The organism is Vibrio sp. Evd11 (assembly GCF_900382755.1).
GTDB lineage: Bacteria > Pseudomonadota > Gammaproteobacteria > Enterobacterales > Vibrionaceae > Vibrio > Vibrio lentus.
Genome location: NZ_OSDX01000015.1, coordinates 1 through 57,671 on the forward strand (window position 1 = coordinate 1; position 57,671 = coordinate 57,671).

The window sequence follows — 57,671 nt, forward strand, 5'->3', positions numbered from 1 at the left end:
GCTAGAAGGTAGCGCCTTCAACAAGAAGCCGTATATACGACCGCATCTTAACTTTAATTGCTAAATCACTTTGTAAATACGTGGATTCCATATAAGAAATGGGGCACTTTCTAGTTAGAAAGTGCCACGGGTAAAAATTCAACCTGAGAGGCTTTTGGACAAAGCTGAGTCAGCTGATGGCTTGCTAACTTAAAATGGGAAGTGATCTTCTTCATACCTTTCAACCCAAGTTACTAGCTTTTCAAGTTCATCACCTTCGGGCGTGCCTGGTTCAGTCACATCAAACAAGGATTCAATTCTTTTCAAAGCGGCTTTATAGTCGCTTTCTGAGGGTTCGAGTCCCACTTCATCTAATGAAACTGTAGCAAGCCCATCAGTATGGGCAGTATTAGATGTAATACCCTTAAGCAGTTCTTTTTCTGATAGCTTTTTCTTGCTCATAAGTCGTTTCTCGATTCAAAAATGACATTATATAATTTATAGCATTATGGGTTACTAGCCGTAATATAGAACCTTATTCGAAACACACAATGAGGCGTGCGACGAGAAGTCGTATGAAGCACTGTTCACCGCTTAATGTGTGAATCGTTACGGACAAACTTTATTGTCTCATTTGAGTCTTACGGACAAACTTTATTGTCACTGCACAAGGTGTGTTTGCTTACCGATTAGGTTTCAGTTTACATAAAAATGGCGAGTCAGGACTCGCCATTTTTGTATTTAAAGCTTGTTATCGTTGATAACCCTGGAAGTCGCGTATTGCGATCATCCTAATCTTTCTGGGCATCAACTTTCAGAGCTGTGGTTGTTTTTCTTCTTTCCCCATTTGATCTGCTGGATAACAAGGCCAGCAATAATCAGCATCAAGCCGAACAGTGTCGCAGGGTGAATCTCTTCGCCAATAATGGTCGAAAGTAGCATTAGCGAGATAAATGGTGAGGCGAAAATTAGGTTGCTGATACGTGCCGTATTGTTGGTTAGCTTGAGTGCTGATAGCCACAACACAAAGGTAATGCCCATCTCGAACAGGCCAACGTAAGTCACGGCCATCCAACCTTTCGCTGTGATTTGGCTAAAGCTTTCACCTTCGTAAATGGTTAAACCAATTGCGAATGGCAATGCTACCAAGAACCCAAGTAATACACCCACCACAGGGTCAGCTTTATTTTTGGTATTGAGAATCCAGTAGCCCGCCCAAAGCAACGTGGAAAGCAGAGCAAGTGCAACACCGAGTGGGCTATCGAACTGCATGCCTAATACATCACCTTTGGTGGCAATAACTACCACACCCGCATAGCTGAAGGTACACGCCACCCAATCTTGTTTACGAATCTTTTGCCCTAGAAAAACCGCTGCCATTAGAGTCAGCGTGATCGCCCAACTGTAGTTGATGGCTTGCGCTTGAGAAGCGGGCAGTAGGTCGTAGGCTTTGAATAGAATCAGGTAGTAGGCTAGAGGATTGACCAAACCGAGCAGTAAGTAATACCAAGGGTTTGAAAGAAACGTGGTACTCAGTTGAGAAAGCTTACCTTGAAACGCGCAAACGGCGATCAGCGCAATCGACGACACAATGCTGGCGATGGTCAGCATTTGAATCGGTGAAAACTCAGCAAGGGTCAGCTTAAAAGCAGTAGCGACTGTTGACCACAGCAATACCGCAGCAAGGCCAAAGCCCAAGGCACGACGTTCGTTCATAGCAACTCATTCTAATTTGATGGGACAGAATACGGAGCGCCTAGTCTATCTGTCGAATTTTAATACGGCAAACTGGACATTTATCCAGTATCAAAATACCATTTAATGAGTTATCTCCAATTAGGCTAAATCATTATCATGCAATGGATTATCGAACATCAGGCAACGCTTATTGCTGCTATTTCCGGCGCGCTCGTCAGCGGCGGAGTGGTGGGCTGGTGGATCAAACAGAAGTTCTCTTTTCAGCAGCGACTTCTTGAACAGCAACTAGAGTCCGACCGTTTGCTGCATGAGTCACAACAATCCCAGCTCAAATCTTCACTCGCAGAGGCACAACAAGAGCTCAATGAGCTGGATGATGATCGAGATAAAGCGGCATTTGAACTTAAGCAGGCACATGGCAAGGTGATGGCTGCGATGGAGAAGCTGCGCTATTTTGAAGCCGTGAAGCAAGAGCGTCAGCAGTATGCCGACGATATTAATGTTCTTAAGGAGCATAAGTCTGAGTTGGAGGCTGAGCTTCGCGAGCAAGAAGCTAGGCACGACCAAGAAAATCTCGCTAACAGTGAAAAACTGCAATTGTTAGAGCAAGCAGAATCTCGACTTAAGCAGCAGTTTGAACTGTTAGCGAATCAACTGTTTGAGAGCAAAACCGCTAAGGTCGATCAACAAAACAAGCAAAGCTTAGAGGGTTTGTTGTCTCCATTGAGAGAGCAGTTAGAAGGCTTTAAGAAGCAGGTTAATGATAGCTTCAGTCAAGAAGCCAAAGAGCGTCACACCTTAGTTCATGAGCTTAAAAACCTGCAACGCCTCAATGAGAGTATGACGCGTGAAGCGGTTAACCTGACTCAGGCGCTAAAGGGTGATAATAAGCAACAAGGTAACTGGGGCGAAGTGGTACTGGCTCGTGTGTTGGTGGATTCGGGCTTACGAGAAGGTCATGAATACCAAACGCAAGTGAACCTACAAAACGATGCCGGCAAGCGTTACCAACCAGATGTGATCGTGCATTTGCCACAAGATAAGCAGGTGGTGGTCGATTCGAAAATGGCGTTGGTGGCATTTGAGCGCTACTTCAACGCTGAGACCGATCAACAACGCGACGCAGCACTGCGTGATCATTTGGCTTCACTGCGAGCGCATATTAAAGGCTTGAGCCAAAAGGATTACCATCAGCTCAAAGGCATCCAAAGCCTTGATTATGTATTGATGTTTATTCCGGTAGAACCTGCGTTTCAAGTCGCGATTCAAGCTGACCCTAGCTTGGTCAAAGACGCGATGGAACAAAACATTATATTGGTCAGCCCTACGACCTTGCTGGTGGCACTGCGTACCATTGATAACTTGTGGCGCAACGAAAGACAGAACCAGAATGCACAAATCATTGCAGAGCGCGCGAGCAAACTTTACGACAAGCTGCGCTTGTTTGTGGATGATATGGAAGGTCTGGGTAGCTCATTAGACAGAGCCAACCAAAGCTACCAAGGTGCAATGAATAAGCTGGTGACTGGGCGTGGTAACGTGATTCGTCAAGCAGAAAGCTTTAAGCAATTGGGTGTTGAGGTGAAGAAACCTATCTCGGTTGGCTTGGCGGAAATCGCTCAAAATGAGGCTTTTTCAGAAAATGCCTCCTTAGTAGAAAGACAACCCGCTGAGGATAAAGTAAACTAATCGGCCGCAGCGCCTCTAAAGAGAGAGTGTACTGTCGATGAGAACTTACCATGGTAGATAACAGCATTATGGACACAAGCGTGCAGACAAATTCAGCAGTAGAGTCAGAAACCACACACTTTGGTTTCGAAACAGTCGCGAAAGACCAAAAAGTCGCGAAAGTAGCAGAGGTATTTCACTCTGTAGCCGCTAAATACGACATCATGAATGACTTAATGTCGGGTGGTGTTCACCGCTTGTGGAAGCGATTCACGATTGATTGCAGTGGCGTTCGCCCGGGTCAACGTATCCTAGACCTTGGTGGTGGTACTGGCGACCTTACTGCGAAATTCTCGCGCATCGTAGGCGAAAAAGGCCACGTGGTTCTTGCTGATATCAACAACTCAATGCTGAATGTTGGCCGCGATAAGCTGCGTGATAGCGGTATTGTTGGCAATGTACATTACGTTCAAGCTAATGCTGAAGAACTGCCATTCCCAGACAACTACTTCGATTGCATTACCATCAGCTTCTGTCTGCGTAACGTAACCGATAAAGACCAAGCGCTGCGTTCAATGTACCGCGTACTTAAGCCGGGCGGTCGTCTGTTGGTTCTTGAGTTTTCTAAGCCAGTACTTGAACCACTATCAAAGGTTTACGATGCATATTCTTTCCACCTATTACCAAAAATGGGTGAGCTGATTGCTAACGATGCAGATAGCTATCGTTACCTTGCAGAATCAATCCGCATGCACCCTAACCAAGAGACCTTGGAAGGTATGATGCAAGAAGCGGGTTTTGAGAATACGAAATACTTCAACCTAACGGGCGGCATTGTTGCGCTGCACCGCGGTTACAAGTTCTAGTCGAGCTTGGTAGCAGGCTCATTGAGTGTGCTAAACAATAAGAATAAAGATAGAACGGATAGGTTAACGCTTATCCGTTTTCAAAGGTAAGGACAGTCATGCCATTTGATCCATTGGTCACCGCGGTTATTGAAACCTCTTTAAATACTTTCGTGAACGATGATCCAGCTTTGGTTCGTCGTTTGTCTCGTTTAAAGGGGCAGATCATTCAAGTTAATTTGAAAGAGCTGAATAAAACTCTCACTTTCGTTTTTAGCCAACAAATCGATGTGTTGTCTGACTACGAAGGACAACCTGATTGCTACCTATCTTTGAACCTATCGGTACTGCCAGAACTGCGTGAGCAATCGAACATCACCAAACTGATCAAGCAAGATAAGCTGATCTTAGAGGGTGATATTCAACTGGCTCAGAAATTTGCTCAGCTAATGACAGACTGCAAGCCTGACTTGGAAGAGTGGCTATCGCGCGTGACGGGTGACGTGGTTGCTCATACCTTGGTACAAGGCGTTAAGAATGTCGGTGGCCTTGTGGCTAAGCAAGCCACTAAGCATCAAAATCATCTCGCTCAGGTATTAACTGAAGAGTGGAAGATTGCACCAGCGCCATTAGAAGTGGCACATTTTTGCGATCAGGTTGATGACGTAAAAAGCTCAGCTGCACGTCTTGAAGCTAAATTGAACGCTCTGTTGGAGAAAGCATGACCCCAACAGAACTGAAACGTCTTTATCATATTATCAAGGTACAGTTGGAATACGGCCTTGATGAATTGATGCCTGAGCACCAGTTGACTAAAGCCCCTTTGCTGGCGAGAAAGTCACTGTTTTGGCTCAAGAATAAGCATCAAGATAAAGAATTAGGCCACCGCTTGCGTTTAGCGTTGCAAGAATTAGGGCCTGTTTGGATTAAGTTTGGTCAGATGATGTCAACGCGTCGCGACCTATTTCCTCCTCATATCGCTGATCAGCTAGCACTATTGCAAGACCAAGTGGCGCCATTTGATGGTCAATTGGCTAAGCGAGATATGGAAAAAGCCCTTGGTGGCAGCCTAGATAACTGGTTTACCGACTTTGATATCGAGCCACTGGCTTCAGCTTCTATCGCTCAGGTGCATACTGCGAAGCTTAAAGAGAGCGGTCGTGAGATTGTTCTGAAGGTAATTCGCCCTGATATTCGCCCGGTGATTGATGCAGATCTAAAACTGATGCACCGAATGGCGCGTATAGTCGCTAAGTCGCTTCCTGAAGCACGTCGTTTGAAACCTGTTGAAGTGGTTCACGAGTACGAAAAAACGCTACTTGATGAACTAGACCTGCGCCGCGAGGCAGCGAATGCGATTCAACTGCGACGTAATTTTGAAGGCAGCGAAGAGCTGTATGTTCCAGAGGTTATCCCTGATTTAAGCAGTGAAACCTTGATGGTGTCAGAGCGAATCTATGGTATTCAAGTTTCAGATATTGAAACCCTGAACGCCAACGGCACGAACATGAAATTGCTGGCTGAACGTGGTGTGACGGTATTCTTCACCCAAGTGTTCCGCGACAGTTTTTTCCATGCAGACATGCACCCAGGTAACGTATTCGTTAATCCTGAAAATCCAGACAACCCTCAGTGGATTGGTTTGGATTGTGGCATTGTCGGCACGCTCAACAGTGAAGATAAGCGCTATTTAGCAGAGAACCTGCTGGCTTTCTTCAATCGCGATTACCGTAAAGTCGCCGAGCTGCACGTGGATTCGGGGTGGGTACCACACGACACCAACGTCAACGATTTCGAATTCGCGATTCGTATGGTGTGTGAGCCGATTTTTGCAAAACCACTTGGCGAGATCTCATTTGGCCATGTGTTGCTAAACTTATTTAATACAGCAAGACGTTTCAACATGGAGGTTCAACCTCAGTTGGTGCTTCTTCAGAAGACCTTGTTGTATGTGGAAGGCCTAGGCCGCCAGTTGTATCCGCAACTTGATTTGTGGGCAACGGCTAAGCCTTTCCTTGAAACCTGGATGATGAATCAGGTGGGGCCACAAGCTGTGATTAACGCAGTAAAAGAGCGTGCGCCATTCTGGGCAGAAAAATTGCCAGAGCTGCCAGAGCTACTTTATGACAGCTTGCGCCAAGGTAAAGCCATGAACCACAGAATGGATCAGCTTTATCAAGGCTATAGAGATAGTAAGCGTCAGCAAGCAACTGGAAAGTTTTTGTTTGGCGTTGGAGCAACTTTAGTCGTATGCTCCGCAATATTAGTTTCAAGCCCTTATGAGCAGCTATCTATGGGCTGTGGCATCGCAGGTGTCACATTTTGGCTGCTAAGTTGGCGAGCTTACCGTCGTTAGACAGTAGACTTCCTTAATATTTTTTATGTGTAGACAGACCCGAGGACAATGACAATGGGTGGTATCAGTATTTGGCAACTTCTAATCATTGCTGTAATTGTAATTTTGCTATTCGGAACAAAGAAACTGCGCGGCATGGGCGGTGACTTAGGTTCAGCGGTTAAAGGCTTCAAAAAAGCAATGAGCGATGAAGATAAGCCTGCAGATAAGAAAGATGCAGACTTTGAACCAAAGAATATTGAACAGCAGAAGAAAGAAGCTAGCGCTGAAACAACTGCTGAAACAAAGAAAGACAAAGAGCAGGCGTAAATCGTGTTTGATATCGGTTTTTGGGAACTGGTATTAATATCTGTCGTTGGGTTAGTGGTTTTAGGGCCTGAGCGTTTGCCCGTTGCAATTCGCAGTATCTCCAAGTTTGTTGGGCAAGCGAAAAGCATGGCAAATAGTGTGAAAGATGAACTTTCTCATGAGCTTAAGGTTCAAGAACTGCAAGAAAACCTACGCAAGGCGGAAAAAATGGGTATGGAAGATTTATCTCCAGACCTAAAAGCGTCAGTCGATGAACTCAAGCAGGCCGCTGCTGAAGTTCAACGTCCGTATGCTAAGCCTGAGTCTGATAAGCCAAGTGAGACTAAACCTAGTGTCACGGAAACTGTTGAATCTGAAACCATTCAGGTCAACAGCGAAGCTTCAGCACCGTCAGATAAGAAAGCCGAATAGTCTCGCAAGGAGGAGTCGCCGGATACTTGAGTCGCTAGATGTTTAAGTCGATAGCTATTCAAGTAGATATCTATTCAAGTGGATACCAATTCAACTGGATAGATAGGTGTGCGGCTCCTTTTCGATCTTCCTGTTTAAGAGGTTTGACATGTCTTCGACTGAGCAGACACAGCCTTTAATTAGTCATCTTCTAGAACTACGTAATCGCTTACTACGTGCGATTGTTGCGGTTCTGGTGGTGTTTGTTGGGCTAATTTATTTCGCTAATGATATTTATGAGTTCGTCTCTGCACCTTTGGTAGATCGCTTACCTGAAGGCGCGACGATGATCGCAACCGATGTTGCTTCGCCATTTTTCACACCTTTAAAACTGACCTTGATCGCGTCTATATTCCTCGCGGTTCCGTTCATTTTGTATCAGGTGTGGGCTTTTGTCGCTCCGGGCTTATACAAGCATGAGAAGCGCTTGATCATGCCGTTATTGGCTTCAAGTTCATTGTTGTTTTACTGTGGTGTGGCGTTCGCTTACTTCATTGTATTCCCGTTGGTATTTGGCTTTTTTACCGCCATCTCATTGGGGGGAGTAGAGTTCGCAACCGACATATCGAGTTACCTTGATTTTGTACTCGCGCTGTTCTTTGCCTTTGGTATTGCTTTTGAAGTGCCAGTCGCGATTATCTTGCTATGTTGGACGGGTGCAACGACACCTAAAGAACTGGCAGAGAAGCGTCCTTACATTGTTGTGGGTGCGTTTATTGTCGGCATGATGCTAACGCCGCCTGATATGATCTCGCAGACACTGTTGGCGATTCCGATGTGTATTCTGTTTGAGATTGGCCTGTTCTTCGCGCGTTTTTATGTGCGTAAACCAAATGCCGATGAAGAGGAAGAAACTGAATCTTAACTCGCAAAGTGCTGTAAGAGTATAAGCAGTAGAGTCCTTCAGCAAAAATCACATAATAAAAAAGCGGCCTTGGGCCGCTTTTTTATTATGTCTGTTTATCGAATCTTTAACTGATAGCCACAGTTCTGACATATATAGAGCTCTTTAATCCCTAATATTTTATGCCATAGAGTTCGATGTTGACGCTGTAAGTGTTGTGAATGGTCACACATAATCAACTACCTCCATATTCAGGTGGTTGATAGTATACACATCACTTTGTTTTACCAAATAAATAGGCTATAAATTCATAAAATCAAGTTATTAATAGTTTTATCATAAATTAAACAAAGACTTAGCATTGATGGTGGTTATATTTTCGACCTCTTCAAGGGTAATTCCACGAAGCTCAGCGATGCGTTTTGCCACCAGTTCGGTATACGCGGGCTCATTGCGTTTACCGCGATTTGGCGCTGGCGCTAAATAAGGGCAGTCTGTTTCAAGAATGACGTAATTCATATCCAGATGTGGAATCACCTTATCCATCCCTGAGTTCTTAAAGGTCGATACGCCACCTAAACCTAGGTGAAAGCCGAGCGCGTTGATCGCTTGAGCTTCCTCTAAGCTGCTACCAAAACAATGGAAAACACCACGTAAGCTGCCATCTTGTTCTTGGCGAAGCAGGGCAAGTGTCTCTTCAATAGAATCACGCGTGTGGATCACGACAGGTAGGTCTAGATCTTTTGCCCACTGCAGTTGAGTCACGAATGCCATCTCTTGTTCGGCCTTAAAATTTTTGTCCCAGTACAGGTCGATACCGATTTCACCGACGGCAATAAAATCATGCTTATCAAACCAAGCTCGAATGGTTTTCAGGGTCTGCTCGATATTTGCATCCACATAACATGGGTGTAAGCCCATCATTGAACGACACACGTCAGGAAACTGAGCTTCCGTCGCTAACATGGGTTCGATAGATTCTAAATCGATGTTCGGTAATAGAATGGTATCAATACCTTGAGCCAGTGCACGCTGCACCACTTGTTCACGGTCTTCGTCGAATTCACTCGCGTAAATATGGGCATGGGTGTCGATCATTATTTTGTCCTGAAAGCGGTTTGTACTGAGTTGTCATGAGTATACGGCAGTGTGAGGAGAAGGTCATTTTTTGCCATTTATCCCTTTTTTTGAATGGGTTTTTCGCTTTACTGCTAGCGTCCTGAGCCATCAGTGATATGCTTTTGCCAGTATTTAGCACTTTTCATATCTAAGCATTTTGGTGTTTAGACTAGGCAAGGAGAATCTAGTGTCTGTTTCAATTCAAGGTCAATTCCCAGGTCGTCGTATGCGTCGTATGCGTAAACATGACTTTAGCCGTCGCTTAATGGCGGAAAATCAATTGTCTGTAGATGACCTAATCTACCCAATGTTTATCTTGATGGGTAAAGAGCGCCGTGAGCCTGTAGAGTCAATGCCAGGTGTTGAGCGTCTGTCTATCGACCTTATGCTTGAGGAAGCGGATTACCTGTCAAAATTGGGTGTTCCTGCGATTGCTCTGTTTCCGGTAGTGAACCAAGATGCGAAAAGTTTATGTGCCGCTGAAGCTCATAACTCTGAAGGTTTGGTGCAGCGTGCAGTGCGCTTACTTAAAGAACACGTGCCAAATATGGGCGTTATTACTGATGTAGCACTGGATCCGTTTACCACTCATGGTCAAGATGGCATCATCGATGAAGATGGCTATGTGATGAATGACGAGACGACTGAAGTCTTGATCAAGCAGGCTCTGTCTCATGCTGAAGCGGGCGCAGATGTCGTTGCACCATCAGATATGATGGACGGTCGTATTGGTAAGATCCGTGAAGCTCTAGAAGAAGCGGGTCATATTCATACCCAAATCATGGCTTACTCTGCGAAATATGCATCGTGCTACTACGGTCCGTTCCGTGATGCGGTCGGCAGTGCTTCGAACCTGAAAGGTGGTAACAAGAAGAACTACCAAATGGATCCTGCGAACAGCGATGAAGCAATTCACGAAGTGGCAATGGATCTTAATGAAGGTGCGGACATGGTGATGGTTAAGCCAGGCATGCCTTACCTAGACATCGTGCGCCGTGTTAAGCATGAGCTACAAGCGCCGACTTTTGCTTACCAAGTATCTGGCGAGTATGCGATGCATAAAGCTGCGATCCAAAATGGTTGGCTGAAAGAGCGTGAAACCGTAATGGAATCACTGTTGTGTTTTAAGCGTGCTGGTGCTGATGGCATCCTGACGTACTTCGCTAAAGATGTCGCAGAGTGGCTTGCTGAAGATAACGCACAAGCTGCTGAGCACCTGCAAGGCAAGTAAGTACGGTTAAGCAAACCATATGATCACCAAAGGGTTGGCCGTTGTGCCAGCCCTTTTGTTTTATGAGGATGAAACAAGATGTCTGTCATTGTGCGTGAAGGCTCATTAGAAGAGGTGGTTCCTGTTGTTGAACAGATTACCGAGTTTGCCAAAAAAGAGAGTGTAGCGTCTTTATCGGAGCGATTAGCGGGTAAAACAAGCCTGATCCTCGTTGCTGAAGATGCGGGTGTGTTACTGGGCTTTAAGATCGGTTATGAATTGGATGAAAACACTTTTTATAGCTGGTTTGGTGGTGTTTCATCATTGGCAAGAAACAAGGGTGTGGCGCAAGCGCAACTTGATGTTCAAGAACAGTGGGTGAAGCAACAGGGCTATCAACAACTGAAAGTTAAATCTCGTAACCAGTTTCCAGCCATGCTGCGTTTGTTATTGAGAAACGGTTACCTAATCGAAAAATTAGAAGAAAAAGAAGACATTAATACCAATAGAATTCATTTTTTGAAGCAAATTTGAGCACTGTAATTAAAGGATTAGAAATTAAATGAGATTTATTATCATTTAATTGTTGACTATTAAATGAGAATCATTATTATTAACTTCGTCTTAGGGAATGAGGAAATGTTCACAAGGATGTTAAGTACTCAAGTATCTACTTGGTTACCCAACAGAATTCTCGCGAACTTGTACTAAGTTCTTTTTGACACGACATTGCTCACATTGCTTCCAGTGTAATTTATAGCTTTTAGGTAAAGCTGTGATATTCAATTTGAATAGCTTTACCGGTTTTTGCTAGGCGACATCTTCGGGTGTCGCTTTTTTTATATCTCAATTTCAACAAGATGCATATTTAGTGGCACGTATTTTTATGAATAAAACGCCATCAGCATTCTTTTCCACAATCCAAGATCTAAAAAAGATCGTTGATCATATGTTCGATCTGTAAAATAACTCTTTATTTTCATATGTTTATATCTGTTTTTTGCTTGTCTTAGTCGAGTTCTCAACAGGGTGGATAAATAATATAAACAGAGTTATCCACAGATGGGCCTTGTCGCAGAACAAAAAATAACAATAAATTGATTACAACGAACACAATCGAGTCAACGGATAAGGATCGACAACGTAGAATCCAATTAGCAGACGTGGCATCCTTAACAGATTATTTCTGTACTTACTGGATACACAAACATTATGGCTCGTATTCCTGATAATCCATTGATTTTGATCGATGGCTCTTCTTACCTATATCGCGCGTTCCATGCTTACCCTGGCACCATGAGTAATGGTGATATCCCAACCAATGCTGTTTATGGCGTGGTTAACATGCTGCGCAGCATGATGCGTCAATTTGCTTCTGATCGTATTGCGGTTATTTTTGATGCGAAAGGGAAAACGTTCCGTGATGATATGTACCCAGAGTACAAAGCAAACCGTCCACCGATGCCTGATGATCTTCGTTGTCAGATCGAGCCGCTGCACAACGTAATTCGTGCAATGGGTCTACCGCTTATCTCTATCCCTGGCGTAGAAGCCGATGACGTGATTGGTACGTTGGCTTCTCAAGCTTCCGCGATGGGTATGCCAGTTCTTATCAGTACTGGCGATAAAGACATGGCCCAACTGGTTGATGAGAACGTTACTTTGATCAATACCATGACTAATGTGGTGATGGATCGTGAAGGCGTTATCGAGAAGTTTGGTATCCCACCAGAGTTGATCATCGATTACCTTGCTCTAATGGGCGATAAAGTCGATAACATCCCAGGTGTTCCGGGTGTGGGTGATAAGACAGCAACGGCATTACTGCAAGGTATTGGTAGTATCGAAAAGCTGTATCAAAACCTTGATGATATTGCGGCGCTTGGTTTCCGTGGTTCGAAGACGATGGCTAAGAAGCTGGCTGATAATAAAGCCAATGCTGACATGTCTTATGAGCTTGCGACGATTAAACTCGATGTTGAATTAGAAGACACGCCAGAGTCTCTCGTTAAAGCACAACCAAATACCGATGAACTCATTAAGCTATACGGTCAATTGGTCTTCAAATCTTGGCTGAACGAGCTACTTGAAGGTGGTAGCGGTGTGGTTGAGGCGGATGATAAATCTGGTTCGGTACGCAGCAGCGCGGCATCAACCACTTCTACCGTAGAAATGAACACCTCTGCAGTGACGATTGATCGCAGCAACTACGAAACCATCCTCGATGAAGCGTCATTCAATGCTTGGCTAGAGAAACTGAAAGCATCTGAAGTGTTTGCTTTCGATACTGAGACAGACAGCCTAGATTACATGGTCGCGAACCTCGTTGGCCTGTCATTTGCGACTGAAGAAGGCGTAGCCGCTTACGTGCCTGTTGCCCATGATTACTTAGACGCACCTCAGCAGCTGGATCGAGATTGGGTGCTTGAGCAGCTGAAACCGATTCTAGAAGATGACGCACAAGCAAAAGTGGGTCAAAACCTAAAATACGATATGAGTGTGCTAGCGCGCTACGGTATCGAGATGAAGGGCATTAAGTTCGATACCATGTTGGCGTCATACGTTTTCAATAGCGTAGGTGGTAAGCATGACATGGACAGCCTAGCGCTGCGTTTCCTACAACATAGCTGTATCTCATTTGAGCAAATTGCAGGTAAAGGTAAGAAGCAACTGACTTTCAACCAGATTGAGCTGGGTGAAGCCTCTCCATATGCTGCGGAAGATGCTGACGTGACTTTACGTCTTCATAACCGCCTGATGGAAAACATCGAGAAAGATGAAAAGCTAAAATCGATCTATGAAGAGATCGAAGTACCGCTAATTCCTGTGATGTCTCGCATTGAGCGCACCGGTGTATTCATCGACGACATGTTGTTGGGCGCTCAATCGCAAGAAATTGCGGTTCGTCTTGATGAGCTAGAACAGAAAGCTTACGAGATTGCAGAGCAAGAGTTCAACATGAACTCGCCAAAACAGCTGCAAGCGATCTTGTTCGAAAAGATGGGTCTGCCTGTTATTAAGAAAACGCCTTCTGGTGCCGCTTCGACTAACGAAGAAGTGCTGCAAGAGTTAGCGTTAGACTATCCATTGCCTAAACTGATCATTGAATATCGTGGTCTGGCGAAACTGAAGTCAACGTACACAGATAAACTGCCGAAGATGATCAACGCTGAAACGGGTCGTGTTCATACGTCTTATCATCAAGCCGTGACCGCGACGGGCCGTTTGTCTTCGACCGATCCAAACCTACAGAACATCCCAATTCGTAATGAAGAAGGTCGTCGTATCCGCCAAGCATTCGTTGCACAACATGGTTGGAAGATCCTAGCGGTCGATTACTCTCAAATTGAATTGCGTATCATGGCGCACCTATCGGGTGATAAAGCGTTACTGGAAGCATTTCAACAAGGCAAAGATATCCACGCGGCAACCGCTGCTGAGATTATTGGCGTTGATATTGATAGTGTGACCACTGAACAACGTCGTCGTGCTAAGGCTGTTAACTTTGGTCTTATCTACGGCATGAGTGCCTTTGGTTTGGCTAAGCAACTGGGCATTCCTCGTGGTGAAGCACAGCACTACATGGACACTTACTTCGAACGCTACCCAGGCGTAATGCAGTACATGGAAGACACTCGCAGCGCTGCTTCAGAGCAAGGCTTCGTTGAAACCATTTACGGTCGTCGTTTGCATCTTCCTGAAATCCAATCTCGTAATGGCATGCGTCGTAAAGCGGCTGAGCGTGCGGCGATCAATGCGCCAATGCAAGGTACTGCGGCAGACATCATCAAGAAAGCGATGTTGTTAGTGGATGAGTGGATTCAAGCCGAAGGCGATGGTCGTGTGAAGCTATTGATGCAAGTACACGATGAATTGGTATTTGAAGTTCAAGAGTCAGCTTTAGCCGAAATTGAAAGTAAAGTACAAGAATTGATGGAGTCAGCAGCAGATCTCGAAGTACCGTTAGTCGCGGAAGCAGGCCACGGTGACAACTGGGATCAAGCCCACTAATCAGTTTTCGACCTTATTGAGTAAATTAGTATGAGCCAGTGCACAAACACTGGCTTTTTTTTGTCTCAAATAAAGTTGAGTTGTAGAAAGAGTTTAGGTGTTTTAATAAAACATTCATGAAAAAAAACTACAAAAATTGTTTTCATTTCTGAGCAATTGTTGTACATTAAATCTCGTAGGGTACAGAGGTAAGATGTTCTATCTTTCAGACCTTTTGTTTCACGTTATTGGATTAGGCTGATTCAGCCGCCCCAGCCAGCATTTGGCTGGGGCGTTTTTTCTTGTGCGAAAGAAAAACATTTCCAACCTATAATTTCCTCGTTAATCGGCTTCTTTTTAGTATCTTTCCTATTCTTCTCGAAACTTTTTCTCTATCACTTGATTTGTCTTCAATCTGGAATTTGATCAGCAATTGGTAATTTAAATCCGTCTCTAAGTGGATTGTTTTATTCTTGAAAATAACTTTTATTTTACAAGTAACTCATAATGTATTGATCACTTACGTCTTATTTATCAGTGTATTGAGTCGGTGAATGCTCAATGTAATCCATGATTTCTTGTTGTTTTTCGGTACTGAATTTAAGTGCTTCGGCTGTGATCTGTATTGAGTGCGCCATGGAAGAGATGTTATGGGTCGCTTTCACCAAGGTTTGCTGCATGGGTTTGAGGATAAGTAGGTAGATAGCCGTTAACGCGATAACAATGACCGCGATCACCGCCGCCAACGCAATAATGATTTTAGTTTGGATATCATCTAGCAGTAGTTGACTGGTTTTTTTAAAGGCGAGTCGAGAATTGTCTAAGGCTTGCGGCAGTTGGTTGAGGGATGTTTTGGTTGAACTGGCGAGCTTATTAATGCTCTCAACGGTTTGATTCAAGGCTTGCTGCTGGTCATCGCTGAGGTTGGGGTTGTTGACGATGGCTTGCAACGATTGTGATATCACCTCGAGAGATTCACTTGCCTCCTGAGCATACTTCTCCATGCCGTCGAGATCTAAGGTCATATCAACATTGACTAGAGCAGCCTCGGTCTTGGGCTTTTCCGCTTCAGATGCTACACCGGAAAATGAGATCAATATAAGTGCGATGGTCGCCAAGGTTTTTTTCCACATGAGTATTCCTTTCTCACTGTTCTGTTTGTCAAAGGTTGTCTTTTAGTATGGTTCACTTCTCTCTCTTCTAACTGATTAATATTGTCTTTAACTCTCAAGATCTAGGTTTAACTCACTCATTTGTGGGTAAAAAAATACCCCACCTATAAAAGGCAGGGTATTGATAAGGCTAAATCACTGGTTGTCAGTGCTTTAACCTCTAATTATAGATAAAGCTCTATATAGAGGAACTACTCTGAGTCGTTGTGCTCTTCGTCAGCTAATTCATCAAGGATTTGATCGGCAAATACCGGAGCAAACCACTCATCCATCTTGGCACGTAGCTGGTCAACGCCGATGCCCTTCATTGAAGAGAAGACATCAACCGCAACATCACCACCGAAAGATTTCGCATCGTTACGGATTTTCAGTAGTTGTGCTTTACGCGCGCCACTTTTCAGTTTGTCTGCTTTTGTTAACAAAACCTGTACTGGGATGCGGCTATCGATAGCCCAGTAGATCATTTGTTGGTCAAGGTCCTTCATTGGGTGACGGATATCCATCAATACCACTAAACCTTTTAGGCTTTCGCGTCGTTGTAGGTATTCACCTAGCGACTTCTGCCATTTTTTCTTCATCTCAAGCGGTACTTGAGCGAAGCCATATCCAGGCAAATCGACAATATGACAGCCGTCGGTAACCTTAAATAGGTTAATTAGCTGAGTTCGACCTGGGGTTTTACTGGTTTTCGCCAAGCTTTTTTGGTTTGTAACGCGGTTTAGTGCGCTAGATTTACCAGCATTGGAGCGTCCTGCAAACGCAATTTCGATCCCTTCGTCTTCTGGTAAGTGACGAATATCAGGTGCACTGGTAATGAAATGCGTGTTTTGATAATGAATTTTTACGCTCACTGTTAACTCCATCTCGACTTTGTGTAGTCGATTGATTACTTTTTTGTGAATTTGTGTAAAATAACCGTGCTCGGCATAAGGTCGCCTATTGTACCATGAGTGGCAACATAGAGTGGTACTGGAAGCTTGATAATTATAATGGAATGTCATGAAGAAATTAGCGCTAATTTTGAGTCTTTTAGCCAGCTGCTCAGTATGGGCTCAAGGTAGTATTGAAGCTGGTAAAGCCAAATCACAAACATGTGTTGCCTGCCACGGTGCTGACGGCAACAGTCTGATCACGCAGTACCCTAAACTGGCTGGTCAACATGAGAAGTATCTAGAGAAGCAGTTAAAAGAGCTTAAGCTAGGTATGACGAGTGGTGGTAAGCAAGGTCGTAATGAACCTGTAATGGGTGCAATGGCGATGTCTTTATCTGAAGAAGATATGGCTGACCTAGCGGCATACTACGCATCTCTACCTATCTCGAACAACTCTACACCTGAAAATGTTGTAGATGAAGGTAAGGTTCTTTACACCGCTGGTAACGCAGAACGTGGCGTAACGGCGTGTATTGCTTGTCACGGTCCACGTGGTAACGGTACCGAGCTTTCTGGTTTCCCTAAGATTTCAGGCCAACACGCAGATTACATCAAGGCTCAACTTGAGAAATTCCGCGATGGTAGCCGTAATAACGACATGAATGCGATGATGCGTGATGTAGCTAAAAAGTTAACAGACGCAGATATTGATACCTTATCGAAGTACGTTGGTGGTTTACACTAATATGTCGGTTTCTTGTTCTTAGCCAGAACAAAGAAATGTACGTTCGAGCAAAATTGAAGAGACGCCTCAATCAGCAATGGTTGGGGCGTTTTCTTTTGTATTGATTTTATTTATGCTTTTTTATCTCATGTCTAATTTATCAATGTGTGATCGATTTGTGTACGAAAGTGTGAAGTCGCACTCTTGTAGTCTTTTTGTAACACGGTAAAGTAACCGCCATCAGCTAGGAGCTGACTTAGATATGGATGGTCATCTAGTCTAACGGTATAGACAGAAACGGATCAGGCTAGGACAGCCCAGCAACAAGGTGTTAGAAAAGGATAGCCAAAACTCATCAGGACGATGAACAACAAATAAATTTGGCATGGAAAGCACCAATAACAAATGGAGATTTGTGTACCAAGTTGAGTATACAAATTTTGGCCGATATATGCAGATTTAGAGAGCAATAGGTTTTCCTATCGCTTTTTTTATTGATTTGATGAAAAAACACCCAATACCCCTCCACTATAAACTCAGTTTCTGGTATGTTTCGCATCCCTGTTTAAGGATGTGCCATGTATACTTGTCCCTTATGCCATCACCAAGGCGTGAATCACTATTTTGAAGACAAACGTAGAGCGTATCTACAATGTCAGCAATGTGAACTGGTATTTGTTAAACCTGAACAAAGGTTAGAAGCAAAAGAAGAAAAAGCACACTATGATCTCCATGAGAACGATCCTAGTGATGCGGGCTACCGCCGCTTTTTATCTCGCATCGCGGATCCCTTAACAGACAAAATTTCATCTAACTCACAAGGGTTGGATTTTGGTTGTGGCCCAGGCCCTACGCTATCTATTATGTTAGAAGAAGCCGGACACACCATGGAGTTGTACGATATTTATTACCATCCAGAGACTTCTGTGTTGGAGAAAACGTATGACTTTATGACTGCTACCGAAGTGATAGAGCACCTTTATCACCCAGACAAAGTGTGGCAGCAATGGTTGAATTTAGTTAAACCCAAGGGCTGGATTGGTCTCATGACTAAGCTAGTAATAGACGTAGATGCGTTTGCTGGTTGGCACTATAAGAATGACCCGACACATGTCGTCTTCTTTAGTCGTCAAACATTCCAGTTTTTGGCCGAGCGGGATAAGCTCGAACTAGAATTTTTTGGAAGTGATGTAATTTTACTGAGGAAAGTGCAGTAATGGGTCGTAGTAAGAAATCAAGAAAGCCGGGAGCACTTGGCGCTCCTGAACCTATGGTAACAAGAAACCGTAGTGAATCTGATGTTGAAGGTCGTGAACGCAAGCGTGTTAAAAAGCGCAAAGGTCTTAAATCTGGCAGCCGTCACTCAGATGGTAGCGAAGCGAGACAGCGTAAAGCTGCACAAGATCGTGACCCTCGTTTAGGCAGCAAGAAAAAAATTCCGCTGATTGTTGAACCTGCTAAGAAGCCGACGAAACAAGAGCGTAAGCTATCTAACGAACAAGAGTTAGAGATGCTTGAGAATGATGCTCAACTGAACACATTGTTAGATCGTATCGAAAATGGTGAAAACCTAGGTGCTGGTCTACAGAAGTTCGTTGATGAGAAACTTGATCGTATCGAACACCTAATGGGCCGTCTAGGTCTGCTAGAGCCAGAAGACGATGAAGAAGAGATCTTCGAAGAAGCGCCTGTTGTCGCTAAGAAGAAAGCAAGCTCTGACGAAGACTTGTTGTCTCAATTCGAAGATATCGATTTAGACAGCTTTAAAGGTTAAGACGAAATGAATGTAACCTTATTAGCAATTGCTGGTGGAATTATCATTCTCGGCTTGGGCTCTTATGCAGGTTACCTTCTACTTCAAGTGAAGAAGCAGACGGAGTTGCAAAAGCAGCATCAAGCACTTGCCATTGAAAAACGTAACGCAACGATTTACGACAACGTAAATACTTTGTGTTTAGCGGGTATTCAAGGCCAGTGTGATTTGCCTGAGATCAGTATCCGAGTGTGTATCATTATGGATAATGTTCAGGGTGATGAGCGTGTCGATTTTGATTCTGAATATCCTGCTCTTTCTGAGCTGTACCATATCGTTAAAGATATGGCGCGCGGAGACGGAAGACAGGAACTGACCAAGAAAGAACGCATGCAGCAGAATCTCACACGCCATAAGGCGGAGACTCGCTTGAATGATGCGGTTATCGAAGATTTGAAAAGGTTGCAGGAGAAGGTTAAGCCTCTCAACAATCAAATCAATATTCAGATGATCTAGTCGCTGAGACTTTTAATATAGAGGCTTGTTTAATACATGGTGTTCTTAAGACGCGCTGTTCTTAATGCACCTTATCTTTATAGATAGTGTTAAATGAGCCTTCTTACCTTTTGCACCTTTTTATTTCGGTGCATTGTTAGTGATCAAGCTAGCAGTTCTGAGTTTTTATCTGAAAAAAAGATTTTGTCTTGAAACGTCCTTACAAGTCGTGTGGCAAAATAACCCGTCTATATTTTAATGTATGTAAAATGATTTGAGAGACCTTAGGTTCTCGCGGATCTAAATTGGAATTACCGCTATGTCGAGCAAGCCAGTAACAACGAATCAGCAAATCGTTTGGGATCAAGAAATCTTAAACAAGTATAACTATTCGGGACCTCGTTACACTTCATACCCAACCGCGTTGGAGTTTCATGAAGCGTTTACCGTCGCTGATTACGACATGGCGTGTACTCAGTACCCAGAGCGTCCTCTCTCTCTTTACGTACATATCCCATTCTGTCACAAGCTTTGTTACTACTGTGGTTGTAACAAGGTCATTACTCGTCATTCGCATAAAGCCGATGAGTACTTGGATGTGATCGAACATGAGATTCGTCAGCGTGCTTCTTTATTGAATGGCCGCGAAGTGACTCAACTTCACTTCGGTGGTGGTACACCAACATTCTTAACTAAAGCTCAAATTACCCGTTTGATGCTGATCCTACGTGACGAGTTTAACTTTACGGCTGATGCTGAAATCAGTATCGAAGTTGACCCACGTGAAATCGAATTAGATGTGCTTGATCACCTGCGTAGTGAAGGCTTCAACCGCCTGAGCATTGGTGTTCAAGACTTCAACAAAGAAGTACAAAAGCTGGTTAACCGTGAGCAAGATGAAGAGTTCATCATCGCGATGGTTCAGCGTGCCAAAGAACTAGGCTTCCGTTCAACCAACCTAGACTTGATCTACGGCCTACCAAAGCAGACTCAAGCGTTATTTGCTGAAACATTGAAGCAAGTGCTAGAGATGAAACCGGGTCGTTTATCGGTATTTAATTACGCACACATGCCGCAACTGTTTGCTGCGCAGCGTAAGATTAAAGATGAAGACCTACCTGAGCCGAAAGAGAAGATGGCTATCCTACAAGATACCATTGAGACTTTAACGGGCGCGGGCTACCAGTTCATTGGTATGGATCACTTTGCTTTACCTGAAGACGAGCTAGCCGTCGCACAGCGTGAAGGTATTCTGCATCGTAACTTCCAAGGCTACACGACCCAAGGTGAAGCTGACTTAATTGGCTTTGGTGTTTCGGCAATCTCAATGGTCGGTGATGCTTACGCGCAAAACCAGAAAGAGCTGAAGAAGTACTACGCACAAGTTAACGACCTGCGCCATGCTCTTTGGAAAGGTGTTGCTCTAGACAGTGACGACCTTCTACGTCGTGAAGTGATCAAGCAGCTTATCTGTAACTTCAAGCTTGATAAAACGATGATTGAATCTGAGTTCTCGGTTAACTTTAATCGTTACTTCAAAGAAGACCTAGGGCTGCTGCAAACCTTCATCAACGATGAGTTGGTTGAAGTTGACGACAAAGAAATCCGCGTGACTCTACGTGGTCGTCTATTGATTCGTAATATCTGTATGTGTTTCGATAAATACCTACGTGCCAAGGCTCGCCAACAGCAGTTCTCTCGCGTGATCTAATCGCTCGATTGATAATAGAAGCATAAAAAATGCCAGCATCATGCTGGCATTTTTGTATCTGTGTATTGCTACCCTAAGACTGTCTTCAACCTGGCTAGGTAGCGCTCTCTTTGATGCTTTGTTTAATTTTGGTATTTTGTTGAGCGTTGGCATTCTTTTGAACATTGATGAGATCGGTTGGCCACTGCTCAAATGGAACAGGACGGCTGTATAAGAAGCCTTGTGCCAGTGGGCATTGCAGTTGTTTGAGCAAATCAGCCTGCTGCTGAGTTTCCACGCCTTCCGCAACCAAGTTCACCTTAAAGCCTTTAGTTATGTTGACGATAGCCGCAACGATTGAGCTGTCTAAGCTTTCTTGTTCGAGCTTACAGACGAAGCTTCGATCAATTTTAAGACAATCAAATGGCAGCTTCTGTAGGTAGGCAAGCGATGAATAACCGGTCCCAAAGTCATCAATCGCAATCGAAATTCCCAGCGATTTGAGTGTCAGCATGTTATCGATGATGGTTGGGTCATTGTCGACGATGCGTGACTCCGTGATCTCCAATGTCAGGTTTTGGGCGGGTAACTTGGTATCACGCAGCGTGTTTTTAACCAAGTCAATGAATCCGCTTTCACTCAGTTGGTCGACAGACAAGTTAACGTGAATAGAGAAGTCTTCGCTCCATTTCCCTGATTCGATCGCGATGGCGGTATCTCGACAAGACTTATGCAGAATTTGCTGACCAATATCGTAGATGAGCCCTGTTTCTTCCGCGAGTGGAATGAATTCCAACGGTGAGATAATGCCTTCATCAGTGATCCAGCGGGCTAGGGCTTCAGCGCCGATTGTTGAGCCTGACTCTAGGTCGATAATAGGTTGGTAAAAGGGTTCGAATTGTTGCAGTTCGATCGCTTTGTTGAGGCGGGCTAGCATCTTGGTTCGGTGTCTAGAGGCCTTACCCATTTCTGGACTGTAGATGCTGACACGCGCTTTATCTTGCTTGGCATTGCTCAGTGCAATGCTGCTGTTGCGAAGCCATAAGGTAACGTCTTGGTCATTTGATACGTGAACGACACCAATCGATACCTTAACCACCACGTTTTCTGATTCCATGGAAAATGGCGAAGCAAAGGTTTGGAGTAGTCGGTTAGCAAGCAGCTGAACGTCGTCGTCTTGAGTTACATTGGGTGCGTAGATCGCGAACTCATCGCCACCAGTACGAGCCAACAAGTACTCCGTTGGCAGAATGCCGCGCAGTCGAGCGGCTGCGATGATCAGCAGTTGGTCACCATTGTAATGGCCTAGACTGTCATTGATATCGCGGAAGCGATCGATACCAACTAAGTAAAGCGTTCCTTCCACTGTTTCGGTGTTTTTCTTTGCAGCATCAATAAAGCCTTCTCGGCTATACAATTTGGTTAGTGAGTCATAGGTAAGCTGAGATTGTAATTGCTGGAAAGAGGCCTTTAAGTTGTTGGCCATCTCATTGAAGGCTGCTACTAGCATGCTGGTTTCGTAGATATTACCCGGTTTCGGCATGCTGTTATTCCAATTGCCATTGGCTAGGCGTTTTGCAGCGTCGGCGGTTGAGGTTATCGGTCGAATTACGCGATTAAAGGCAATCAGCCCTGCGATGATGCCAATACAGCTGAGCGCGAGCCCAAGTAGCCAGCTGTTTCTTTGATTTTCTGGTAGTTCACCGAGCAGGTTAGACTCAGGGATCGACATGCCAATAAACCAAGTGATGCCATGCCCATCTTCAAAAGGTGTGAGCTGGTTGAAGTATCGTTGGTCATCGAGATTAAAACTGAAACGTTGAACGGCCATGTTTTTAACCAAGTGAAACTGGTCAACGTAACTGGCACTCTTTTGTATGACTGGATTAGAACTTTCTGTTGCGAGGAGACGTTGGCCCTTGTGGGTTTTACCTGTTCCCCAAGACACGACGCTGCCGCCTTCTGAGTGAGCAACTAAACGTTGTTGCTGATCGATGATGTAGACAGAGGCATCGGTATTATTTTTCAAATCTCTCAAGAATGCGTTGAAGGTATTGATCTTAATATCGCTGACAATGACCGCTTTAAATTCGTCGTTATCATAAATAGGCGCAAGTGCTGACAGGGTGATCTCTTGGCGTTCATCGGCATTGGCGTAAATGGGCGACCACACGGCTTTTTTCTGATTAACAACTGGCGTATACCAAGGGCGCACTCGCGGGTCATACTCTGAGATGACGGAGCGAATGTCTTCACTTATCTTGCTGCCACGGTAGATAACCAGCTGATCTTGGGTGCGGTCATCCTGCACCATCAAGGTATAACCATCGTTTGCTTCTTTACGAAACCCCACATAATTCCCGTCTTCAGAACCAAAACCAATCACATCAAGTTGCGGTACTACGGTGAAGTGATCGGAAAACTTATAAAGAATGTAATCTTGAACTTTGCTGAGGTTTCCAGCTTGGTAGAGGTGGTGGTAGCCAATGTTATGGCTGAGAGAGAGGTTGGCGTGAAACGGCTTTTCTAAAAAATCGGCTAGGCTTTTATGAACATTGTCAGTGAGTGATGCTAGTTGACGTGCACTAATATCACTCACCATCTCTTTGTAGCTTTGTTTTTGAGTGAAAATCATTACGCCCATAGTGAACAGAAAAATCATCACGAATGGCAGAACCACTGCGGTTCTTAATGTAATTTGTGCTTTCAAAGACATCTCTAGCTACAACTTTAGTGAATGGCATACCTTAATTGTACCGACACTATTCAAACCAAGCGACCCTTTTTTTGGTTAAAAAGTAGCTGCATCGAAAGTCATATCAGGTCAGTACAGTTCTTTGAGTTTACGGGTTAGGGTGTTTCTTCCCCAGCCTAAAACCTTGGCTGCATCCTGTTTATGACCATTGGTATGGTTGAGTGCAGCCTCTAGCAGTATACGTTCAAACTCTGGCAGAGCATAAGTTAGCAGCTCCTTTTCTCCTGAATCAAGCGCACACTTTGCCCAATTAGCCAGCAGCTGCTGCCAGTTATCTCCGGTGCCTGAAGTGGTCACCACTTTCTCTTCCAATAATTCAGGAGGAAGATCCGAAGGTAATATTTCACTACCGCTGGCCATTACAGTGAGCCAACGACAAATATTTTCCAGCTGACGTACGTTACCTGGCCAATTCAGTTGATTGAGTTTTAGGATCGTCTCTGGGTGGAGTGTTTTTACTTCGACACCGAGCTCTTCGGCGGCAGAGGCTAAGAAGTGATGAGTCAGTTTCTCAATATCTTGCTTACGTTCACGCAGCGCAGGAATATGGATTCGAATCACATTCAGTCGATGGAAAAGGTCTTCACGGAAACCCCCTTCATGCACCAGTCTTTCTAAATCTTGGTGGGTTGCCGCGACGATACGTACATCAACCTTAACTGCAGAGTGACCGCCCACTCGGTAAAATTGGCCGTCCGACAAGACACGTAGCAAGCGGGTTTGAATATCAAGTGGCATATCACCAATCTCATCCAAAAACAGCGTGCCGCCGTTGGCTTGTTCAAAGCGCCCTTGGCGAACACTGTTGGCTCCGGTAAAGGCGCCTTTCTCGTGGCCAAACAGTTCGGATTCGATCAAGTCTTTAGGGATTGCTGCCATGTTGAGGGCAATGAATGGCTTCTTTGCTCTCGGGCTGTGGCGGTGCAAAGCGTGCGCGACTAACTCTTTACCCGTACCGGACTCTCCATTAATCAGAACAGAAATAGATGAACGAGATAGACGACCAATAGCGCGGAAAACTTCCTGCATCGCGGGTGCTTCACCGATAATTTCGGGTGCGTTGGTCTCTTCGGCAACTTCGCTGGCTTGTTCACGCTTCTGTTCTTGGCTGTGTGCGATGGCTCGTTCTACTAGGGTCAGTGTTTCATCAATATCAAACGGCTTAGGCAGATACTCAAAAGCCCCTTTCTGATAAGCATTCACCGCTGCGTCAAGGTCTGAGTGCGCGGTCATAATGATCACGGGTAGGTCGGGAGAGCGTTGATGAACCTGATGCAACAGCTCAATTCCGTCAATGCCAGGCATGCGAATGTCCGACACCAATACGTCTGGCGTTTCGCGTTCAAGCGCCAGCAGCACGCTCTCTGCGTCAGCAAATGTTTCGCACTTAATATCCGCAGATGACAGCGTCTTTTCTACGACCCAGCGTATAGAACTGTCGTCATCGACGACCCAAACGTATCCCTTACTCATAATTCAATTCCTTTGCAGCCAAATCTATTGTGATAATCATTGTTGTTTTTATTGTTCGGTATTCGTTGTTGCCGATGAGACGTTGTTTCCTGTGGGAATCAACGGTTTGCTTATATCGGCAAATAAATCGTGAATGTGGTATTACCTGGCCAGCTTTCAACGTCTATTTTTCCGTTGTGCTGATCGATCAGGTTTTGAGATATCGATAGCCCTAAGCCAGTGCCACCCTCGCGCCCACTCACCATTGGGTAAAAGAGGGTATCTTTTAACTCATCCGGGATGCCCGGACCGTTATCGCTGATCTCAATGCGAGCCGCGAGCTTGTGTCGCTTGCCATGAATATTGGCTTGATGCACCGTTCTGGTGCGGATGGTGATTTTACCGGACTCTTGCGCCTTCAAAATCTGTGCAGCGTTACTCACGATGTTTAGCATGGCTTGTTCAACTTGAGCTGAATCCATCATTATCGCCGGCAGGCTAGGGTCGTAATCTCTTTCTATGGCGAGTGTTGAGCCCGCTTCAAGCTCTACTAACTGTCGAACTTTTTCTAAAATTTGATGAAGGTTCTCTTCGGTTTTTTTGCCTGGTTTTTGTGGACCAAGAAGGCGGTCGACCAAGGCTCTCAAGCGATCGGCTTGTTCAATAATGATCTGTGTGTATTCATTGAGGGACTGATCGGGCAACATTTTTCCAAGCAGTTGCGCCGCTCCTCTTAAACCACCTAATGGATTTTTGATTTCATGGGCCAACCCGCGTACCAGTAGCTTCGCCGCTTGTTGTTGTGCGTGTTGGTTAAGCTCTTGGCTAAGTCGTCTTTGCTGGTCTATCTTGCGCATCTCCACTAGTAACAAGGTTTCACGCTGCCATGAGATAGGGCTTACGGTGACTTCTAACATTAGTGGGCGGTTGTCGACAACAAAGGTAACGTCGCTGTCTGTGATGCTTTGGCCACTTTGTAGAGGCTGAGTTAGAAGTGCTAAGTCGAGGGAAGCATGTTGAATTAACTGGCTTAGTGGGTGATCGACGATGCGTCTCGCGCTTTGAGAGAAGAGTTGTTCAGCCGCAGGGTTGGCGTATCGCACGAACAATTGCTCATCGAGCATCAAGGTCGCGGTCACCATATTGTCGAGAATGGCGTTGGAAAGATGATGTGTATCTATGCTGTCGCTTTGGGCTGATCGATTCACTATTTCGTCCTTGAACTGGTGTTTTTCTCACTGCACCAAATTGGTGCGTAGCTAAGTTCAAGTATGGCGCATATCAACCAGAAGCTAAAGATAATTCATCAGAGTCGCTGAAAGCTGCTTCGATTAGGTGAAAAGTAGAGGTAATTCAGTCTATTTTAACACATTGGCCTACTTGAGCGTCGCTCGATGTAAATACACGGTGACTGGACTAGTAGATGCAATAAGCTTGCCGCTTCTATGTGCTTGAATTGCAATGGTGTGAGTACCTCGATCGATGCCTTTCAATTCCCAAGTTGGCTGGGTTTGTGGAGCACCATAACGGCGGCCATCGAGCATTAATTGCAACTGCTCACCAATGCCTAGCTTGCGGTTGAGCTCGATTTGAATGGGGATTAATCCACGGTTGTTGCGGATGGTTTGATCATGAATGGGAGTCAGCATGGTAAGTGTTAGCTGAGCTGGTGCCTCGCGTTCCGTGGTTTTTGCTTTAGCTTTAGCTGGCGTTTTAGTTGTAGTTGATGCTGCAGCGTCAACAGGCGTTGAGGCCTCAAATTTAGGGGCTGGCGCTGACGCTTGTACATCAGGCAGGCGAAGAGATTTAGCACCTTGATCGGTTGGGGTATCACTAAAGTGGAGTACGCCATCTTCGTCTACCCAGGTATATACCGTTTGAGCAGAGCACGAGAATGCGACTGTTAACCCGATTAGGAACAGTATGTTTTTCATATCGTTAGCCTCTTTCCACCGTTAGGTGTTTTCACGTTTGGCGTTGGTTTTGTTATTGATTTTACTGTATTTATAGCAACAGCCTCTGAGGGCTTTTGTTTAATACCAATCACAGTAAGTTAATGTTCACAAATAGCGCAGGAAAAAGGCTTGAGAACGAGGCAGCCCTGCTCGGCAAAAAATAGTTTCGATAAGTAGTTATTCTACAATCAAAAATTCTAACGACGTTATCGAGTGTTTTAACAAGCTAGGGTGAGCAGTTATTTACTACGATTGGTATCGAATATGGTACGAGGAAGGAGAGGTAGGGAGAATAGAAAAAAGGCCCACCTGCGAGGCGAGCCTAATATTTTTCTAGAGTTTCTTACTTATTGCAGTAAGAAGACCGACTAAAAATTAAACTGAGTAGTACAGTTCAAACTCAAGTGGGTGTGTTGCCATGTTCACGCGTTGTACATCGTCAGATTTCAGTGTGATGTAAGAATCAATGAAGTCGTCAGAGAATACGCCGCCAGCTGTTAGGAACTCACGATCGGCGTCTAGAGCTTTAAGCGCTACTTCTAGAGATTCTGCAACTGTTGGGATTTCAGCCGCTTCTTCTGCAGGAAGGTCGTATAGATCTTTATCCATAGCTTCGCCTGGGTGGATCTTGTTCTTGATACCGTCAAGGCCAGCCATCAGCATTGCTGAGTAGCATAGGTATGGGTTAGCTGCTGGGTCACCAAAACGTAGCTCGATACGACGTGCTTTCGGGCTTGGTACTACTGGGATACGGATAGAAGCAGAACGGTTACGTGCTGAGTAAGCAAGCATTACCGGAGCTTCAAAGCCAGGTACAAGACGCTTGTACGAGTTTGTTGATGGGTTAGCAAATGCGTTGATTGCACGAGCGTGTTTGATTACACCACCGATGTAGTAAAGCGCCATTTCAGATAGGCCGCCGTACTTATCACCAGCAAACAGGTTAACGCCGTCTTTTGCTAGAGATTGGTGAACGTGCATACCAGAACCGTTATCACCAACTAGTGGTTTAGGCATGAATGTCGCTGTTTTACCAAATGCGTGAGCAACGTTGTGTACAACGTACTTGTAGATTTGAGTCTCATCCGCTTTTGTTGTTAGCGTGTTGAAGCGAGTTGCGATTTCGTTTTGACCCGCAGTTGCTACTTCGTGGTGGTGAGCTTCAACAACTAGACCCATCTCTTCCATTACTAGACACATTGCAGAACGGATGTCTTGAGAAGAATCTACAGGAGCTACTGGGAAGTAACCGCCTTTAACGCCAGGACGGTGACCTTTGTTACCGCCTTCGATGTCAGAACCTGTGTTCCAAGCTGCTTCTACGTCATCAATCTTGAAGAAAGAACCAGACATGTCATTTGAGAATTTAACATCATCAAATAGGAAGAATTCTGGCTCAGGACCGACTAGAACTGTATCTGCGATACCAGTAGAGCGTAGGTATTCTTCAGAACGTTTAGCGATTGAGCGAGGGTCACGGTCGTAGCCTTGCATTGTTGCAGGCTCAAGAATGTCACAACGGATGTTTAGCGTTGCGTCTTCTGTGAATGGGTCAAGAACTGCAGATGATGCGTCAGGCATCATTACCATGTCAGATTCGTTAATGCCTTTCCAACCTGCTACTGAAGAGCCGTCGAACATTTTACCTTCTTCAAAGAAGTCAGCGTCAACTTGGTGAGAAGGAATAGAGATATGCTGCTCTTTACCTTTTGTATCAGTAAAACGTAAGTCGATAAATTTAACTTCGTTCTCTTGGATCAGGGATAGTACATTTTCTACTGACATCTTGGATAACCTCCAGTGTTATTAATTCGGTATTAGCTCGATTCGGTTGAAACCAGCATTGATTAATGTCTGTATGTGCATTAATCGATGCTGATTTATCTATAGCCAAAAGCGTGCCAAAAAAATTATTCCATTAATTTCAATTGCTTAGTCGTTTTTGTTTGCGTTTATCTTTGAGTTTTGCACCAAAATGATCTCTGCCTGCACTGTGTTGGTGCAATGCGCTTGATGTGCACCAATATGATGAATCACAAACGAATACCATTCAGCAACGAATTGAGTACGTTGTCAATCCACTTTTCTTTTTCGGGGTAGATTTGGCTCGAAGTTAGCGCGCAATGATTTTAAAAATCGTACGAATTTAGCTGTTCTATACTGTATTGAATCGATGTTAAGCGAATATGAATCGCTAATAGAGAAAAAAGCCTTGGTTCAGATCACATATTTCTGGGTTTTTTTCTAAAATCTGGTATATTATTGACCGTTTTTTAAATCAAGCTAGCGGTTATTATCCAAACAATTGAGATAATTGACGGCTACCTTTTATGAGTGAATCGAGAATCCATGTCTACTCCACAGATTGATAAGTTAAGAAATATCGCGATCATCGCGCACGTTGACCACGGTAAAACGACTTTGGTTGATAAACTGCTACAACAGTCAGGCACTCTTGAGTCTCGTGGTGAAGCTGAAGAGCGTGTCATGGATTCGAATGACATCGAAAAAGAGCGTGGCATTACAATCCTTGCTAAGAACACAGCAATCAACTGGAATGATTACCGCATCAACATCGTAGATACTCCGGGACACGCGGACTTCGGCGGTGAAGTTGAGCGTATCATGTCTATGGTTGATTCAGTTCTTCTGATCGTAGATGCAGTTGACGGCCCAATGCCTCAAACTCGTTTCGTAACGCAAAAAGCATTCGCACACGGCCTTAAGCCAATCGTTGTTATCAACAAGATTGACCGTCCTGGTGCTCGTCCTGATTGGGTTATGGATCAAGTATTCGACCTTTTCGACAACCTAGGTGCTACTGATGAGCAACTAGACTTTACTGTTGTTTACGCTTCAGCTCTAAACGGTTGGGCAACAATGGAAGAAGGCGCAGTTGGCACAGACATGGAACCACTGTTCCAAGCTGTTGTTGATACAGTAGAAGCGCCTGCAGTTGACCTTGACGGTCCACTACAAATGCAAATTTCGCAACTTGATTACAGCTCTTACGTAGGTGTTATCGGTGTTGCTCGTGTTACTCGTGGTTCGGTTAAGCCAAACCAACAAGTAACTATCGTGAATGCTGAAGGCAAGAAACGTAACGGTAAAGTAGGTACTGTACTTGGTTACCTAGGTCTTGAGCGTCACGAAGTAGAACAAGCTAACGCTGGCGACATCATTGCAATCACTGGTCTTGGTGAGCTGAAAATTTCAGACACTATCTGTGACGTAAACAATGTTGAAGCAATGGAACCACTGTCTGTTGATGAACCAACAGTAACAATGACTTTCCAAGTAAACACTTCTCCGTTCGCGGGTAAAGAAGGTAAGTTTGTAACTTCACGTAACATCCTTGAGCGTCTTGAAAAAGAATTGGTTCATAACGTTGCACTACGTGTTGAAGAAACTGAAAGTCCAGACCGTTTCCGCGTATCAGGCCGTGGTGAGCTTCACCTTTCTATCCTGATCGAAAACATGCGTCGTGAAGGTTTCGAGCTAGCAGTATCTCGTCCAGAAGTAATCATCAAAGAAGAAGATGGTCAGAAGATGGAACCGTTCGAAACGGTTACTATCGATGTAGTTGAAGAGCACCAAGGTGCGATCATGGAAAGCATCGGTTTACGTAAGGGTGAGCTAACAGATATGGCACCAGATGGTAAAGGCCGTGTTCGCATGGACTTCATGATGCCTTCTCGTGGTCTTATCGGTTTCCAAACTGAATTCCTTACAATGACGTCTGGTTCTGGTCTTATTTACCACTCGTTCGATCATTACGGTCCTTACAAAGGCGGTATCATTGGTCAGCGTAACAACGGTGTTCTAATCTCGAACGCAACGGGTAAAGCTCTTACTTACGCTCTATTCTTCCTTCAGGCTCGTGGTCGTCTATTCACAGAGCACGCTGATGAAGTTTATGAAGGTCAAGTAATCGGTATTCACAACCGTTCAAACGACCTGACAGTAAACTGTCTAAAAGGTAAGCAACTAACGAACGTTCGTGCATCTGGTACTGATGAAGCACAAGTTCTTTCTCCACCGATCAAGCACACTCTAGAGCAAGCTCTTGAGTTTATCGATGAAGATGAACTAGTAGAAGTAACGCCACTTAACGTACGTATCCGTAAGAAACTTCTTACTGAAAACGAACGTAAGCGTGCAGCACGTCCAGCTAAGGCTTAATTGCCAGCTGACTAGCTTCTAGCTAAGTAGATAAGAAAGCCCCGAGTAGTCTAGCTGCTCGGGGCTTTTGTTTTATGTGGTGTTGGAGTAGATACGGGTAAACGAGATGCGTGATTCGAAGAGCGTGTTCCATATCAATGCATCGAATCGTTGTTCCAGAATCTTTCTTTTAAGGCATCCAAGAGATTCCCTATCATGCTCGTTCTTTACTGTAGGGAATGACGGAAGTTTGCTTAGATTCGAGTAAACGAGATACGAAGAGCGTTCAAGTATTCGTCATCCTCAAGAGGGAGGAACGACCGAGTTGGGGATCTAGCTTTTGATACCGAGGAGGCTTTTAACAAATAGAGCCCGTTCATCGACTGGCAAAAACGGCACTTCAACAACCTCATAGCTAAGCTCTTGGTAGACTCTGACTAACGCGTGGTGAATCTCTAGTGCTTCTTCAAACGGATAAGGGCGCACTTCATCTTGAACATAGATAGAAGCTTCAGGGCGGCAGAATAGGACTTGAGAGTGATAGCCTTGACTCGCTTCTCGGTAGTTATCATCAACCTCAAGGTTCGCCTGAGCTAAGTAACCACAGATATCTGGAATCGCACGGTCAAGAAACGCAACCGGATGCTGATTTGCCTGTTCCTTTTGCTCATTCATGATAGTGAGACACAGGCGAGCAAAGCCCGGAAGATCTAACCAAGGTAAGATACCGTTCTCAAGTTGGCTCTGCTGTTCTATCAACTGGCGAGAGGATTCAGCGAAGGTTGGGTAACCCATGTCACCCAAGGCGTTAATCAGCGTTGTTTTTCCGGCTCCGGGACCGCCAGTAATAATGATAGGCTGCATGGTGTTGTATCTCTGAAGCGCTACTTCTGGTTCAGTTGAGCTAAGAACTTATCCGATTCTGCTATCGCCGCATTCATCTGTTCTATCGCGTAGGCGATGTCTTTTTCTAAGCTCATAAACTCTCCCTGCAATGAACCAACGGCACTCGCATTGAGGTTGTGCTTGAGATAAAGCGTGTTGTCGCGAAGAGTGTTGAGTACCGGGTCCATTTTCTTCTCAGCTCTTTTCATCGCTGACAGCATGGTTTGGTAAGACGATTTGGTTTCACGCAGCTTTTTCTCACTTGATCGACGCAGTGAATCACTGGTGTAGAGATCTAACTCACCCTGCCACTCTTCAAATAGCGCATCGGACACATCTTCAATCGCAGCAATGCGGTCACTGACATTTTGTGCGGCTTTCTCACTGTCTTGGTATTTATCATTAATCTTGTTGTACATGTCTTCAAGGTCGCCACCACTGAAGTTAGTCAGGCTACTCAAGGCTTCAAGTGCGCTGGTAAACTCTTCCTGAGCATCCTGCTGCGACTCCTTCGCGTCTTCTACTCTGTCGACCATAATGTCGCGTTTGTGGTAGCCCACTTGCTCCATAGCGGAGTAATAAGCTGACTGGCATCCAGTAAGAGTAAAAATAGAGAGGACTATAACTATTAAATAAGGCATCCTAGTTTCCTATAGTTAAATAATATCAATCGTAGTAAATAACCGCTCAACCTAGCTTGTTAAAATGCTCGATAACGGCGTTAGAATTTTTGATTGTAGAATAACTACTTATCAAAAAACTCTGCCTTGTTCTCAAGCCTTTTTCCTACGCTATTTTTGAACATTTACTTACTGTGATTAATACAACGGAATATTAATTAGGACTATGAACGAGTTACAAGGGAGTTACAAGTTGAAGATAAAAAAGGTCGCTACACTCAGTATTCAGTTTTCTCGCTATCTTTTGGCGCGAATGACGCACGATAGAGTCAACGTGAATGCGGGCTATTTGGCGTACATTACCTTGCTCTCGATCGTACCGATGTTGACGGTTCTGCTCTCTATCTTGTCGTCATTCTCCATCTTTGCTGATGTCGGTATCGTGATTCAAAACTTCGTCATTACCAACTTTGTTCCAGCGTCAGGGGATGCGGTGCACGGCGCTTTGTTAGAGTTCGTTGCCAATACCGGTAAGATGACGGCGGTCGGTAGTGTGTTTTTATTCATTGCAGCGCTGATGTTGATCTCCAATATCGATAAGAACCTAAACTACATCTGGCGTGTTAATGAGAAGCGTCGTGCAGTGTTGTCTTTCTCTATGTACTGGATGGTGTTAACGCTTGGACCTATTTTGGTCGGTGCGAGTATTGCTGCTACCTCTTATGTGACATCCTTAAGCTTGCTACAAAACGAAGTTGTCTCTGGCGCCTTTAATACCGTGATTCGCAAACTTCCTTTGATTCTCTCTTTCTTTGCGTTCTTCGGTTTGTACCTGCTGGTTCCCAACAAAAAGATACACTTTTCTCATGCAGCTGCGGGTTCCCTGGTTGCGGCTCTGCTGTTCGAACTCAGTAAGAAAGGTTTTGCAGCCTACATTACGCAATTCCCTTCTTATCAGTTGATTTATGGCGCATTAGCGGCGATTCCGATTCTTTTTGTCTGGGTGTATTTGTGTTGGTTGATCGTGCTGGTGGGTGCCGAGGTGACCGCTGCTCTTGGTGAGCACGAACAGTGGAGTGACCCGCAAGAAATGGTACACTCAACGGATAACGACAAAATTACAGAGCAAGGAAACAACAGTGATAGCACTGATCCAGAGAGTAAGTGAAGCTGCCGTCCGTGTTGATGGCGAAGTAGTGGGTGAGATTGAGCAAGGCTTATTGGTTCTGTTAGGTGTAGAAAAAGGTGATGACGAAGCCAAAGCCAAACGTTTGATGGAACGAGTGACCACTTATCGTGTCTTTGGAGATGAGGACGATAAAATGAACCTCAACGTGAAGCAGGTAGAAGGTAAGGTATTAGTGGTGTCTCAATTCACTCTGCCAGCCGATACCAAGAAAGGCACGCGAGCGGGCTTTTCTCGTGGTGCTCACCCTGAAGATGCTGAGCGTCTTTACAACTATTTCTCAGACCAATGTGAATCAGTGTTGCCAACGGAACGTGGTCGATTCGCAGCCGACATGAAAGTGTCTTTGGTTAATGATGGCCCAGTGACATTCTGGCTGCAGGTTTAGGCTTAAAGGAATAAGCATGTTTAAACTCATAACCCCAACCACCGAAAATCAGTTAAATAAGTATTACCATTTTCGTTGGCAGATGCTCCGTGAACCTTGGCGAATGCCGGTAGGTTCAGAGCGCGATGAATATGATCCAATGAGTCACCATCGCATGATTGTTGATGGTCGAGGTCATCCGATGGCGATTGGTCGTCTGTATATCACTCCTGATCTAGAAGGTCAGATCCGTTACATGGCGGTAAAGAACTCTCGCCGTAGTAAAGGTATGGGTTCGTTGATTCTAGTCGCGCTTGAGTCATTGGCTCGTCAAGAGGGCGCAAAGCGCTTGGTGTGTAATGCACGTGAAGATGCGATCTCATTCTACGAGAAGAATGACTTTGAGCGTCGTGGTGAGATTAACGACCAACGCGGCCCTGTGCGTCACCAACAGATGGTTAAGCAACTTGACCCAATGGCTGATGTATTGCGTAAGCCTGAATGGTGTAACGAACTTCAGCAACGCTGGGAACACCAGATCCCGATCAGTGACAAGATGGGCATCAAGATAAACCAATACACAGGTTACCAATTTGAGTGTAGCGCTCAGCTGAATCCTAATCTGAACCCTCACAACACCATGTTTGCAGGCTCTGCCTTTACTTTAGCGACCTTAACCGGTTGGGGTATGACTTGGTTATTGATGAAAGAGCGTGGCCTGACGGGTGATATCGTGTTGGCAGATAGCAATATTCGTTACCGTCATCCGGTTGAGCAAAATCCAGTTGCATCCACGTCATTGGATGGGATCAGTGGAGATTTAGATCGCCTCGCGTCTGGCAGAAAGGCTCGTATCATCATTCATGTGACCATTAACAGTGGCGATGTGGAAGCGGTTGAGTTTACAGGAACCTATATGCTGATCCCTGATTATAAAAAGATACTCTCGACAGATTCTAATGTGAGCGAATAGCCCACATCTAGCACTCGGTTGATTTGGTAAGATATTGATTAAAAGCGCTACTCCTGTGGAGTGGCGCTTTTTTGTTGGCAGTCATTAATCTCAGAATATTCAATTTGGTCAAGCTTTCCTGAGATTTGGTGGCATGGGTCGGAAAGGGAAATAGAGAGAGTGTGTTGCTCGGTTTTGAGCAAGTCGAGTTCTCCAGAAACTTCACCATTTAACGTTTGAACCCTTTGCGAACCTTCTTCTGTAGCCGATGCACCAATAATGTGCATTGGTTCGAGTGTGAAACGTCCGCGGTCAAAACTGGCATTGAGCTCTGGGATCTCAAACACGTTATCAGTCGATGTTTCAGAAAGTTTGTCGTTGAAGGTCATCACGCCTTGGCGAACGCTGCCTGTGAGTTGGCCAGTCGTTGAGTAGCCGAGCATCAGCGAGTCGCCGTATAAACCTGCGGCTTGAAGTTCGAATTCACCATAACCGGTTGCATCAAGCGGTAATTCCAGTTGTTGCAATATTGGCGAGATAGGCAAGCCATCGGCAGAGATATCTATACTCCACGGCTTGCTGATTTGGTTAAAGTCGAGAGTAGCATTCGCTTCAATATAGCCATTCTTTAATGGTGCAAATAGGCGTGTCAGCGTCCATTTTCCTTGCTCGCTATTCATTTCAACTACAGGCTGAGCGCTGAGAATATTTTGGTAGCTGGCATCATTGGCGCTGGCCATTAACTTGCCTTGCCACAAGCCTAGCTTTCTATCTTGCAGCAGTTGAACCTGATGCCCCTCGACATGAAGCCCTGAGACCTGCCAGTAAGGTTTTTTTGCGAGTTGGATGAGTTGGCTACGCTCTATGTTTAGTCGATGAATAGAGGCTTGCTGTAGCTGTGTAAGCCAAGGGATTAAACGAGTGGCCGGTAGGTTTTCACCTTGGCTTTCAGTAATCCATTTTATGCCCTGAACATCAAGTTGTGCGAGTTCAACTGAGCTTGGTGTTACCGTCCCGTTCATTTGGATACTGCCTTGTCGCCATTGCGTATAGAAATCCTCAATCAGGATCTGTTCCGGTTGAAGGTTTAACTGAATACTCGGGTCGACAAACAAGTCATCATCGATGGTGACGCCTTCTGCTTGTAGGGAAAAGGTGGCTTGTTGTTGCTGCCACAGCTGAAACGGTAACTGAACATTTTCTAATGAAGCATCGAAGCCAGCTAAGTGGCCACTTTTCCATTCAACATCGCTGCGCAAGATATCTAAACTGTTGATGTGGTTTATCTGAATACCTGCTCCATCCCATTTTTTGCTCAAGAGGCTTTGGGTCTGTATCTCGTTGAGTCGCAGGCCGTCGATGGTAATATTCACTAATGACCAATCATGTTTATATTGCTCTGCTTGTCCGGAAATTTTGGCGCCACGCCAGTCAAATGAAGCGCCATATAGGGTGCTGTCACTCGGTTTAAGGTCTAGGTCAATCAACAGGTTATCAAACGCTTCGCCTTGCCAATACAGCTGCGAGGCTGAGAGTTGGGTTTTGCCATAGGGTAGTAGTGAGTTGCTGTCGTCCCATGTTGGATCTGAAATCTGGAGGTCGATGCCTCGTGCATTAAAGTCCGCGGTCGAAAAATCTAGATTATTGATCGCCAGCTGACGTAGCTTGAGGTTTGGTTGGGTAAGCACTGATGTGAGAGTGTCCAGATCGTCGGCTTCTAACTGCAGGCCACTGATCAATACAGAGTCCAACACTAGCTTAGCTTCAAGAACAGAGTCTGGGCTGAACCAGATATCGATCTTGTCGATATACAGAGGTGGTTGTTTTTCAGATTGGCTTTGGGTAATGCCCATTAAGGTGATGTGATAAGGCGCCTGATACTCAACATCTTCAATGAGCACAGGTTGTTCAATCGCATGTTTGATAAAAAAGTTAGCAACATCCGCACGGTATTGGGTCTGCAGGCTTAATAGCAACGCTGCGATAGTTGCAACGGCAATAGCCAACACAATGCCGAACACCATGAATACCTTTTTCATTCCCTGAAAGCCTTAAATTTCAATCGTCTCAAAACAGAGTGGAACAAAAAGGGTCAAGCATCAACAAAAAAGCCCCTCAAAAGAGGGGCTTGCTACAAAAATATCATTTTAAATTGGGCGTTCGCTTTTGGCTAAGCCCGAGCAGATGGTTGGATTAGTCCAGTTGAGGACCAGCGGCAACCAGTGACTTACCTTCAGCGTTGTCTGTGTACTTATCAAAGTTGTTGATGAAGCGTTCTGCTAGATCTTTCGCTTTGCTTTCCCATTGTAGTGGGTCAGTGTACGTGTCGCGTGGGTCAAGAATCGCTGGGTCAACATCGTGCAACGCTAGCGGTACTTCTAGGTTAAACATAGGGATAACCTTAGTCTCAGCTTGGTCGATTGAGCCATCTAGGATAGCGTCGATGATGCCACGAGTATCTTGGATTGAGATACGTTTGCCTGTGCCATTCCAACCTGTGTTCACTAAATAAGCTTCAGCGCCAGCTGCTTCCATACGCTTCACAAGTACTTCAGCGTACTGAGTTGGGTGAAGAGTTAAGAATGCCGCACCAAATGCTGCAGAGAACGTTGGTGTTGGTTCAGTAATACCACGCTCAGTGCCCGCTAGTTTCGCAGTGAAGCCAGATAGGAAGTGGTACTTCGTTTGCTCTGGAGTCAGTTTAGAAACGGGTGGTAGTACACCGAATGCATCAGCCGTTAGGAAGATAACCTTTTGTGCATGACCGGCTTTTGATACAGGCTTAACGATGTTGTCGATGTGGTGAATCGGGTAAGAAACACGAGTGTTCTCTGTTTTTGAACCGTCATCAAAATCGATAGAGCCATCACCACGAACCGTTACGTTTTCTAACAGTGCATCACGACGGATTGCATTGTAGATTTCTGGTTCTGCTTCTTTAGATAGACGAATGGTTTTCGCGTAACAACCGCCTTCAAAGTTGAAGATACCATCGTCATCCCAACCGTGCTCATCATCACCGATTAGCTCACGTTTAGGATCCGTTGATAGGGTTGTTTTACCTGTGCCTGATAGACCGAAGAATATCGCTACATCGCCTTCTTCACCGACGTTAGCACTACAGTGCATTGAAGCAATGCCTTGCAGAGGAAGTAGGTAGTTCATCATTGCGAACATGCCTTTCTTCATCTCACCGCCGTACCAAGTACCACCGATGATTTGAACGCGCTCTGTTAGGTTGAAAGCAACGAAGTTTTCAGAGTTTAGACCCTGCTTTTCCCAGTTAGGGTTAGTTGTTTTAGCACCGTTCATTACCACGAAATCAGGTTCGAACGTTGCTAGCTCTTCATCAGTTGGACGAATGAACATGTTCTTAACGAAGTGCGCTTGCCACGCTACTTCAGTGATAATACGCACACTTAAACGCGTATCTGGGTTAGCACCACAATAACCGTCGATGACAAACAGGCGCTTGCCAGATAGCTGAGTTGTCACAAGCTCTTTCAGCTCACTCCATACTTCAGTTGTAATCGGTTTGTTGTCATTTTTGCCTTGATCTGACCACCACATGGTATCGCGCGTAGTGTCATCTTTAACAATGTACTTATCTTTTGGTGAGCGGCCAGTAAAGATACCAGTGTCAACCGCAACAGAGCCTAGTTCCGTTACTACGCCTTTTTCGTAGCCTTCCAAACCTGGCAGTGTCTCTTCAACGAATAACTGCTCGTAGCTAGGATTACGAAGAACTTCAGTAACGCCAGTCAGTCCGTGCTTAGTTAGATCAATTTGTGCAGCCTTAGTATGTTCCATAACGGTCATAGGTGCTCCTTGTAGGATATTTTGTAGGGATTTTGTATTAATTTTTTATTGTTATCTGCTCACCATGCTAGCAACGAGACTCTGGGGAAACAGGGATACAGCTCAAAAAGTATCCATATTAATCTTGGGGTTTTAAGCGTCTCGTCACATATTGGCCTAACTAGTCTATCCTGTACGCAAACCTTTGCGCTAGGGGCGAGAACATTATTAATTGATTAAAATTAAGCGGTGATTTTATTACGAGATGTTACGGGCTTTGCGCTATTTTGATCACAAAAAAGGCCAGCTGAGTGCTGACCTTTGTAGGGTAAATTACGTGTTTTTGGTACGCTGTAAATTAATGAACCGTATTGTCGCCTTTATCTGCTGCTTCTGCGTACAGTGCGTCAACGTCGTTCTTGTCAAACGAGTAGTTTGTGCCACAGTAATCGCAGTGAAGAGCCACACTTCCTTCAGTGCTGATGATGTCGTAGATCTCTTCTTGAGCCACAGTAATGATAGCGGCACCACTACGTTGACGAGAACAACCACAGAAGAACTCAACCGGTTGTGGGGTAAATACCTGAACCTTCTCTTGGTTGTATAGACGGTACAACAGGTCGTTCGCTTCTAGAGAGAACAACTCTTCATTTTTTACGGTGTCAGTTAACTGCTCTAGGTGTTCGAAGTCATCTGGCGTACCAGTACCGTCAGGCATAACCTGCAGAAGCATACCAGCAGCGTGTGCTTTCCCTTCATGTTCACCCGTGCGCAGCCATAGACGAGTCTTTAGCTGTTCAGAGTTTGCGAAGTAACCTTCAAGTACTTCAGCAAGCGTGTCACCTTCAAGACCAACGATGCCTTGGTAACGCTCACCTTTTTTAGGATCGATAGTGATCACTAGGTGGCCTTTACCCATCAGGTCGTGCAGGCCTGCGTCGTCAGCAATGTCACCGTCAAAGCGAGCAACACCACGGATCTTCTGATCGTTATCGCCATTAATAACAGCGAGAGATACTGGGCCATCACCTTGCAGTTGCATCGTGATAGAGCCTTCAAACTTTAGAGTCGCCGTTAGTAGCGTCGTTGAAACCAGTAGCTCACCCAACAGCTTTTGTACTGGCGCTGGGTATTCCTTGCTAGAAATAATCTGTTGGTACGCTTCGTCCATTTGTACCAATTCACCACGTACTGATAGGTCTTCAAATAGGTAGCGATTTAAAACATTACTTGTAGACATTGGGTCTGCCATTTGGCTATTCCTTCTAGCTTATTGAGTCTTGAACTTGATGATGTCACGACGTTGCTTTTTGTCTGGGCGACGTTCTGGTGCTGGGCTATGAGCATTAAGCTTGCGCTGTTGTGCAAACTCTTCTCTTTTTGCCAAGCTTTCGGTGGTTTCTTCATAGAGTGTCTGAGCGACTGGCGCCCCGCCACGGTGTGCGGATATTTTCTCTATGGTGACCGTCTTTTCTTCATTACCTTGGCGCAGAGTAATTACTGCACCAAGTTCTACGATTTTGCTGGGTTTGCTGCGCTGACCATTATAGTGGACTTTGCCACCATCGACCATGTTGCGAGCAATTGAACGAGTCTTATAAAAGCGTGCTGCCCACAACCATTTATCGAGTCTGACAGCTTCATTAGTCGTTTTCATATAGGACAGTGCCTTTTCAGTTAGAAATGAATGCGGTTTAACTGTTATTCACAGTATGCAACTTATTTTATTTAATGACGCTTATCACATTTAGTAGAAGCTTATGTGGAGGCGACAGGCTTTTTTTTCAAGGAAGATTACAAAATAGCTCAGGTAATGCCGATTTATAGATTTGCTATGATATAGTTCAGGATCTTATGCTTTTAATAAGCTGGAACAGAATTTATGAACAAAAAAGCTGATAGTTTAGTAGGTTACAGCTTTATTCGTTATAGAAAGGGTTAGGGAACGTGAACTTTTTAGAGCTCAAACTTCGCATGGATAACTCTCCGGTGCTGAGCCGATTTTTAGAGAATGGATTTTTACTCCAGCAGAAACTGAGCCTTGTTCTTTGTTGTGTGTTAATCGCAGCTTCCGCATGGATTTTAGGACAGCTTGCATGGTTTATTGAACCTGCTGAGCAAACCGTGGTGCCATGGGTAGCAACGGCTTCCTCGTCTTCAACGCCTCAATCGACTCTTGATATCTCTTCTTTGCAGCAGAGCAACATGTTTGGTGCTTATAACCCAACCACGCCTGCTGTGGTTGAGCAGCAAGTTATCCAAGATGCGCCAAAGACGCGACTGAATCTCGTTTTGGTGGGTGCAGTAGCCAGTTCTAATCCAAAACTGAGCTTGGCTGTGATTGCCAATCGCGGCACACAAGCGACCTACGGAATTAACGAAGAGATTGAAGGCACTAGAGCTAAGCTCAAGGCCGTATTAGTCGATCGTGTGATCATCGATAACTCTGGGCGAGACGAAACCCTGATGCTTGAAGGTGTTGAGTACAAGCGTTTGTCTGTATCAGCACCTGCGCCACCTCGTACCTCTTCTTCTGTGCGTGGCAACAACCCAGCTTCTGCAGAAGAGAAGCTAGATGAAATTAAAGCGAAGATAATGAAAGATCCGCAACAAATCTTCCAATATGTTCGACTGTCTCAGGTGAAACGCGACGATAAAGTGATTGGTTATCGTGTGAGCCCTGGCAAAGATTCAGAACTTTTTAACTCTGTTGGGCTCCAAAACGGAGATATTGCCACTCAGTTAAATGGACAAGACCTGACAGACCCTGCTGCTATGGGCAACATATTCCGTTCTATCTCAGAGCTGACAGAGCTAAACCTCGTCGTCGAGAGAGATGGTCAACAACATGAAGTGTTTATTGAATTTTAAAACTTTGCGTCTAACGAAGGACGAAAGTGTAGGAGAAGTACGTGAAGCATTGGTTTAAGAAAAGTGCATGGTTATTGGCAGGAAGCTTAATCTGCACACCCGCAGCCATCGCGAGTGATTTTAGTGCCAGCTTTAAAGGCACTGATATTCAAGAGTTTATTAATATTGTTGGTCGTAACCTAGAGAAGACGATCATCGTTGACCCTTCGGTGCGCGGAAAAATCGATGTACGCAGCTACGACGTACTCAATGAAGAACAATATTACAGCTTCTTCCTAAACGTATTGGAAGTGTATGGCTACGCGGTTGTCGAAATGGATTCGGGTGTTCTTAAGATCATCAAGGCCAAGGATTCGAAAACCTCGGCAATTCCAGTCGTTGGCGACAGTGACATGATCAAAGGTGACAATGTTGTCACACGTGTCGTGACCGTTCGTAATGTTTCAGTACGTGAACTTTCTCCTTTGCTTCGCCAGCTGAATGACAATGCAGGTGCGGGTAACGTTGTGCATTACGACCCTGCGAATATCATTCTAATTACTGGCCGTGCTGCGGTCGTAAACCGCTTAGCGGAAATCATCAAGCGTGTTGACCAAGCGGGTGACAAAGAGATTGAAGTCGTAGAGCTAAAGAATGCTTCTGCGGCAGAAATGGTACGTATCGTTGATGCGTTAAGCAAAACCACAGATGCTAAAAATACACCTGCCTTCCTACAACCTAAATTAGTTGCTGATGAGCGTACCAACGCGATTCTTATCTCAGGCGACCCTAAGGTACGTAGTCGTTTAAGAAGGCTGATTGAACAGCTTGATGTGGAAATGGCAACCAAGGGCAATAACCAAGTTATTTACCTTAAATACGCAAAAGCAGAAGATTTAGTTGATGTGCTGAAAGGCGTGTCGGACAACCTGCAATCAGAGAAGCAAACATCAAGCAAAGGCAGCTCATCGCAACGCAACCAAGTGATGATCTCCGCTCACAGCGATACCAACTCTCTGGTTATTACCGCTCAGCCGGATATTATGAACGCGCTGCAGGATGTGATCGCACAGTTGGATATTCGTCGTGCTCAAGTCTTGATTGAAGCCCTGATTGTCGAGATGGCAGAAGGTGACGGTGTTAATCTTGGTGTGCAATGGGGTAACCTAGAAACGGGTGCCATGATTCAGTACAGCAACACTGGTGCATCGATTGGCGGTGTGATGGTTGGTTTAGAAGAAGCGAAAGACACAACTTCTACCACTGCGGTATATGATGACCAAGGCAACTTTGTTCGAAATGAAACCACGACGGAAGAAGGTGACTACTCAACGCTAGCTTCTGCTCTTTCTGGTGTTAATGGCGCCGCAATGAGCGTAGTGATGGGTGACTGGACCGCCTTGATCAGTGCAGTAGCGACCGATTCAAATTCAAATATCCTATCTTCTCCAAGTATCACCGTGATGGATAACGGCGAAGCGTCATTCATTGTGGGTGAAGAGGTGCCTGTTCTAACCGGTTCTACAGCAGGCTCAAGCAACGACAACCCATTCCAAACGGTTGAACGTAAAGAGGTGGGTATCAAGCTGAAAGTCGTGCCACAAATCAATGAAGGTGACTCGGTTCAGCTACAAATAGAACAAGAAGTATCGAACGTATTAGGCGCAAACGGGGCTGTTGATGTTCGTTTTGCTAAGCGTCAGCTAAATACGTCAGTGATTGTTCAAGATGGTCAAATGCTGGTACTGGGTGGCTTGATTGACGAGCGTGCACTGGAAAGTGAATCTAAAGTACCATTCCTAGGCGATATCCCGGTTCTAGGGCACCTGTTCAAATCAACCAGTACTCAGGTTGAGAAAAAGAACTTAATGGTCTTCATCAAACCAACCATTATTCGTGATGGTATGACAGCCGATGGTATCACTCAGCGTAAATACAACTTCATCCGTGCTGAGCAGCTGTATAAATCAGAGCAGGGTCTGAAACTGATGGATGACGATAACATTCCGGTATTACCTAAATTTGGTGCAGAGATGAATCACCCGGCTGAAATTCAAGCCTTCATCGATCAAATGGAACAAGAATAATGGCTCAATTGGTAGGGGCGGCAAGTACTTATCAGCGCTTGCCGTTTAGCTTTGCGAATCGCTACAAGATGGTGTTGGAATATCAACATCCAGAGCGTGCACCGATACTTTATTATGTTGAGCCACTGAAATCGGCGGCGATCATTGAAGTAAGACGAGTTGTGAAGAATGGTTTCACGCCACAAGCGATCGGCGCAGACGAATTTGATAAAAAACTGACGGACGCTTATCAGCGTGACTCGTCAGAAGCTCGTCAGCTCATGGAAGACATTGGTGCTGATAGTGATGATTTCTTCTCACTAGCGGAAGAACTGCCTCAAGACGAAGACTTACTTGAATCAGAAGATGATGCACCAATCATCAAGTTAATCAATGCGATGCTGGGTGAGGCGATCAAAGAGGGTGCTTCGGATATACACATCGAAACCTTTGAAAAGTCACTTTGTATCCGTTTCCGTGTTGATGGTGTGCTGCGTGATGTTTTAGCGCCAAGCCGTAAACTGGCTCCGCTATTGGTTTCACGTGTCAAGGTTATGGCTAAACTGGATATTGCAGAAAAACGCGTGCCACAAGATGGCCGTATCTCTCTGCGTATTGGTGGCCGAGCGGTTGATGTTCGTGTTTCAACCATGCCTTCTTCGCACGGTGAGCGTGTGGTAATGCGTCTGTTGGACAAAAACGCCACTCGTCTAGACTTGCACAGTTTAGGTATGACAGCAGAAAACCATGAAAACTTCCGTAAGCTGATTCAGCGCCCACACGGCATTATCTTGGTGACCGGCCCGACAGGTTCAGGTAAATCGACGACCTTGTACGCTGGTCTGCAAGAACTCAACAGCAATGAACGAAACATTTTAACCGTTGAAGACCCGATCGAATTCGATATTGATGGCATTGGTCAAACACAAGTGAACCCTAAGGTTGATATGACCTTTGCGCGTGGTTTACGTGCCATTCTTCGTCAAGATCCTGATGTTGTTATGATTGGTGAGATCCGTGACTTGGAGACCGCAGAGATTGCTGTCCAGGCCTCTTTGACAGGTCACTTAGTTATGTCGACTCTGCATACCAATACTGCAGTCGGTGCGATTACACGTCTGCGTGATATGGGCATTGAACCTTTCTTGATCTCTTCTTCACTGCTGGGTGTTTTGGCTCAGCGCTTGGTTCGTACTTTATGTAAAGAATGTAAAGAACCTTATGAAGCCGATAAAGAGCAGAAGAAACTGTTTGGGTTGAAGAAGAAAGAAAGCTTGACGCTTTACCATGCCAAAGGTTGTGAAGAGTGTGGCCATAAGGGTTATCGAGGTCGTACTGGTATTCATGAGCTGTTGATGATTGATGACTCAGTACAAGAGCTGATTCACAGTGAAGCGGGTGAGCAGGCGATTGATAAAGCAATTCGTGGCACAACACCAAGTATTCGAGATGATGGCTTGAGCAAAGTTCTGAAAGGGGTAACGTCCCTAGAAGAAGTGATGCGCGTGACCAAGGAAGTCTAGTATGGCGGCATTTGAATACAAAGCACTGGATGCCAAAGGCAAAAGTAAAAAAGGCTCAATTGAAGCAGATAATGCTCGTCAGGCTCGCCAAAGAATCAAAGAACTTGGCTTGATGCCGGTTGAGATGACCGAGGCTAAAGCAAAAACAGCAAAAGGTGCTCAGCCGTCGACCAGCTTTAAACGCGGCATCAGTACGCCTGATCTTGCGCTTATTACTCGTCAAATATCCACGCTCGTTCAATCTGGTATGCCGTTGGAAGAGTGTTTGAAAGCCGTTGCCGAACAGTCTGAGAAACCTCGTATTCGCACCATGCTACTCGCGGTGAGATCTAAGGTGACTGAAGGTTATTCGTTAGCAGATAGCTTGTCTGATTATCCCCATATCTTCGATGAGCTGTTCAGAGCCATGGTTGCTGCTGGTGAGAAGTCAGGACACCTCGATGCGGTATTGAAACGTTTGGCTGACTACGCAGAAAACCGTCAGAAGATGCGTTCTAAGTTGCTGCAAGCGATGATCTACCCAATCGTGCTGGTGGTGTTTGCGGTGACGATTGTGTCGTTCCTACTGGCAACGGTAGTGCCTAAGATCGTTGAGCCTATTATCCAAATGGGACAAGAGCTTCCTCAGTCGACACAATTTTTATTAGCATCGAGTGAATTTATCCAGAATTGGGGCATCCAATTACTGGTGTTGACCATTGGTGTGATTGTGTTGGTTAAGACTGCGCTGAAAAAGCCGGGCGTTCGCATGAGCTGGGATCGCAAATTATTGAGCATCCCGTTGATCGGCAAGATAGCGAAAGGGATCAACACCTCTCGCTTTGCACGAACACTTTCTATCTGTACATCGAGTGCGATTCCAATCCTTGAAGGGATGAAGGTCGCGGTTGATGTTATGTCGAATCACCATGTGAAACAGCAAGTATTACAGGCATCAGACAGCGTTAGAGAAGGCGCGAGCCTGCGTAAAGCGTTGGATCAAACCAAACTCTTCCCACCGATGATGCTACATATGATCGCCAGTGGTGAGCAGAGTGGTCAGTTGGAGCAGATGCTGACAAGAGCGGCAGACAACCAAGACCAAAGCTTTGAGTCTACGGTTAATATCGCCCTAGGTATCTTTACTCCAGCCCTTATCGCGTTGATGGCAGGCTTAGTGCTGTTTATCGTGATGGCGACACTGATGCCAATGCTTGAAATGAACAATTTAATGAGTGGTTAACGTACTGCTCATCAGACGTTAGTTTTTGGATTATCGAGAAGAAGGACATCATTTCCCTTAACTCGCTATCTGTAATTTGGAGAAAATAATGAAAAATAAAATGAAAAAACAATCAGGCTTTACCCTATTAGAAGTCATGGTTGTTGTCGTTATCCTTGGTGTTCTAGCAAGTTTTGTTGTACCTAACCTGTTGGGCAACAAAGAGAAGGCTGACCAACAAAAAGCCATCACTGATATCGTGGCGCTAGAGAACGCGCTCGACATGTACAAACTGGATAACAGCGTTTACCCAACAACGGATCAAGGCCTTGACGGGTTGGTGACAAAGCCAAGCAGTCCAGAGCCTCGTAACTACCGAGACGGCGGTTACATCAAGCGTCTACCTAACGACCCATGGGGCAATGAGTACCAATACCTAAGCCCTGGCGATAACGGCACAATTGATATCTTTACTCTTGGCGCTGATGGTCAAGAAGGCGGTGAAGGTATCGCTGCGGATATCGGTAACTGGAACATGCAGGATTTCCAATAAGCTTCGGCTTGTTGTTTGATAAGTTATTGAGCTTGATACGTTATTAATGGTAGGACGTAAACAGATGGAGTCTACAAGGTGAAAACTCAGCAAACACAGCCAGGTTTCACCTTGATTGAGATTCTCTTGGTGTTGGTACTACTGTCAGTAACGGCGGTCGCGGTGATCTCGACCATCCCTACCAATAGCAAAGATGTTGCCAAAAAATACGCTCAAAGCTTTTATCAGCGAATTCAGTTACTCAATGAAGAGGCTATCTTGAGTGGTTTAGATTTTGGTGTTCGTGTTGATGAAAAGAAATCGACCTACGTTTTGATGACTTTGAAGTCTGATGGTTGGCAAGAAACTGAGTTCGAAAAGATCCCCTCTTCAACTGAATTACCAGAAGACCTCGCACTGACGCTGACACTTGGTGGTGGTGCGTGGGAAGACGACGATCGCCTTTTTAATCCGGGAAGCTTATTTGATGAAGATATGTTTGCGGATCTGGAAGAGGAAAAGAAGCCAAAGCCACCACAGATCTACATCTTGTCGAGTGCTGAAACGACACCGTTTACGCTTTCTTTCTACCCAAACACCGGTGATACCGTGCAAGATGGCTGGCGTATTCGAGTGTTAGATAATGGTGTGATTCGATTGCTAGAGCCGGGAGAAGAAGATGAAGAGGAATAACCGTTCTCCTTATCGTTCTCGAGGAATGACTCTGCTTGAAGTATTGGTTGCGCTCGCTATCTTCGCTACAGCGGCGATCAGTGTGATTCGTGCCGTCACCCAGCACATTAATACACTCAGCTATCTAGAAGAAAAAACCTTCGCAGCGATGGTCGTTGATAATCAAATGGCCTTAGTGATGCTGCATCCTGAGAAGCTTAAAAAAGCGCAGGGTACACAAAAGTTAGCGGGAAGAGAGTGGTTCTGGAAGGTGACTCCCATCGATACCAGCGATAATTTATTAAAGGCGTTTGATGTGAGTGCGGCAACCAGCAAGAAAGCGTCTCCAGTCGTTACGGTGCGAAGTTATGTGGTTAACTAAGAGCATGTCGGCAAATAAGCCTACGCCGCGTAAACAACGTCTATCTTCAAAAGGGAGAGGCTTTACCTTAATTGAAGTATTGGTCTCGATTGCTATCTTTGCCACGTTAAGCATGGCGGCTTATCAGGTGGTTAATCAGGTGCAGCGAAGTAACGAGCTCTCAATTGAGCGCAGCGCCCGTTTGAATCAACTGCAACGTAGCTTAGTCATTTTAGATAATGATTTTCGCCAGATGGCGGTGCGACAATTTCGTACCAATGGTGAAGAAGCATCATCTAAGCTGATCTTAATGAAAGAGTATTTACTGGATTCCGACAGCGTTGGCATCATGTTTACTCGCTTAGGTTGGCACAACCCGCAGCAGCAGTTTCCTCGCGGTGAGGTGACGAAGGTTGGCTACCGCATCAAAGAAGAGACACTCGAGCGTGTATGGTGGCGTTACCCCGATACGCCTGCAGGCCAAGAAGGTGTGATTACCCCTTTGCTTGATGATGTCGAAGGCTTTGACATTGAGTTTTATGACGGGAGTCGCTGGGGGAAAGAGTGGCAAACCGATAAGTCCCTGCCGAAAGCGGTGAGGTTAAAGCTAACCTTGAAAGACTATGGTGAGATAGAGCGTGTTTATCTCACTCCAGGTGGCACCCTAGATCAGGCCGATGATTCTTCAAGTAATGACTCTTCAGGCAGTAGTGAGGGGAATAATGACTCATCGAACTAATAAGCGTATAGCGACAAGGTCAGCCTTGGGACGTAAACAACGTGGTGTCGCGCTGATCATTATTTTGATGCTATTGGCGATCATGGCCACCATTGCTGGCAGCATGTCTGAACGTCTGTTTACTCAATTCAAGCGCGTTGGTAATCAGCTGAATTACCAACAGGCCTATTGGTACAGCATTGGCGTGGAAGCGCTTGTGCAAGACGGCATTAGGCAAAGCTACAAAGACAGTGATACCGTAAACTTAAGCCAGCCGTGGGCGTTAGAAGAGCAAGTGTACCCACTCGATTATGGCCAAGTTAAGGGCCGAATCGTTGACGCTCAGGCGTGTTTTAATCTTAATGCCTTGGCTGGGGTTACGACGACTTCAAGTAACCAGACACCTTATTTAATCACGGTTTGGCAAACCTTGTTGGAAAACCAAGACGTTGAGCCTTATCAGGCTGAGGTTATCGCAAATTCCAGCTGGGAGTTTGTAGATAGTGATACCCGAACCACCTCTTCGTCTGGCGTAGAAGACAGTACGTATGAAGCAATGAAGCCATCTTATCTGGCGGCGAATGGTTTAATGGCGGATGAATCCGAGCTACGAGCGGTTTATCAGGTCACTGGTGAAGTGATGAATAAGGTTCGCCCATTTGTTTGCGCTTTACCCACCGATGATTTCCGTTTGAATGTGAATACTCTTACGGAAAAGCAGGCGCCTTTATTGGAAGCGATGTTTGCCCCCGGTTTAAGTGAGTCGGATGCCAAACAGCTGATAGACAAACGCCCGTTTGATGGTTGGGATACGGTCGACGCATTTATGGCCGAACCTGCCATTGTTGGCGTGAGTGCCGAAGTCAGCAAGAAAGCGAAAGCATATTTAACTGTAGATAGCGCCTATTTTGAGCTAGATGCAGAGGTATTAGTTGAGCAGTCACGTGTACGTATACGGACGCTTTTCTATAGTAGTAATCGAGAAACAGTGACGGTAGTACGCCGTCGTTTTGGAGGAATCAGTGAGCGAGTTTCTGACCGTTCGACTGAGTAGCGAACCACAAAGCCCTGTGCAGTGGTTAGTTTGGTCGACAAGCCAACAAGAAGTGATAGCAAGTGGCGAACTGTCTAGCTGGGAACAGCTTGACGAGTTAACGCCTTACGCTGAAAAGCGCAGCTGTATCGCTTTATTGCCGGGAAATGAATGCTTAATTAAGCGTGTTGAGATCCCGAAAGGTGCTGCTCGCCAGTTCGATTCTATGCTGCCGTTTTTGTTAGAAGACGAAGTGGCACAAGATATCGAAGACTTACATCTGACTATTTTAGATAAAGACGCGAGTCACGCTACCGTGTGTGGTGTGGATCGTGAATGGCTAAAACACGCTTTAGGTCTGTTTCGCGAAGCCAATATTATCTTCCGTAAGGTGCTGCCAGATACACTAGCCGTGCCTTTTGAAGAGCAAGGCATCAGTGCGTTGCAGATAGACCAGCACTGGTTATTGCGCCAAGGTCACTATCAAGCGGTATCGATCAGCGAAGCATGGTTACCGATGTTTTTGCAAAGTGATTGGGTTGTCGCTGGTGAGGAAGAGCAAGCGACAACAATTTTCAGCTACACCGCGATGCCGAGCGACGACGTTCAGCAGCAAAGTGGTGTGGAGTGGCAAGCTAAGCCTGCTGAATTGGTGATGTCTTTATTGAGTCAGCAAGCGATCACAAGCAGCGTGAATTTACTGACTGGCACCTTTAAAACCAAATCTTCATTCAGTAAATATTGGCGTGTTTGGCAGAAAGTGGCGATTGCTGCTTGTTTGCTGGTGGCCGTGATTGTAACTCAACAAGTGTTGAAGGTTCAGCAGTATGAAGCGCAAGCCGAAGCTTACAGAGCCGAGAGTGAACGTATTTTTAGAGCTGTGCTACCAGGTAAACAACGCATTCCGACAGTAAGCTACCTTAAGCGTCAGATGAATGATGAAGCTAAGAAATACGGTGGCTCAGGCGATGGTGACTCCTTACTCGGTTGGCTAGCATTGTTGCCAGAAACCTTAGGACAAGTGAAGTCGATCGAAGTTGAAAGTATTCGTTATGATGGTAACCGTTCTGAGGTTCGACTTCAGGCCAAAAGTTCTGACTTCCAACACTTTGAGACCGCAAGGGTGAAACTCGAAGAGAAGTTTGTCGTTGAGCAAGGGCCATTGAACCGTAATGGCGATGCCGTATTTGGCAGCTTTACTCTTAAACCCCATCAATAACCTGCGTAAGGAGATCAGTGATGAGAAATATGATTGAACCACTCCAAGCGTGGTGGACTTCAATAAGTCAAAGAGAGCAGCGATTAGTTGTTGGCTGCTCAGTTTTATTGGTGTTGGGTGTCGTTTATTGGGGGTTGTTACAGCCACTCAGTCAGCGAGCTGAACTTGCACAAAGTCGTATTCAAAGTGAGAAGCAGCTTCTTGCTTGGGTAACGGACAAAGCCAATCAAGTCGTTGAACTACGAGGCAGCGGTGGCATCAGTGCCAGTCAGCCTTTGAACCAATCTGTGCCTGCTTCTATGCGCCGTTTTAACATCGAGCTGATACGCGTACAACCACGTGGTGAGATGCTGCAAGTGTGGATTAAGCCTGTGCCATTTAATAAGTTCGTTGACTGGCTGACATACCTGAAAGAAAAGCAGGGTGTTGAGGTTGAGTTTATGGATATTGATCGCTCTGATAGCCCTGGGGTTATTGAGATCAACCGACTACAGTTTAAACGAGGTTAATGTGAAACGCGGTTTATCTTTCAAATATGGCCTGTTATTCAGCGTCATTTTTATCGTTTTTTTCTCGGTAAGCTTGTTGCTGCATTTGCCTGCCGCTTTTGCTCTCAAGCATGCGCCCGCTGTGCGTGGTTTAAGCATCGAAGGCGTTGAGGGCACCGTTTGGCAAGGTCGCGCTAACAATATTGCGTGGCAGCGTGTCAATTACGGCTCAGTGCAGTGGGACTTCCAGTTCTCTAAACTATTCCAAGCCAAAGCCGAGCTTGCGGTTCGCTTTGGTCGTAACAGCGATATGAACTTATCTGGTAAAGGTCGTGTTGGATATAGCATGAGCGGTGCTTACGCGGAAAATTTAGTCGCATCCATGCCAGCAAGAAACGTGATGAAATATGCGCCGGCTATCCCAGTGCCAGTGTCTATTGCAGGACAAGTTGAACTGACCATCAAACATGCGGTTCATGCTCAGCCTTGGTGCCAATCTGGCGAAGGTACGCTTGCTTGGTCTGGTGCAGCTGTCGACTCGCCAGTGGGTTCATTAGACCTCGGCCCTGTGATTGCGGATATTACCTGTGAAGACAACACCATTGCAGCTAAAGGCATCCAGAAGAGTGAGCAAGTGGACAGTGAGTTCTCTGCGAGCGTAACGCCTAATCAAAGCTACACCTCGGCGGCATGGTTTAAACCGGGTGCTGAATTCCCATCAGCAATGCAGAGCCAGCTTAAGTGGTTGGGCAACCCCGACAGCCAGGGTAAATATCAGTTTACCTACCAAGGTCGTTTTTAGCCCGGTATCGACTTCTGATCTAGTATCCGCCGGTTATCAAATAATGAGATATAAAAAATGGGCACCTCAATGAGGTGCCCATTTTGTTTGAATGCTTAACTGCTTAACTGCTTAACTGCTTAGCTGCTTAATTGGTTAACCACGATCAAAGCCGTCGAGTTTAGTATTTACCTTGTAAGATTTCTGCCCAAGGTAAGTCTGCATCACCAAGTACAATGAAGTTTGGATTCTCTAGAGTATCCCTTTCATTGTAAGAGAGTGGCTCTAATTGAGTGCTTAGGATTCGGCCTCCGGCTTCTTCAACAATGCACTGGGTTGCGGCTGTATCCCACTCTCCGGTTGGTCCAATACGTAGATAACAATCCACAGCACCTTCTGCGACTAAACATGCCTTAAGCGCTGCTGAGCCAAGAGGAACCAAGTCGTAGTTCCAAGCAGAGCTCATACGACTAGTGATGCGGTTGATGTCTTGACGACGACTGATCGCCATCGCGATGGATTGGTTTGGCAGCTCGTGACGATGCGTTTTGATTTTTACACTGTCATTGAGGTCTGGGATCTTCCAAGCGCCTTTGCCACTGTAAGCGTAATAGCTCACACCCGAAACAGGCGCGTACACGACGCCCATTACCGGCTTGTTATGCTCAATTAAGGCGATGATTGTTGCAAAGTCGCCACTTCTTGCGATGAACTCTTGCGTGCCATCGAGTGGGTCAACTAACCAGTAGCGATCCCATTGAGAGCGTTGCTCTAGGCTGATGTCGGCGTCTTCTTCGGATAATACGGGAATATCAGGCGTTAGCTCACTGAGTTTTTTTAATATCAGCTTATGTGCTGCAAGGTCGGCACTGGTGACCGGAGTGTCATCACTCTTGGTGAACTCTTCGTAATCCTTTTTCTCGTAAATCTCTAAGATGAGTTGGCCTGCAGAGCGAGCAATCTCAATGATAGAGGGTAGGAGGTGAGACAAATCTTTTGTTATTGGCATAAATATTCTCTTACTCTTCGAGCGAGCCTGAATGTTCTAATTATTGTTTAATACACGAAGGGCTAATAGTAGAGCTGTAATACTGCGAGCCTCACAGAAGTCGAGATGCGTTAACAGTTCTTCGGCTTGAGCAAGTGGCCAGCGGACAATGTCTAGTGGCTCTGGCTCATCACCTTCTAGCTTCTCTGGATAGAGTTCTTCTGCGATAAACAGCGTCATTTTGCTAGAGAAATAAGAGGGGGCGAGAATCACTTCTTTTAAAGGCGTGAGTTTATTAGCGCCAAAGCCAATCTCTTCTTTTAGTTCACGAACCGCGGCTTCATTTGGTTGTTCGCCGGGATCAATCAGTCCTTTTGGGAAGCCGAGTTCATAGCGTTCAGTACCCGCAGCGTATTCACGTACCAACAGAATATCGCCTTGCTCAGTAATCGGAACCATCATTACTGCGTTGCGGCCGCTGGGTTTCATACGTTCGTAGGTACGCTCTACACCGTTGGAAAAGCGTAAATCGAGAGACTCGATAGAGAATAGTTTTGATTGAGCGACAGTTTGTTGAGCCAAAATTTCTGGCTTGCTCCTTTTTGTCATTGCGCTCGCTCCTTAGCTCATTGGAATTCTTTCTTATATAGTCATTCTAATATAGGGGAAATAGAGTTGAGTTCCTAGATCCTAGTTTTCATATCCTGAAATTATTGAATCAGGAACCGATTGCGATCACTTGAATACCTTACTGCAAATGGTAACGCGCCCGTTATTATTGCCATTGAACGAGAAATAGACGGTTCGGAAGTACTCTGCTGTTTTAAACACAAAAAAAGGTTGATGCTTGCACATCAACCTTTTTATTGAATCTTTAACTTTCTACTGGCTAAGACTGTATGAGTGCTTAGTCGTAAAAGAGCTTAGTAGTAAGAGTGCTCACCGCGATCGTGCTCAGTTGCATCACGAACGGCAGTCAATTCACCTTCGAATTGTTGAAGAAGTTCTTTCTCGATACCTTCTTTAAGTGTTACATCAACCATAGAACAACCGTTACAACCGCCGCCAAATGCAACGATAGCAGCACCTTCTTCAGTGATCTCTACTAGGCTAACGTGACCGCCGTGGCCAGCAAGTTGTGGGTTCACTTGTGTTTGGATTGCATACTCAACACGTTCTATCAACGTTGCATCGTCTGATACTTTACGCATCTTCGCGTTTGGCGCTTTAAGTGTAAGTTGAGAGCCCATTTTGTCTGTAACGAAGTCAATTTCAGCTTCATCTAGGAATGGTAGGCTTAGCTCATCTACGTACGCAGAGAAAGCTTCAAAAGAAAGCTTTGTGTCAGACGCTTCGATAGCATCTGTTGGGCAGTAAGAAACACCACACTCAGCGTTTTGCGTACCTGGGTTTACCACGAACACACGAATGTTTGTACCTTCAGGCTGCTGTGACAGCAGATTGGCAAAATGAGTTTGAGCGGTTTCTGTAATAGTAATATTTGACACGACGAATACCTGAGTAGATTTGTAGGTTATTAGCGCCATTCTACTCCTGTCAGATTTGTAATTCAGCCCTTTTTTGTTGGATTGCTGTACAAGTAGTGATTCACACTATTTATCCAGAGGGCTCAGGAGTGCGGCAGATACAGTAAATATCAATCCTTTTCACGCCCACTTCAAGTAGTAATTGGCATAATTGATACACTGTACTGCCTGTGGTTACAACATCATCAATTATTGCAATGTGAGGATAATCAGTTGCTTCAAAGTCGCGATGAAGAAGTGTGAAAGCTCCGTTCAGGTTACGCAACCTTATAGACTTGGTTAACCCTTGTTGAGAAAGCGTGGCGCGATTTCGCCGAAACAATACATCACTTTTCACCCCTAATTCTTGAGCGGTATAGTTCGCCAATAACTGGCTTTGGTTAAAGCTGCGTTGAATGTATCGAGTCCAATGTAAAGGGACACTGGTAATCAGCGGGGCTGGATGGTCAATGCGTGAGGCTAATAACTTCGACAGATCACGAGCAAACCAAAACTTATCGGAATACTTCATCTGCTGAATATAGTGTGCGGTTGGGAAGGTGTAATCGCCCACACAATAGAGACGATGCCACGGTGGCGGTTTAGATAAACACTGACCACATTGTTCGACGGTAGTGAGAGTTTTTAAGCCACACCGCTGGCAGCGCGGCCTTGGCTCGAAGAGATTAAGACAATCATTACACCATCGCGGATGAGCATCATTGGGGGATTTATCCAATTTACATAGGTGACATTGAGGTGTGACCAGCCGTGGTGTGTGTTTTTGTAGCCAATCAGATAACATAGCTCGCAGTGCTTTTGGGTTATGGTGTTCTTTTTACTCACCATACTGAAACGTACCCTTGATGGTGGATGAAATAAGTAGGGAATATTGAGAATGAGTGACGCGTTATATTGGCATGTTTCAGGGCAAGGACCCGATTTGGTACTGGTCCACGGCTGGGGAATGAACGGTGCGGTATGGCAACAAACCGTGAATGCATTAGAAGCTGATTTTCGAGTACATGTGGTGGATTTACCTGGGTATGGACACAGCGCGCATTGCCACGCTCAAGATCTTGAAGAGATTGCTCAACAACTGATTGTCGACGCTCCTAAGCAGGCTATTTGGGTGGGTTGGTCGCTGGGTGGGGTGGTCGCAACACACATGGCTCTCCATCACTCAGACTACGTGAGCAAACTGGTGACTGTCGCCAGCTCCCCTAAATTCGCCGCCGCAAAAGAACCCGTATTATGGCGAGGCATTCAGCCAAACGTATTAACCGCATTCACCGAGCAACTGGTTGAAGATTTTCAAACCACCATCGAACGCTTTATGGCGCTGCAAACCATGGGCAGTCCTTCTGCAAGGCAAGATGTCAAACAGCTCAAGCAAGCGGTGCTTTCACGCCCGTTGCCGAATCCTGATTCTTTATTGGCTGGCTTAAAGATGCTGTCTGATGTCGACCTACGTGAACAGTTACCTCAGATTTCAGTACCGATGCTGCGTTTGTATGGTCGACTGGATGGTTTAGTGCCAATAAAAGTTGCCAAAGATTTGGGTGCCGCACTGCCTCATACCGAACAATACATCTTTACTCAGTCCTCGCATGCGCCATTTATGACCGAAGCGGATGCCTTCTGCAGTGAACTGATTAGCTTCGCGCAAAAATAATAGCTAAATTTATAGCCGGCTTGGTCGATATATAACCTAATACCAATCACAGTAAGTAAGTGTTCAAAGATAGCGTAGGAAAAAGGTTTGAGAACAAGGCAGAGCTTTTTGATAAGTAGTTATTCTACAATCAAAAATTCTAACGCCGTTATCGAGCATTTTAACAAGTTAGGATGAGCCGTTATTTACTACGATTGGTATAACCAAAGCGTTGCATGATACTCAGACCTCACTCTCTCCTGAGCTGATTGCGGTAAGTTTTGGGCTATGCCTGTTGTGTAACTCAGCACAGCAGTGTTATGGCAAGAGTGATGGGCGATTCTTGAGGAGAGTTCGCGATGATTGTGTCACCTGCAACTGCAGTAAGTGTGCCACTGATCGCCCCATCCGTTAATGTGCAAACAGAGCAAGTTGCGCGTGATAATAGAGTTCGAGAGCCTGTCGCTCCCGCAGTAGCATTGGCAAAAACCAATGCAGAACGAAAGGTAAAACCGGACGATAAACGAAGGCAGCAGTCGGCTTGGGATCCTTCAGACCATCCTGGTTATGAAATGGATAATGAGTCAGAAGCCAATTCGATTAGCCATGAAGAACCTCAAGATCCTTTTGATAGGTTATTCAGCTTGTTGGCACTGAAGACATACAGTGTCGACCAAGGAAAAGGCTATACCATGCGTTTTCGCCTGCCAAAGCATGTTTTAGATGCGGCGATCCAGGAGGGACAGATGGAGAA

The 57,671-nt window shown here is 45.3% G+C and carries 53 protein-coding genes (1 of these 53 running past the window's edge); 33 read left to right on the plus strand and 20 right to left on the minus strand.

Annotated features, from left to right (window positions below; translation table 11 throughout):
- Positions 1 to 189: 189 nt before the first annotated feature.
- Together ED652_RS08755 and ED652_RS08760 are read right to left on the minus strand one after the other, a co-directional pair.
- Positions 190 to 441 carry a hypothetical protein gene (locus ED652_RS08755; protein ID WP_102278982.1) on the minus strand — a complete coding sequence of 84 codons (252 nt, stop codon included), beginning with the start codon at positions 439 to 441 and terminating at the stop codon, positions 190 to 192.
- A gap of 345 nt (positions 442 to 786) precedes the next feature.
- Positions 787 to 1,695 carry a DMT family transporter gene (locus ED652_RS08760; protein ID WP_122054398.1) on the minus strand — a complete coding sequence of 303 codons (909 nt, stop codon included), beginning with the start codon at positions 1,693 to 1,695 and terminating at the stop codon, positions 787 to 789.
- Positions 1,696 to 1,833: 138 nt separating this feature from the next.
- Between ED652_RS08760 and rmuC the strand changes: the two genes are divergently transcribed.
- From rmuC to tatC, 7 genes are all read left to right on the plus strand, one after another.
- Positions 1,834 to 3,366 carry a DNA recombination protein RmuC gene (rmuC, locus tag ED652_RS08765; protein WP_122054400.1) on the plus strand — a complete coding sequence of 511 codons (1,533 nt, stop codon included), beginning with the start codon at positions 1,834 to 1,836 and terminating at the stop codon, positions 3,364 to 3,366.
- Positions 3,367 to 3,431: 65 nt separating this feature from the next.
- Positions 3,432 to 4,211, plus strand: coding sequence for a bifunctional demethylmenaquinone methyltransferase/2-methoxy-6-polyprenyl-1,4-benzoquinol methylase UbiE (gene ubiE / locus ED652_RS08770; protein ID WP_029222994.1), 780 nt, complete (start codon positions 3,432 to 3,434; stop codon positions 4,209 to 4,211).
- A 98-nt stretch (positions 4,212 to 4,309) separates the two neighbouring features.
- Positions 4,310 to 4,915 (plus strand): SCP2 domain-containing protein, encoded by a 606-nt coding sequence (locus ED652_RS08775; protein ID WP_017099242.1) that lies wholly within the window; start codon positions 4,310 to 4,312, stop codon positions 4,913 to 4,915.
- The gene (ubiB, locus tag ED652_RS08780; RefSeq protein ID WP_009848053.1) at positions 4,912 to 6,546 is read left to right on the plus strand and encodes a ubiquinone biosynthesis regulatory protein kinase UbiB; all 1,635 of its coding nucleotides are present in this window, start codon (positions 4,912 to 4,914) and stop codon (positions 6,544 to 6,546) included. Before ED652_RS08775 ends, ubiB begins: the two co-directional genes overlap by 4 nt.
- A gap of 54 nt (positions 6,547 to 6,600) precedes the next feature.
- Complete coding sequence (tatA, locus tag ED652_RS08785; protein WP_004735565.1) at positions 6,601 to 6,855, plus strand: Sec-independent protein translocase subunit TatA; 255 nt, start codon at positions 6,601 to 6,603, stop codon at positions 6,853 to 6,855.
- 3 nt (positions 6,856 to 6,858) lie between these two features.
- A complete protein-coding gene (gene tatB / locus ED652_RS08790) occupies positions 6,859 to 7,266 on the plus strand; it encodes a Sec-independent protein translocase protein TatB (protein WP_048612432.1) in 408 nt (135 codons plus the stop codon).
- A 148-nt stretch (positions 7,267 to 7,414) separates the two neighbouring features.
- Positions 7,415 to 8,170, plus strand: a complete 756-nt coding sequence (gene tatC, locus ED652_RS08795) for a twin-arginine translocase subunit TatC (protein ID WP_122054401.1) — start codon at positions 7,415 to 7,417, stop codon at positions 8,168 to 8,170.
- Between the two features lie 315 nt (positions 8,171 to 8,485).
- Here the strand turns inward: tatC and ED652_RS08800 are convergent, their stop codons facing one another.
- On the minus strand, positions 8,486 to 9,247 hold the full coding sequence (locus tag ED652_RS08800) for a TatD family hydrolase (RefSeq protein WP_122054403.1): 762 nt from the start codon (positions 9,245 to 9,247) through the stop codon (positions 8,486 to 8,488).
- A 208-nt stretch (positions 9,248 to 9,455) separates the two neighbouring features.
- Here ED652_RS08800 and hemB point away from each other — a divergent pair, with 208 nt between their 5' ends.
- From hemB to polA, 3 genes are all read left to right on the plus strand, one after another.
- Positions 9,456 to 10,499, plus strand: coding sequence for a porphobilinogen synthase (gene hemB / locus ED652_RS08805; protein ID WP_017107915.1), 1,044 nt, complete (start codon positions 9,456 to 9,458; stop codon positions 10,497 to 10,499).
- Between the two features lie 78 nt (positions 10,500 to 10,577).
- Positions 10,578 to 11,012: a GNAT family N-acetyltransferase gene (locus ED652_RS08810; protein ID WP_122054405.1), complete on the plus strand. Its 435-nt coding sequence runs from the start codon at positions 10,578 to 10,580 to the stop codon at positions 11,010 to 11,012.
- 678 nt (positions 11,013 to 11,690) lie between these two features.
- Positions 11,691 to 14,489 carry a DNA polymerase I gene (polA, locus tag ED652_RS08815; RefSeq protein WP_122054406.1) on the plus strand — a complete coding sequence of 933 codons (2,799 nt, stop codon included), beginning with the start codon at positions 11,691 to 11,693 and terminating at the stop codon, positions 14,487 to 14,489.
- Positions 14,490 to 14,995: 506 nt separating this feature from the next.
- Here polA and ED652_RS08820 read toward each other — a convergent pair.
- Together ED652_RS08820 and yihA are read right to left on the minus strand one after the other, a co-directional pair.
- Complete coding sequence (locus ED652_RS08820; RefSeq protein WP_102525578.1) at positions 14,996 to 15,601, minus strand: GTP-binding protein; 606 nt, start codon at positions 15,599 to 15,601, stop codon at positions 14,996 to 14,998.
- Positions 15,602 to 15,831: 230 nt separating this feature from the next.
- Positions 15,832 to 16,491 (minus strand): ribosome biogenesis GTP-binding protein YihA/YsxC, encoded by a 660-nt coding sequence (yihA, locus tag ED652_RS08825; RefSeq protein WP_065106051.1) that lies wholly within the window; start codon positions 16,489 to 16,491, stop codon positions 15,832 to 15,834.
- A 148-nt stretch (positions 16,492 to 16,639) separates the two neighbouring features.
- Between yihA and ED652_RS08830 the strand changes: the two genes are divergently transcribed.
- The 5 genes from ED652_RS08830 to hemN all read left to right on the plus strand — a co-directional run bounded on the left by ED652_RS08830 (position 16,640) and on the right by hemN (position 21,195).
- Positions 16,640 to 17,257 carry a cytochrome c gene (locus tag ED652_RS08830; protein WP_065113320.1) on the plus strand — a complete coding sequence of 206 codons (618 nt, stop codon included), beginning with the start codon at positions 16,640 to 16,642 and terminating at the stop codon, positions 17,255 to 17,257.
- 557 nt (positions 17,258 to 17,814) lie between these two features.
- Positions 17,815 to 18,453, plus strand: coding sequence for a class I SAM-dependent methyltransferase (locus ED652_RS08835; protein WP_017107910.1), 639 nt, complete (start codon positions 17,815 to 17,817; stop codon positions 18,451 to 18,453).
- Positions 18,453 to 19,010 carry a Der GTPase-activating protein YihI gene (gene yihI, locus ED652_RS08840; RefSeq protein ID WP_102294600.1) on the plus strand — a complete coding sequence of 186 codons (558 nt, stop codon included), beginning with the start codon at positions 18,453 to 18,455 and terminating at the stop codon, positions 19,008 to 19,010. Before ED652_RS08835 ends, yihI begins: the two co-directional genes overlap by 1 nt.
- Before the next feature lie 6 nt (positions 19,011 to 19,016).
- Positions 19,017 to 19,505 carry a DUF2489 domain-containing protein gene (locus tag ED652_RS08845; RefSeq protein ID WP_004735578.1) on the plus strand — a complete coding sequence of 163 codons (489 nt, stop codon included), beginning with the start codon at positions 19,017 to 19,019 and terminating at the stop codon, positions 19,503 to 19,505.
- Between the two features lie 298 nt (positions 19,506 to 19,803).
- Positions 19,804 to 21,195: an oxygen-independent coproporphyrinogen III oxidase gene (gene hemN, locus ED652_RS08850; protein ID WP_017107908.1), complete on the plus strand. Its 1,392-nt coding sequence runs from the start codon at positions 19,804 to 19,806 to the stop codon at positions 21,193 to 21,195.
- A gap of 94 nt (positions 21,196 to 21,289) precedes the next feature.
- On the opposite strand, the gene ED652_RS08855 is transcribed toward hemN, so the two are convergent.
- The 5 genes from ED652_RS08855 to glnA all read right to left on the minus strand — a co-directional run bounded on the left by ED652_RS08855 (position 21,290) and on the right by glnA (position 29,121).
- Positions 21,290 to 23,890, minus strand: a complete 2,601-nt coding sequence (locus tag ED652_RS08855) for an EAL domain-containing protein (RefSeq protein ID WP_122054408.1) — start codon at positions 23,888 to 23,890, stop codon at positions 21,290 to 21,292.
- Positions 23,891 to 23,998: 108 nt separating this feature from the next.
- A complete protein-coding gene (gene glnG, locus ED652_RS08860) occupies positions 23,999 to 25,402 on the minus strand; it encodes a nitrogen regulation protein NR(I) (RefSeq protein ID WP_017107907.1) in 1,404 nt (467 codons plus the stop codon).
- A gap of 110 nt (positions 25,403 to 25,512) precedes the next feature.
- A complete protein-coding gene (gene glnL, locus ED652_RS08865; protein WP_017109220.1) occupies positions 25,513 to 26,589 on the minus strand; it encodes a nitrogen regulation protein NR(II) in 1,077 nt (358 codons plus the stop codon).
- Between the two features lie 168 nt (positions 26,590 to 26,757).
- Positions 26,758 to 27,315 (minus strand): DUF4124 domain-containing protein, encoded by a 558-nt coding sequence (locus tag ED652_RS08870; RefSeq protein ID WP_122054410.1) that lies wholly within the window; start codon positions 27,313 to 27,315, stop codon positions 26,758 to 26,760.
- A 396-nt stretch (positions 27,316 to 27,711) separates the two neighbouring features.
- Positions 27,712 to 29,121 carry a glutamate--ammonia ligase gene (gene glnA, locus ED652_RS08875; protein ID WP_017107904.1) on the minus strand — a complete coding sequence of 470 codons (1,410 nt, stop codon included), beginning with the start codon at positions 29,119 to 29,121 and terminating at the stop codon, positions 27,712 to 27,714.
- A gap of 564 nt (positions 29,122 to 29,685) precedes the next feature.
- Here glnA and typA point away from each other — a divergent pair.
- Positions 29,686 to 31,518 (plus strand): translational GTPase TypA, encoded by a 1,833-nt coding sequence (typA, locus tag ED652_RS08885; RefSeq protein ID WP_017107903.1) that lies wholly within the window; start codon positions 29,686 to 29,688, stop codon positions 31,516 to 31,518.
- A 312-nt stretch (positions 31,519 to 31,830) separates the two neighbouring features.
- Here the strand turns inward: typA and ED652_RS08890 are convergent, their stop codons facing one another.
- Together ED652_RS08890 and ED652_RS08895 are read right to left on the minus strand one after the other, a co-directional pair.
- On the minus strand, positions 31,831 to 32,361 hold the full coding sequence (locus tag ED652_RS08890) for an AAA family ATPase (protein ID WP_122054411.1): 531 nt from the start codon (positions 32,359 to 32,361) through the stop codon (positions 31,831 to 31,833).
- A 20-nt stretch (positions 32,362 to 32,381) separates the two neighbouring features.
- Positions 32,382 to 33,023, minus strand: a complete 642-nt coding sequence (locus ED652_RS08895; protein WP_017107901.1) for a DUF2959 domain-containing protein — start codon at positions 33,021 to 33,023, stop codon at positions 32,382 to 32,384.
- A 205-nt stretch (positions 33,024 to 33,228) separates the two neighbouring features.
- Between ED652_RS08895 and ED652_RS08900 the strand changes: the two genes are divergently transcribed.
- From ED652_RS08900 to ED652_RS08910, 3 genes are read left to right on the plus strand one after another with little or no spacing between them, the layout of a single operon-like run.
- Entirely contained in the window at positions 33,229 to 34,170 is a 942-nt protein-coding gene (locus ED652_RS08900; RefSeq protein ID WP_017109217.1) for a virulence factor BrkB family protein, read from the plus strand.
- Positions 34,142 to 34,576, plus strand: coding sequence for a D-aminoacyl-tRNA deacylase (gene dtd / locus ED652_RS08905; protein ID WP_004735590.1), 435 nt, complete (start codon positions 34,142 to 34,144; stop codon positions 34,574 to 34,576). Before ED652_RS08900 ends, dtd begins: the two co-directional genes overlap by 29 nt.
- Positions 34,577 to 34,592: 16 nt before the next feature.
- Positions 34,593 to 35,528, plus strand: coding sequence for a bifunctional GNAT family N-acetyltransferase/hotdog fold thioesterase (locus ED652_RS08910; RefSeq protein WP_122054413.1), 936 nt, complete (start codon positions 34,593 to 34,595; stop codon positions 35,526 to 35,528).
- A gap of 47 nt (positions 35,529 to 35,575) precedes the next feature.
- Here the strand turns inward: ED652_RS08910 and ED652_RS08915 are convergent, their stop codons facing one another.
- The 4 genes from ED652_RS08915 to hslR all read right to left on the minus strand — a co-directional run bounded on the left by ED652_RS08915 (position 35,576) and on the right by hslR (position 40,962).
- Complete coding sequence (locus ED652_RS08915) at positions 35,576 to 37,531, minus strand: AsmA family protein (RefSeq protein ID WP_174214626.1); 1,956 nt, start codon at positions 37,529 to 37,531, stop codon at positions 35,576 to 35,578.
- Positions 37,532 to 37,700: 169 nt separating this feature from the next.
- Complete coding sequence (gene pckA / locus ED652_RS08920) at positions 37,701 to 39,326, minus strand: phosphoenolpyruvate carboxykinase (ATP) (protein ID WP_065679099.1); 1,626 nt, start codon at positions 39,324 to 39,326, stop codon at positions 37,701 to 37,703.
- Between the two features lie 337 nt (positions 39,327 to 39,663).
- On the minus strand, positions 39,664 to 40,557 hold the full coding sequence (gene hslO, locus ED652_RS08925; RefSeq protein ID WP_017109213.1) for an Hsp33 family molecular chaperone HslO: 894 nt from the start codon (positions 40,555 to 40,557) through the stop codon (positions 39,664 to 39,666).
- 18 nt (positions 40,558 to 40,575) lie between these two features.
- Entirely contained in the window at positions 40,576 to 40,962 is a 387-nt protein-coding gene (gene hslR, locus ED652_RS08930; protein WP_004735595.1) for a ribosome-associated heat shock protein Hsp15, read from the minus strand.
- 317 nt (positions 40,963 to 41,279) lie between these two features.
- Here hslR and gspC point away from each other — a divergent pair, with 317 nt between their 5' ends.
- From gspC to ED652_RS08990, 12 genes are all read left to right on the plus strand, one after another.
- Positions 41,280 to 42,176, plus strand: coding sequence for a type II secretion system protein GspC (gspC, locus tag ED652_RS08935; RefSeq protein ID WP_122054417.1), 897 nt, complete (start codon positions 41,280 to 41,282; stop codon positions 42,174 to 42,176).
- A 41-nt stretch (positions 42,177 to 42,217) separates the two neighbouring features.
- Positions 42,218 to 44,242, plus strand: coding sequence for a type II secretion system secretin GspD (gene gspD, locus ED652_RS08940; protein ID WP_122054418.1), 2,025 nt, complete (start codon positions 42,218 to 42,220; stop codon positions 44,240 to 44,242).
- The gene (gene gspE / locus ED652_RS08945) at positions 44,242 to 45,744 is read left to right on the plus strand and encodes a type II secretion system ATPase GspE (RefSeq protein ID WP_122054420.1); all 1,503 of its coding nucleotides are present in this window, start codon (positions 44,242 to 44,244) and stop codon (positions 45,742 to 45,744) included. The genes gspD and gspE overlap by 1 nt, the downstream gene beginning before the upstream one ends.
- A 1-nt stretch (position 45,745) precedes the next feature.
- A complete protein-coding gene (gene gspF, locus ED652_RS08950; protein WP_122054421.1) occupies positions 45,746 to 46,966 on the plus strand; it encodes a type II secretion system inner membrane protein GspF in 1,221 nt (406 codons plus the stop codon).
- A gap of 88 nt (positions 46,967 to 47,054) precedes the next feature.
- Positions 47,055 to 47,498 carry a type II secretion system major pseudopilin GspG gene (gspG, locus tag ED652_RS08955; protein ID WP_004735601.1) on the plus strand — a complete coding sequence of 148 codons (444 nt, stop codon included), beginning with the start codon at positions 47,055 to 47,057 and terminating at the stop codon, positions 47,496 to 47,498.
- A 78-nt stretch (positions 47,499 to 47,576) separates the two neighbouring features.
- A complete protein-coding gene (gspH, locus tag ED652_RS08960; RefSeq protein WP_017107889.1) occupies positions 47,577 to 48,170 on the plus strand; it encodes a type II secretion system minor pseudopilin GspH in 594 nt (197 codons plus the stop codon).
- Positions 48,157 to 48,531 carry a type II secretion system minor pseudopilin GspI gene (gene gspI, locus ED652_RS08965; protein ID WP_122054423.1) on the plus strand — a complete coding sequence of 125 codons (375 nt, stop codon included), beginning with the start codon at positions 48,157 to 48,159 and terminating at the stop codon, positions 48,529 to 48,531. Before gspH ends, gspI begins: the two co-directional genes overlap by 14 nt.
- On the plus strand, positions 48,518 to 49,249 hold the full coding sequence (gene gspJ, locus ED652_RS08970) for a type II secretion system minor pseudopilin GspJ (RefSeq protein ID WP_122054424.1): 732 nt from the start codon (positions 48,518 to 48,520) through the stop codon (positions 49,247 to 49,249). The genes gspI and gspJ overlap by 14 nt, the downstream gene beginning before the upstream one ends.
- The gene (gspK, locus tag ED652_RS08975) at positions 49,233 to 50,282 is read left to right on the plus strand and encodes a type II secretion system minor pseudopilin GspK (RefSeq protein WP_122054426.1); all 1,050 of its coding nucleotides are present in this window, start codon (positions 49,233 to 49,235) and stop codon (positions 50,280 to 50,282) included. Before gspJ ends, gspK begins: the two co-directional genes overlap by 17 nt.
- The gene (gene gspL / locus ED652_RS08980; RefSeq protein WP_122054427.1) at positions 50,251 to 51,480 is read left to right on the plus strand and encodes a type II secretion system protein GspL; all 1,230 of its coding nucleotides are present in this window, start codon (positions 50,251 to 50,253) and stop codon (positions 51,478 to 51,480) included. Before gspK ends, gspL begins: the two co-directional genes overlap by 32 nt.
- A gap of 20 nt (positions 51,481 to 51,500) precedes the next feature.
- Positions 51,501 to 51,989 carry a type II secretion system protein M gene (locus ED652_RS08985; RefSeq protein ID WP_017086954.1) on the plus strand — a complete coding sequence of 163 codons (489 nt, stop codon included), beginning with the start codon at positions 51,501 to 51,503 and terminating at the stop codon, positions 51,987 to 51,989.
- Between the two features lies 1 nt (position 51,990).
- Entirely contained in the window at positions 51,991 to 52,770 is a 780-nt protein-coding gene (locus ED652_RS08990; RefSeq protein ID WP_065113307.1) for a type II secretion system protein N, read from the plus strand.
- Between the two features lie 160 nt (positions 52,771 to 52,930).
- Here the strand turns inward: ED652_RS08990 and cysQ are convergent, their stop codons facing one another.
- The 4 genes from cysQ to ED652_RS09010 form a co-directional block, all read right to left on the minus strand.
- Complete coding sequence (gene cysQ / locus ED652_RS08995) at positions 52,931 to 53,758, minus strand: 3'(2'),5'-bisphosphate nucleotidase CysQ (protein WP_122054429.1); 828 nt, start codon at positions 53,756 to 53,758, stop codon at positions 52,931 to 52,933.
- Positions 53,759 to 53,794: 36 nt separating this feature from the next.
- Complete coding sequence (gene nudE, locus ED652_RS09000; RefSeq protein WP_122054431.1) at positions 53,795 to 54,346, minus strand: ADP compounds hydrolase NudE; 552 nt, start codon at positions 54,344 to 54,346, stop codon at positions 53,795 to 53,797.
- Between the two features lie 314 nt (positions 54,347 to 54,660).
- Entirely contained in the window at positions 54,661 to 55,245 is a 585-nt protein-coding gene (gene nfuA / locus ED652_RS09005; protein WP_009848013.1) for a Fe-S biogenesis protein NfuA, read from the minus strand.
- A gap of 109 nt (positions 55,246 to 55,354) precedes the next feature.
- Complete coding sequence (locus ED652_RS09010) at positions 55,355 to 56,068, minus strand: ComF family protein (RefSeq protein WP_174214625.1); 714 nt, start codon at positions 56,066 to 56,068, stop codon at positions 55,355 to 55,357.
- A gap of 93 nt (positions 56,069 to 56,161) precedes the next feature.
- Here ED652_RS09010 and bioH point away from each other — a divergent pair, with 93 nt between their 5' ends.
- Positions 56,162 to 56,938 (plus strand): pimeloyl-ACP methyl ester esterase BioH, encoded by a 777-nt coding sequence (gene bioH / locus ED652_RS09015; protein ID WP_122054434.1) that lies wholly within the window; start codon positions 56,162 to 56,164, stop codon positions 56,936 to 56,938.
- A 338-nt stretch (positions 56,939 to 57,276) separates the two neighbouring features.
- A protein-coding gene (locus ED652_RS09020) for an ATP-dependent Lon protease (protein WP_122054436.1) crosses the window boundary here: on the plus strand, positions 57,277 to 57,671 show its 5' portion. It continues 79 nt past the right edge of the window; the window shows 395 of its 474 coding nt (coding positions 1-395); the start codon lies at positions 57,277 to 57,279; its stop codon lies beyond the right edge, outside the window.

Bases quoted from the DNA above. Each gene is read 5' to 3' on its own strand.
- ED652_RS08755 (WP_102278982.1), bottom strand. From the start codon at position 441: ATGAGCAAGAAAAAGCTATCAGAAAAAGAACTGCTTAAGGGTATTACA.
- ED652_RS08760 (WP_122054398.1), bottom strand. From the start codon at position 1,695: ATGAACGAACGTCGTGCCTTGGGCTTTGGCCTTGCTGCGGTATTGCTG.
- rmuC (WP_122054400.1), top strand. From the start codon at position 1,834: ATGCAATGGATTATCGAACATCAGGCAACGCTTATTGCTGCTATTTCC.
- ED652_RS08775 (WP_017099242.1), top strand. From the start codon at position 4,310: ATGCCATTTGATCCATTGGTCACCGCGGTTATTGAAACCTCTTTAAAT.
- ubiB (WP_009848053.1), top strand. From the start codon at position 4,912: ATGACCCCAACAGAACTGAAACGTCTTTATCATATTATCAAGGTACAG.
- tatA (WP_004735565.1), top strand. From the start codon at position 6,601: ATGGGTGGTATCAGTATTTGGCAACTTCTAATCATTGCTGTAATTGTA.
- tatC (WP_122054401.1), top strand. From the start codon at position 7,415: ATGTCTTCGACTGAGCAGACACAGCCTTTAATTAGTCATCTTCTAGAA.
- ED652_RS08800 (WP_122054403.1), bottom strand. From the start codon at position 9,247: ATGATCGACACCCATGCCCATATTTACGCGAGTGAATTCGACGAAGAC.
- ED652_RS08810 (WP_122054405.1), top strand. From the start codon at position 10,578: ATGTCTGTCATTGTGCGTGAAGGCTCATTAGAAGAGGTGGTTCCTGTT.
- polA (WP_122054406.1), top strand. From the start codon at position 11,691: ATGGCTCGTATTCCTGATAATCCATTGATTTTGATCGATGGCTCTTCT.
- ED652_RS08820 (WP_102525578.1), bottom strand. From the start codon at position 15,601: ATGTGGAAAAAAACCTTGGCGACCATCGCACTTATATTGATCTCATTT.
- ED652_RS08830 (WP_065113320.1), top strand. From the start codon at position 16,640: ATGAAGAAATTAGCGCTAATTTTGAGTCTTTTAGCCAGCTGCTCAGTA.
- ED652_RS08835 (WP_017107910.1), top strand. From the start codon at position 17,815: ATGTATACTTGTCCCTTATGCCATCACCAAGGCGTGAATCACTATTTT.
- yihI (WP_102294600.1), top strand. From the start codon at position 18,453: ATGGGTCGTAGTAAGAAATCAAGAAAGCCGGGAGCACTTGGCGCTCCT.
- ED652_RS08845 (WP_004735578.1), top strand. From the start codon at position 19,017: ATGAATGTAACCTTATTAGCAATTGCTGGTGGAATTATCATTCTCGGC.
- hemN (WP_017107908.1), top strand. From the start codon at position 19,804: ATGTCGAGCAAGCCAGTAACAACGAATCAGCAAATCGTTTGGGATCAA.
- ED652_RS08855 (WP_122054408.1), bottom strand. From the start codon at position 23,890: ATGTCTTTGAAAGCACAAATTACATTAAGAACCGCAGTGGTTCTGCCA.
- glnG (WP_017107907.1), bottom strand. From the start codon at position 25,402: ATGAGTAAGGGATACGTTTGGGTCGTCGATGACGACAGTTCTATACGC.
- ED652_RS08870 (WP_122054410.1), bottom strand. From the start codon at position 27,315: ATGAAAAACATACTGTTCCTAATCGGGTTAACAGTCGCATTCTCGTGC.
- glnA (WP_017107904.1), bottom strand. From the start codon at position 29,121: ATGTCAGTAGAAAATGTACTATCCCTGATCCAAGAGAACGAAGTTAAA.
- typA (WP_017107903.1), top strand. From the start codon at position 29,686: ATGTCTACTCCACAGATTGATAAGTTAAGAAATATCGCGATCATCGCG.
- ED652_RS08890 (WP_122054411.1), bottom strand. From the start codon at position 32,361: ATGCAGCCTATCATTATTACTGGCGGTCCCGGAGCCGGAAAAACAACG.
- ED652_RS08895 (WP_017107901.1), bottom strand. From the start codon at position 33,023: ATGCCTTATTTAATAGTTATAGTCCTCTCTATTTTTACTCTTACTGGA.
- ED652_RS08900 (WP_017109217.1), top strand. From the start codon at position 33,229: ATGAACGAGTTACAAGGGAGTTACAAGTTGAAGATAAAAAAGGTCGCT.
- ED652_RS08910 (WP_122054413.1), top strand. From the start codon at position 34,593: ATGTTTAAACTCATAACCCCAACCACCGAAAATCAGTTAAATAAGTAT.
- ED652_RS08915 (WP_174214626.1), bottom strand. From the start codon at position 37,531: ATGGTGTTCGGCATTGTGTTGGCTATTGCCGTTGCAACTATCGCAGCG.
- pckA (WP_065679099.1), bottom strand. From the start codon at position 39,326: ATGACCGTTATGGAACATACTAAGGCTGCACAAATTGATCTAACTAAG.
- hslO (WP_017109213.1), bottom strand. From the start codon at position 40,557: ATGGCAGACCCAATGTCTACAAGTAATGTTTTAAATCGCTACCTATTT.
- hslR (WP_004735595.1), bottom strand. From the start codon at position 40,962: ATGAAAACGACTAATGAAGCTGTCAGACTCGATAAATGGTTGTGGGCA.
- gspC (WP_122054417.1), top strand. From the start codon at position 41,280: ATGGATAACTCTCCGGTGCTGAGCCGATTTTTAGAGAATGGATTTTTA.
- gspE (WP_122054420.1), top strand. From the start codon at position 44,242: ATGGCTCAATTGGTAGGGGCGGCAAGTACTTATCAGCGCTTGCCGTTT.
- gspF (WP_122054421.1), top strand. From the start codon at position 45,746: ATGGCGGCATTTGAATACAAAGCACTGGATGCCAAAGGCAAAAGTAAA.
- gspG (WP_004735601.1), top strand. From the start codon at position 47,055: ATGAAAAATAAAATGAAAAAACAATCAGGCTTTACCCTATTAGAAGTC.
- gspI (WP_122054423.1), top strand. From the start codon at position 48,157: ATGAAGAGGAATAACCGTTCTCCTTATCGTTCTCGAGGAATGACTCTG.
- gspJ (WP_122054424.1), top strand. From the start codon at position 48,518: ATGTGGTTAACTAAGAGCATGTCGGCAAATAAGCCTACGCCGCGTAAA.
- gspK (WP_122054426.1), top strand. From the start codon at position 49,233: ATGACTCATCGAACTAATAAGCGTATAGCGACAAGGTCAGCCTTGGGA.
- ED652_RS08985 (WP_017086954.1), top strand. From the start codon at position 51,501: ATGAGAAATATGATTGAACCACTCCAAGCGTGGTGGACTTCAATAAGT.
- cysQ (WP_122054429.1), bottom strand. From the start codon at position 53,758: ATGCCAATAACAAAAGATTTGTCTCACCTCCTACCCTCTATCATTGAG.
- nudE (WP_122054431.1), bottom strand. From the start codon at position 54,346: ATGACAAAAAGGAGCAAGCCAGAAATTTTGGCTCAACAAACTGTCGCT.
- ED652_RS09010 (WP_174214625.1), bottom strand. From the start codon at position 56,068: ATGTTATCTGATTGGCTACAAAAACACACACCACGGCTGGTCACACCT.
- bioH (WP_122054434.1), top strand. From the start codon at position 56,162: ATGAGTGACGCGTTATATTGGCATGTTTCAGGGCAAGGACCCGATTTG.